Origin of the sequence: Bacillus sp. FSL W7-1360 (assembly GCF_038592975.1) — a bacterium.
GTDB lineage: Bacteria > Bacillota > Bacilli > Bacillales > Bacillaceae_D > Shouchella > Shouchella lonarensis.
Genome location: NZ_CP151950.1, coordinates 2,187,903 through 2,245,573, shown reverse-complemented (window position 1 = coordinate 2,245,573; position 57,671 = coordinate 2,187,903). Strand labels below are relative to the sequence as shown.

At 44.0% G+C, this 57,671-nt stretch carries 53 protein-coding genes, 5 tRNA genes and 2 other annotated features (1 of these 60 only partly in view); of the genes, 5 read left to right on the top strand and 53 right to left on the bottom strand.

The genetic code is table 11. From position 1 onward, the window contains the following. The 19 genes from rpsL to ispD form a co-directional block, all read right to left on the bottom strand. Positions 1-273: the 5' portion of a 30S ribosomal protein S12 gene (rpsL, locus tag NSQ26_RS11575; RefSeq protein WP_090776229.1), read on the bottom strand. It extends 147 nt beyond the left edge of the window; 273 of the gene's 420 nt are visible here — the first part of the coding sequence; its start codon is at positions 271-273; its stop codon lies off the left edge, out of view. A 390-nt stretch (positions 274-663) separates the two neighbouring features. Then, a complete protein-coding gene (gene rpoC, locus NSQ26_RS11570; protein ID WP_499718234.1) occupies positions 664-4,284 on the bottom strand; it encodes a DNA-directed RNA polymerase subunit beta' in 3,621 nt (1,206 codons plus the stop codon). Positions 4,285-4,385: 101 nt separating this feature from the next. Further along, on the bottom strand, positions 4,386-7,919 hold the full coding sequence (gene rpoB, locus NSQ26_RS11565) for a DNA-directed RNA polymerase subunit beta (RefSeq protein WP_499718233.1): 3,534 nt from the start codon (positions 7,917-7,919) through the stop codon (positions 4,386-4,388). Between the two features lie 263 nt (positions 7,920-8,182). Further along, positions 8,183-8,803 carry a class I SAM-dependent methyltransferase gene (locus NSQ26_RS11560; RefSeq protein WP_499718232.1) on the bottom strand — a complete coding sequence of 207 codons (621 nt, stop codon included), beginning with the start codon at positions 8,801-8,803 and terminating at the stop codon, positions 8,183-8,185. A gap of 80 nt (positions 8,804-8,883) precedes the next feature. Next, complete coding sequence (rplL, locus tag NSQ26_RS11555; protein WP_090776225.1) at positions 8,884-9,246, bottom strand: 50S ribosomal protein L7/L12; 363 nt, start codon at positions 9,244-9,246, stop codon at positions 8,884-8,886. Between the two features lie 57 nt (positions 9,247-9,303). Next, the gene (gene rplJ / locus NSQ26_RS11550; RefSeq protein ID WP_090776224.1) at positions 9,304-9,804 is read right to left on the bottom strand and encodes a 50S ribosomal protein L10; all 501 of its coding nucleotides are present in this window, start codon (positions 9,802-9,804) and stop codon (positions 9,304-9,306) included. Positions 9,805-9,865: 61 nt separating this feature from the next. Next, positions 9,866-9,999 (bottom strand) — a sequence feature (ribosomal protein L10 leader region). Positions 10,000-10,039: 40 nt separating this feature from the next. Then, positions 10,040-10,735, bottom strand: a complete 696-nt coding sequence (rplA, locus tag NSQ26_RS11545; RefSeq protein WP_499718231.1) for a 50S ribosomal protein L1 — start codon at positions 10,733-10,735, stop codon at positions 10,040-10,042. A gap of 102 nt (positions 10,736-10,837) precedes the next feature. Continuing rightward, positions 10,838-11,263, bottom strand: a complete 426-nt coding sequence (gene rplK / locus NSQ26_RS11540; protein WP_090776222.1) for a 50S ribosomal protein L11 — start codon at positions 11,261-11,263, stop codon at positions 10,838-10,840. Positions 11,264-11,411: 148 nt separating this feature from the next. Beyond that, positions 11,412-11,948 carry a transcription termination/antitermination protein NusG gene (gene nusG, locus NSQ26_RS11535; protein ID WP_090776221.1) on the bottom strand — a complete coding sequence of 179 codons (537 nt, stop codon included), beginning with the start codon at positions 11,946-11,948 and terminating at the stop codon, positions 11,412-11,414. Between the two features lie 65 nt (positions 11,949-12,013). Then, a complete protein-coding gene (secE, locus tag NSQ26_RS11530; protein WP_090776220.1) occupies positions 12,014-12,214 on the bottom strand; it encodes a preprotein translocase subunit SecE in 201 nt (66 codons plus the stop codon). Between the two features lie 254 nt (positions 12,215-12,468). Continuing rightward, positions 12,469-13,101 (bottom strand): RNA polymerase sporulation sigma factor SigH, encoded by a 633-nt coding sequence (sigH, locus tag NSQ26_RS11525; RefSeq protein WP_499720053.1) that lies wholly within the window; start codon positions 13,099-13,101, stop codon positions 12,469-12,471. Positions 13,102-13,221: 120 nt separating this feature from the next. Further along, positions 13,222-13,737, bottom strand: a complete 516-nt coding sequence (locus tag NSQ26_RS11520) for an NYN domain-containing protein (RefSeq protein ID WP_090776219.1) — start codon at positions 13,735-13,737, stop codon at positions 13,222-13,224. Beyond that, positions 13,734-14,486, bottom strand: coding sequence for a 23S rRNA (guanosine(2251)-2'-O)-methyltransferase RlmB (rlmB, locus tag NSQ26_RS11515; RefSeq protein WP_499720051.1), 753 nt, complete (start codon positions 14,484-14,486; stop codon positions 13,734-13,736). Before rlmB ends, NSQ26_RS11520 begins: the two co-directional genes overlap by 4 nt. Positions 14,487-14,623: 137 nt before the next feature. Beyond that, on the bottom strand, positions 14,624-15,028 hold the full coding sequence (locus NSQ26_RS11510) for a Mini-ribonuclease 3 (RefSeq protein ID WP_090776218.1): 405 nt from the start codon (positions 15,026-15,028) through the stop codon (positions 14,624-14,626). Then, entirely contained in the window at positions 15,025-16,428 is a 1,404-nt protein-coding gene (gene cysS, locus NSQ26_RS11505) for a cysteine--tRNA ligase (protein WP_499718230.1), read from the bottom strand. Before cysS ends, NSQ26_RS11510 begins: the two co-directional genes overlap by 4 nt. Continuing rightward, positions 16,425-17,129, bottom strand: a complete 705-nt coding sequence (gene cysE / locus NSQ26_RS11500) for a serine O-acetyltransferase (protein WP_499718229.1) — start codon at positions 17,127-17,129, stop codon at positions 16,425-16,427. The genes cysS and cysE overlap by 4 nt, the downstream gene beginning before the upstream one ends. Positions 17,130-17,180: 51 nt before the next feature. Then, positions 17,181-17,409: a binding site (T-box leader), on the bottom strand. A 14-nt stretch (positions 17,410-17,423) separates the two neighbouring features. Then, the gene (gltX, locus tag NSQ26_RS11495) at positions 17,424-18,881 is read right to left on the bottom strand and encodes a glutamate--tRNA ligase (RefSeq protein ID WP_499718228.1); all 1,458 of its coding nucleotides are present in this window, start codon (positions 18,879-18,881) and stop codon (positions 17,424-17,426) included. A gap of 79 nt (positions 18,882-18,960) precedes the next feature. After that, the gene (gene ispF / locus NSQ26_RS11490) at positions 18,961-19,446 is read right to left on the bottom strand and encodes a 2-C-methyl-D-erythritol 2,4-cyclodiphosphate synthase (RefSeq protein WP_499718227.1); all 486 of its coding nucleotides are present in this window, start codon (positions 19,444-19,446) and stop codon (positions 18,961-18,963) included. Further along, the gene (ispD, locus tag NSQ26_RS11485; protein ID WP_499718226.1) at positions 19,439-20,131 is read right to left on the bottom strand and encodes a 2-C-methyl-D-erythritol 4-phosphate cytidylyltransferase; all 693 of its coding nucleotides are present in this window, start codon (positions 20,129-20,131) and stop codon (positions 19,439-19,441) included. The genes ispF and ispD overlap by 8 nt, the downstream gene beginning before the upstream one ends. 221 nt (positions 20,132-20,352) lie before the next feature. Here ispD and NSQ26_RS11480 point away from each other — a divergent pair, with 221 nt between their 5' ends. Then, positions 20,353-20,658: a hypothetical protein gene (locus NSQ26_RS11480; protein ID WP_090776212.1), complete on the top strand. Its 306-nt coding sequence runs from the start codon at positions 20,353-20,355 to the stop codon at positions 20,656-20,658. 103 nt (positions 20,659-20,761) lie between these two features. Here NSQ26_RS11480 and NSQ26_RS11475 read toward each other — a convergent pair whose 3' ends face one another. Both NSQ26_RS11475 and NSQ26_RS11470 read right to left on the bottom strand, forming a co-directional pair. Continuing rightward, positions 20,762-21,157: a type II toxin-antitoxin system death-on-curing family toxin gene (locus NSQ26_RS11475; RefSeq protein ID WP_090776211.1), complete on the bottom strand. Its 396-nt coding sequence runs from the start codon at positions 21,155-21,157 to the stop codon at positions 20,762-20,764. Beyond that, positions 21,157-21,417: an AbrB/MazE/SpoVT family DNA-binding domain-containing protein gene (locus NSQ26_RS11470; protein ID WP_499718225.1), complete on the bottom strand. Its 261-nt coding sequence runs from the start codon at positions 21,415-21,417 to the stop codon at positions 21,157-21,159. The genes NSQ26_RS11475 and NSQ26_RS11470 overlap by 1 nt, the downstream gene beginning before the upstream one ends. Before the next feature lie 227 nt (positions 21,418-21,644). Between NSQ26_RS11470 and NSQ26_RS11465 the strand changes: the two genes are divergently transcribed. Next, positions 21,645-21,788, top strand: a complete 144-nt coding sequence (locus NSQ26_RS11465; protein ID WP_176763889.1) for a hypothetical protein — start codon at positions 21,645-21,647, stop codon at positions 21,786-21,788. Between the two features lie 77 nt (positions 21,789-21,865). Here NSQ26_RS11465 and NSQ26_RS11460 read toward each other — a convergent pair whose 3' ends face one another. The 7 genes from NSQ26_RS11460 to NSQ26_RS11430 form a co-directional block, all read right to left on the bottom strand. Next, a complete protein-coding gene (locus tag NSQ26_RS11460) occupies positions 21,866-22,963 on the bottom strand; it encodes a PIN/TRAM domain-containing protein (RefSeq protein WP_499718224.1) in 1,098 nt (365 codons plus the stop codon). 150 nt (positions 22,964-23,113) lie between these two features. Continuing rightward, positions 23,114-24,184 carry a DNA integrity scanning diadenylate cyclase DisA gene (disA, locus tag NSQ26_RS11455; protein WP_090776209.1) on the bottom strand — a complete coding sequence of 357 codons (1,071 nt, stop codon included), beginning with the start codon at positions 24,182-24,184 and terminating at the stop codon, positions 23,114-23,116. Between the two features lie 5 nt (positions 24,185-24,189). Then, positions 24,190-25,560, bottom strand: coding sequence for a DNA repair protein RadA (gene radA / locus NSQ26_RS11450; protein ID WP_499718223.1), 1,371 nt, complete (start codon positions 25,558-25,560; stop codon positions 24,190-24,192). Between the two features lie 222 nt (positions 25,561-25,782). Continuing rightward, positions 25,783-28,236 (bottom strand): ATP-dependent Clp protease ATP-binding subunit, encoded by a 2,454-nt coding sequence (locus NSQ26_RS11445; protein WP_499718222.1) that lies wholly within the window; start codon positions 28,234-28,236, stop codon positions 25,783-25,785. Between the two features lie 21 nt (positions 28,237-28,257). Beyond that, positions 28,258-29,319 (bottom strand): protein-arginine kinase McsB, encoded by a 1,062-nt coding sequence (gene mcsB, locus NSQ26_RS11440; protein ID WP_090776206.1) that lies wholly within the window; start codon positions 29,317-29,319, stop codon positions 28,258-28,260. Continuing rightward, positions 29,316-29,852 (bottom strand): protein-arginine kinase activator protein McsA, encoded by a 537-nt coding sequence (gene mcsA, locus NSQ26_RS11435; RefSeq protein WP_090776205.1) that lies wholly within the window; start codon positions 29,850-29,852, stop codon positions 29,316-29,318. The genes mcsB and mcsA overlap by 4 nt, the downstream gene beginning before the upstream one ends. Before the next feature lie 27 nt (positions 29,853-29,879). Further along, positions 29,880-30,341 (bottom strand): CtsR family transcriptional regulator, encoded by a 462-nt coding sequence (locus tag NSQ26_RS11430; RefSeq protein ID WP_090776302.1) that lies wholly within the window; start codon positions 30,339-30,341, stop codon positions 29,880-29,882. Between the two features lie 176 nt (positions 30,342-30,517). Between NSQ26_RS11430 and NSQ26_RS11425 the strand changes: the two genes are divergently transcribed. Then, the gene (locus tag NSQ26_RS11425) at positions 30,518-30,892 is read left to right on the top strand and encodes a VOC family protein (RefSeq protein ID WP_499718221.1); all 375 of its coding nucleotides are present in this window, start codon (positions 30,518-30,520) and stop codon (positions 30,890-30,892) included. Positions 30,893-30,982: 90 nt separating this feature from the next. On the opposite strand, the gene rlmH is transcribed toward NSQ26_RS11425, so the two are convergent. From rlmH to NSQ26_RS11380, 9 genes are all read right to left on the bottom strand, one after another. Then, positions 30,983-31,477: a 23S rRNA (pseudouridine(1915)-N(3))-methyltransferase RlmH gene (rlmH, locus tag NSQ26_RS11420; RefSeq protein ID WP_437182639.1), complete on the bottom strand. Its 495-nt coding sequence runs from the start codon at positions 31,475-31,477 to the stop codon at positions 30,983-30,985. A gap of 127 nt (positions 31,478-31,604) precedes the next feature. Then, positions 31,605-31,766, bottom strand: a complete 162-nt coding sequence (locus NSQ26_RS11415) for a CxxH/CxxC protein (protein WP_090776203.1) — start codon at positions 31,764-31,766, stop codon at positions 31,605-31,607. Positions 31,767-31,881: 115 nt separating this feature from the next. Then, complete coding sequence (locus tag NSQ26_RS11410; RefSeq protein ID WP_499718220.1) at positions 31,882-33,093, bottom strand: S1C family serine protease; 1,212 nt, start codon at positions 33,091-33,093, stop codon at positions 31,882-31,884. A gap of 194 nt (positions 33,094-33,287) precedes the next feature. Further along, positions 33,288-34,082, bottom strand: coding sequence for an MBL fold metallo-hydrolase (locus tag NSQ26_RS11405; RefSeq protein WP_090776201.1), 795 nt, complete (start codon positions 34,080-34,082; stop codon positions 33,288-33,290). After that, complete coding sequence (locus tag NSQ26_RS11400; protein WP_090776200.1) at positions 34,079-34,975, bottom strand: two-component system regulatory protein YycI; 897 nt, start codon at positions 34,973-34,975, stop codon at positions 34,079-34,081. Before NSQ26_RS11400 ends, NSQ26_RS11405 begins: the two co-directional genes overlap by 4 nt. Before the next feature lie 11 nt (positions 34,976-34,986). Then, a complete protein-coding gene (locus tag NSQ26_RS11395; protein WP_499718219.1) occupies positions 34,987-36,273 on the bottom strand; it encodes a YycH family regulatory protein in 1,287 nt (428 codons plus the stop codon). Beyond that, a complete protein-coding gene (gene walK, locus NSQ26_RS11390; protein WP_090776198.1) occupies positions 36,270-38,087 on the bottom strand; it encodes a cell wall metabolism sensor histidine kinase WalK in 1,818 nt (605 codons plus the stop codon). Before walK ends, NSQ26_RS11395 begins: the two co-directional genes overlap by 4 nt. Then, entirely contained in the window at positions 38,088-38,801 is a 714-nt protein-coding gene (yycF, locus tag NSQ26_RS11385) for a response regulator YycF (RefSeq protein ID WP_090776197.1), read from the bottom strand. Positions 38,802-38,981: 180 nt separating this feature from the next. Continuing rightward, a complete protein-coding gene (locus NSQ26_RS11380) occupies positions 38,982-40,424 on the bottom strand; it encodes a polysaccharide deacetylase family protein (RefSeq protein WP_499720049.1) in 1,443 nt (480 codons plus the stop codon). A 227-nt stretch (positions 40,425-40,651) separates the two neighbouring features. On the opposite strand from NSQ26_RS11380, the gene NSQ26_RS11375 reads away from it, so the two are divergent. Then, a complete protein-coding gene (locus tag NSQ26_RS11375) occupies positions 40,652-41,707 on the top strand; it encodes a DUF2332 domain-containing protein (protein ID WP_499718218.1) in 1,056 nt (351 codons plus the stop codon). Positions 41,708-41,751: 44 nt separating this feature from the next. Here the strand turns inward: NSQ26_RS11375 and NSQ26_RS11370 are convergent, their stop codons facing one another. From NSQ26_RS11370 to guaB, 16 genes are all read right to left on the bottom strand, one after another. After that, positions 41,752-41,880 (bottom strand): hypothetical protein, encoded by a 129-nt coding sequence (locus NSQ26_RS11370; RefSeq protein WP_281241414.1) that lies wholly within the window; start codon positions 41,878-41,880, stop codon positions 41,752-41,754. A gap of 132 nt (positions 41,881-42,012) precedes the next feature. Continuing rightward, positions 42,013-42,085: transfer RNA gene (locus NSQ26_RS11365), tRNA-Thr, on the bottom strand. 7 nt (positions 42,086-42,092) lie between these two features. Then, positions 42,093-42,168 (bottom strand) — tRNA-Phe (locus NSQ26_RS11360). A 20-nt stretch (positions 42,169-42,188) separates the two neighbouring features. Further along, positions 42,189-42,265: transfer RNA gene (locus NSQ26_RS11355), tRNA-Asp, on the bottom strand. A gap of 36 nt (positions 42,266-42,301) precedes the next feature. Then, a tRNA-Glu gene (locus NSQ26_RS11350) sits at positions 42,302-42,373 on the bottom strand. Between the two features lie 12 nt (positions 42,374-42,385). Continuing rightward, a tRNA-Lys gene (locus NSQ26_RS11345) sits at positions 42,386-42,461 on the bottom strand. A gap of 181 nt (positions 42,462-42,642) precedes the next feature. Then, positions 42,643-43,929, bottom strand: a complete 1,287-nt coding sequence (locus tag NSQ26_RS11340) for an adenylosuccinate synthase (protein ID WP_499718217.1) — start codon at positions 43,927-43,929, stop codon at positions 42,643-42,645. 276 nt (positions 43,930-44,205) lie between these two features. Then, positions 44,206-47,247, bottom strand: coding sequence for an efflux RND transporter permease subunit (locus NSQ26_RS11335; RefSeq protein ID WP_499718216.1), 3,042 nt, complete (start codon positions 47,245-47,247; stop codon positions 44,206-44,208). A 224-nt stretch (positions 47,248-47,471) separates the two neighbouring features. Next, the gene (locus NSQ26_RS11330; RefSeq protein WP_090776192.1) at positions 47,472-48,287 is read right to left on the bottom strand and encodes an ABC transporter permease; all 816 of its coding nucleotides are present in this window, start codon (positions 48,285-48,287) and stop codon (positions 47,472-47,474) included. Then, positions 48,284-49,276, bottom strand: a complete 993-nt coding sequence (locus NSQ26_RS11325) for an ATP-binding cassette domain-containing protein (RefSeq protein WP_090776300.1) — start codon at positions 49,274-49,276, stop codon at positions 48,284-48,286. The genes NSQ26_RS11330 and NSQ26_RS11325 overlap by 4 nt, the downstream gene beginning before the upstream one ends. Positions 49,277-49,361: 85 nt before the next feature. After that, positions 49,362-49,943 carry a TetR/AcrR family transcriptional regulator gene (locus NSQ26_RS11320; RefSeq protein ID WP_176763887.1) on the bottom strand — a complete coding sequence of 194 codons (582 nt, stop codon included), beginning with the start codon at positions 49,941-49,943 and terminating at the stop codon, positions 49,362-49,364. 180 nt (positions 49,944-50,123) lie between these two features. Continuing rightward, positions 50,124-51,779, bottom strand: a complete 1,656-nt coding sequence (locus tag NSQ26_RS11315; RefSeq protein WP_499717796.1) for an IS1634 family transposase — start codon at positions 51,777-51,779, stop codon at positions 50,124-50,126. Between the two features lie 169 nt (positions 51,780-51,948). Then, complete coding sequence (gene pdxT, locus NSQ26_RS11310) at positions 51,949-52,536, bottom strand: pyridoxal 5'-phosphate synthase glutaminase subunit PdxT (RefSeq protein ID WP_499718215.1); 588 nt, start codon at positions 52,534-52,536, stop codon at positions 51,949-51,951. Between the two features lie 37 nt (positions 52,537-52,573). After that, positions 52,574-53,458: a pyridoxal 5'-phosphate synthase lyase subunit PdxS gene (gene pdxS, locus NSQ26_RS11305; protein ID WP_499718214.1), complete on the bottom strand. Its 885-nt coding sequence runs from the start codon at positions 53,456-53,458 to the stop codon at positions 52,574-52,576. Between the two features lie 103 nt (positions 53,459-53,561). Continuing rightward, the gene (locus NSQ26_RS11300) at positions 53,562-54,887 is read right to left on the bottom strand and encodes a D-alanyl-D-alanine carboxypeptidase family protein (RefSeq protein WP_499718213.1); all 1,326 of its coding nucleotides are present in this window, start codon (positions 54,885-54,887) and stop codon (positions 53,562-53,564) included. A 138-nt stretch (positions 54,888-55,025) separates the two neighbouring features. After that, positions 55,026-56,483 (bottom strand): IMP dehydrogenase, encoded by a 1,458-nt coding sequence (gene guaB, locus NSQ26_RS11295; protein WP_499720048.1) that lies wholly within the window; start codon positions 56,481-56,483, stop codon positions 55,026-55,028. A gap of 133 nt (positions 56,484-56,616) precedes the next feature. On the opposite strand from guaB, the gene NSQ26_RS11290 reads away from it, so the two are divergent. Further along, the gene (locus tag NSQ26_RS11290) at positions 56,617-57,555 is read left to right on the top strand and encodes a YaaC family protein (protein WP_090776187.1); all 939 of its coding nucleotides are present in this window, start codon (positions 56,617-56,619) and stop codon (positions 57,553-57,555) included. Positions 57,556-57,671: the final 116 nt, after the last annotated feature.

Sequence of the window (57,671 nt, the reverse complement as noted above, 5' to 3'; positions counted from 1 at the left end):
ACTGTGCTCTTGCAAATTATGCCCGATACCAGGAATATACGCCGTAACCTCAATGGCATTTGTCAAACGCACCCGCGCATACTTTCGAAGCGCTGAGTTCGGTTTCTTCGGTGTCATTGTACCTACACGCGTACATACCCCACGCTTTTGCGGAGAAGAAACGTTCGTTTGTGCTTTTTTGAAGCTATTATAGCCTTTATTTAAAGCTGGTGAGTCAGACTTTTTCACTTTATCAACGCGACCCTTACGGATAAGTTGATTAATTGTTGGCATTCTTTTCATCCTCCCTTCTTATGTGCTCCAAGACCACTTACCCAGGTGGTTCATTTATAGACAAACAGAGTGATGCCCCTACGTAGTTTGCAGCAGCAATTCATTTTTATCTATCAAACCGCCATGATCTACATAAACAACTTGACTAAGCCTCTTGCGTTCATGCATACAACGACCATCATCTCTATTCATTTGCTTATCTCTTCCGCACTTGTTTAAGCGTACTTTCTAAGCAACGATGAAAAAGAGTTTGGTAAAAGCATGTACACACAACCTTTTATGCCCAAATGTTCTCCACTATGTTAGGCAGAACATATTAAAAAGCACACTCAAGTATCATATCATCACACTCAGGGCTATGTCAATAGCCCTGATGCGATGTTATAAAAATTATTCTTGTGCAACCATCTCTTCTGGTTGTGTCTGCTCTTCATGATCTGCTCGTTCATCATAAGAAGAATGGATACCAAGGCGACGGTATCGGTCTAATCCTGTTCCTGCTGGAACAAGCTTTCCGATAATGACGTTTTCTTTTAACCCAAGCAACTCATCACGTTTTCCTTTGATTGCCGCATCGGTTAGGACACGTGTTGTCTCTTGGAATGAAGCTGCTGATAAGAAAGAATCTGTCTCTAGCGATGCCTTCGTAATCCCGAGCAATACTGGACGACCAGTAGCAGGTCGTTTATTTGTCAATAACACATCTTTATTGACATCGTTGAACTTCTGGATCTCAATTAATGAGCCTGGAAGTACACCTGTATCACCGGCATCCACAATACGAATCTTACGGAGCATTTGGCGCACCATCACTTCAACGTGTTTATCACCAATTTCTACCCCTTGCATCCGGTATACCTTCTGTACTTCGCGTAGCAAGTACGCCTGTACGCCATCCATACCGGTCACTTTTAACAATTCTTTTGGATCAATTGACCCTTCTGTTAATGGCTGACCAGGAACAACCTGATCGCCTACAGCAACTTTCACTCTTGCTCCATAAGGAATAGCATATTGTTTTGTCTCAAGCTCATTTTGAACGGTTACTTCACGCTTGTCACTGTCGTTGACATCAACCACTTCCCCTGTCACTTCAGTGATCACAGCCTGCCCCTTTGGATTTCTCGCTTCAAACAACTCTTGAATCCTCGGCAAACCTTGAGTAATATCATCGCCAGCTACCCCGCCTGTATGGAACGTTCGCATCGTTAGCTGCGTCCCCGGCTCACCAATCGATTGCGCAGCAATGATCCCAACTGCTTCACCGACCTCAACATCACTGCCGGTTGCTAAATTACGACCGTAACACGCTTTACACACGCCATGACGTGTATTACATGTAAATACAGAGCGAATCGTTACCGCATCCACACCTGCATCGACAATTTCTTTTGCACTATCTTCATTCATTTGTTCATTACGACGCACGATGACGTCATTTGTCTCTGGATGATACACCGTCTTAAAGGCCACACGACCGACAAGGCGATCATATAATCCTTCAATTGTTTCTGTTCCTTCTGTGATTGCTGCGACTTCTAATCCTCGGTCTGTGCCACAATCATTTTCGCGAACAATGACATCTTGGGCAACGTCGACAAGACGACGCGTTAAGTAACCAGAATCAGCCGTCTTCAATGCTGTATCCGCTAATCCTTTCCGCGCACCGTGAGTAGAAATAAAGTATTCTAGCACGGTTAAACCTTCTCGGAAACTCGATTTAATCGGTAACTCAATGATTCGTCCAGATGGATTTGCCATGAGACCACGCATCCCCGCAAGTTGCGTAAAGTTAGACGCATTTCCCCGCGCTCCAGAATCACTCATCATAAAGATGGGGTTACGCACGTTCAGTGTACTCATGAGTTTGCTCTGAATAACGTCTTTTGCCTCACTCCAAATGGAAATGACACGGTCATAACGCTCCTCTTCGGTAATTAATCCTCGACGGAACTGCTTTGTGATCCGGTCTACCTTCTGTTCAGCGTCAGCTAAAATTTCCTTTTTCTCAGGTAAAACAACAATGTCTGAGATGCCTACCGTAATACCCGCTCTCGTCGAGTAAGCAAAACCTAAGTCTTTCATTTGATCAAGCATTTTCGATGTAGCCGTAATCTTGAACTTCTTGAATACTTCCGCGATCACATTCCCTAGGAACCCTTTTCTAAACGGTGGAATCATCTCACGCTCTTTAAAAAGTGCCTTTACATCTGTATCACTTGGCACCATATATTTGGCTGGCGTCTCCACTTCCAAATTCTTTTGTGTCGGCTCGTTAATATACGGAAACGTATCTGGGAGGATCTCATTAAATAACAACTTCCCAACCGTTGTAAGCAACAACATCGTTTGTTGCTCATCCGTAAATGTTGACTTGTTTAATGAACGAACCGGTAGCGCGATACGCGTGTGCAAATGAACATAACCATTTTGGTATGCGGTAATTGCCTCATTCGCATCTTTGAAAATCGCTCCCTCGCCATCTGCATCTTTGTTCTCCATTGTCAAGTAATAGTTCCCTAGAACCATATCTTGTGATGGCGTCACGACTGGCTTACCATCTTTTGGATTTAAAATATTTTGTGCTGCAAGCATCAAAATACGCGCTTCTGCTTGCGCTTCTGCCGACAATGGCACGTGAACCGCCATTTGGTCACCATCAAAGTCAGCGTTGTATGCTGTACAAACGAGTGGGTGGAGCTTGATGGCACGCCCTTCGACTAAAATCGGCTCGAATGCCTGAATCCCTAGTCGGTGCAACGTCGGTGCCCGGTTTAACAATACTGGATGTTCGCGAATGACCTCTTCAAGCACATCCCATACTTCGGGCTGTACCCGTTCAACTTTGCGTTTGGCACTCTTAATGTTGTGCGCAAAACCTTTTGAAACCAGTTCTTTCATAACAAACGGCTTAAATAGCTCTAACGCCATCTCTTTTGGCAGTCCACATTGATACATTTTCAAATTCGGACCGACAACAATAACAGAACGTCCCGAGTAATCCACACGTTTCCCGAGCAAGTTTTGCCGAAAACGCCCTTGCTTTCCTTTCAACATGTGAGAAAGAGATTTAAGAGGACGATTTCCTGGCCCTGTTACCGGACGACCACGGCGACCGTTATCAATCAATGCATCGACCGCTTCTTGTAACATCCGCTTTTCGTTTTGGACAATAATATTTGGCGCACCTAAATCAAGCAAACGTTTTAAGCGGTTGTTCCGGTTTATGACACGACGATACAAATCGTTTAAGTCAGAGGTTGCAAAGCGGCCACCATCAAGTTGCACCATCGGACGCAACTCAGGTGGGATAACCGGTAATACTTCAAGAATCATCCAAGACGGCTCATTTCCAGAGTTTCGAAATGCTTCAAGCACTTCTAATCTCTTAATGGCCCGTGTCCGGCGTTGGCCTTGGGCTGTTTCGAGTTCATCTTTTAATTGACCGACTTCTTTCTCCAAATCAAGGCTAGCAAGTAATTTATAGATTGCCTCAGCACCCATGGAGGCCGTGAAAGAGCCACCATATTTTTCATAATAAGCACGGTACTCTTTTTCAGACAACAATTGTTTCTTCTCTAACGGTGTGTCGCCTGGTTCTGTTACAACATAAGAGGCAAAGTAGATGACTTCCTCCAACGAACGTGGTGACATGTCAAGAACGAGCCCCATCCGGCTCGGGATACCTTTGAAATACCAAATGTGTGATACAGGCGCGGCAAGTTCAATATGTCCCATCCGCTCACGTCGCACTTTCGCTCGAGTCACTTCTACACCACAACGGTCACAAACAACACCTTTATAGCGTACACGCTTGTATTTCCCACAATGACATTCCCAATCCTTTTGCGGACCGAAAATTCGCTCACAGAACAAACCGTCTTTTTCTGGCTTCAATGTGCGGTAGTTAATCGTTTCAGGTTTTTTTACTTCTCCACGTGACCAAGAACGAATCTTACTCGGCGACGCCAACCCGATTTTCATATACTCGAAATTATTTACATCGATCAAAGGGCCAACCTCCCTTATTGTGTAATCAACGTTCAGCGCCAGAACTAAAAAGCAAGTTGCGCTTCACATTCTGGCTGCTAATCCGTTGTATTTGGGCTCGTTCATTCACTCTTTTCAAGCGTTAAATTTAGTTTTTCAGTCGTCTGCTCATCTTCGTCGTCAAGCTCTCGCATCTCAATTTCCTCTTCATTGCTTGATAACATTTTGACATCCATACCAAGAGACTGAAGCTCTTTGATCAATACTTTAAATGACTCTGGAACACCCGGTTCAGGAACATTCTCACCTTTGACAATCGCCTCATACGTTTTTACACGCCCAACAACATCATCAGATTTGACTGTGAGAATTTCTTGCAAGGTATATGCTGCCCCGTACGCTTCTAGCGCCCACACTTCCATCTCTCCAAAACGCTGCCCGCCAAATTGTGCTTTTCCGCCTAATGGCTGCTGCGTAACAAGTGAGTATGGACCCGTAGACCGCGCATGCAACTTGTCATCAACCATATGAGCCAGCTTAATCATATACATCACACCAACAGAAACACGGTTATCAAATGGTTCTCCGGTGCGTCCATCATATAAAATAGTCTTACCGTCACGGGCCATACCGGCTTCTTCAAGCGTTTGCCATAAGTCATCACCGCTCGCACCATCAAAGACCGGCGAAGCAACGTGAATGCCGAGCTTACGTGCTGCCATCCCAAGATGCAGTTCCAACACTTGCCCAATGTTCATACGTGAAGGTACCCCTAATGGGTTCAACATGATGTCAATTGGTGTGCCATCCGGTAAAAACGGCATGTCTTCTTCTGGCAGTATCCGAGAAATAACCCCTTTATTTCCGTGACGCCCTGCCATTTTGTCCCCTTGGTTAATTTTACGCTTCTGGACAATATACACACGAACGAGCTGATTCACACCTGGTGGCAATTCATCTCCGTCTTCACGGTTAAAGATTTTCACGTCAAGGACGATCCCGTCACCACCATGCGGTGCTCTTAAAGATGTGTCGCGCACTTCACGCGCTTTCTCACCAAAAATGGCATGCAATAAACGCTCTTCTGCTGTCAATTCAGTCACACCTTTTGGCGTCACTTTCCCGACAAGGATATCACCATCCTTCACTTCCGCACCGACATAAATAATGCCACGCTCGTCAAGGTTTCTTAACGCATCCTCACCGACGTTTGGAATATCACGTGTAATTTCTTCAGGTCCAAGCTTTGTGTCCCGCGCATCCAACTCATATTCTTCAATGTGAATCGATGTATAGACATCATCTTTGACAAGACGCTCACTTAAAATAATCGCATCTTCATAGTTGTAACCTTCCCAAGTCATAAAGCCGACAAGCACGTTACGACCGAGCGCCATTTCACCTAACTCCATTGATGGACCGTCCGCAAGAATTTCGCGCTTTGTCACACGATCTCCCTCACGCACAATAGGACGTTGATTATAACTCGTCCCTTGATTTGAACGGACAAACTTTTGCAAGTTGTATTTATCCAAGTCGCCTTTTACTTCTTTCCCTTCAACTTCCTCTAAACGACGCACCCAAATTTCTCGGGCAGTTACACGCTCAACAATTCCTGGGTGCTTCGAAACAACCGCAGCCCCCGAGTCTTTTGCTGAAACATGTTCCATTCCTGTACCAACAAGTGGCGCTTCCGGTACAAGGAGGGGCACTGCTTGCCGCTGCATGTTCGCACCCATCAACGCACGGTTGGCATCGTCATTTTCGAGAAACGGGATACATGACGTCGCAGCCGACACAACTTGCTTCGGTGATACATCCATGTAGTCAACACGTTCTCGTGGAACAATGAGGTTTTCACTACGGAAACGGGAAACAATTTGTTCCTCTACAAAAGAACCATCTTCACTTAACTTGGCGTTTGCTTGCGCAACAACATATTGGTCTTCTTCATCTGCTGTCAAATAATCAATTCGTGCGGTGACTTTCCCTGTCTCAGGATCGACACGACGATATGGCGTTTCCATAAAACCAAACTCATTCACTTTCGCATAAGACGATAGTGAGTTGATTAAACCAATATTTGGTCCTTCTGGTGTTTCAATTGGACACATCCGACCATAGTGTGAATAATGAACATCACGCACTTCCATTCCAGCGCGTTCTCTCGTCAAACCACCCGGTCCAAGGGCAGATAGTCGCCGTTTATGTGTCAATTCTGCTAATGGATTCGTTTGATCCATAAACTGTGATAACTGCGAGCTACCGAAAAACTCTTTAATCGATGCAATGACAGGCCGAATATTGATCAACCCTTGTGGCGTAATGACATTTGGGTCTTGAATCGACATCCGCTCTCTCACGACACGTTCCATCCGCGACAAACCAATTCGAAATTGATTTTGCAATAATTCACCGACAGAACGGAGACGGCGATTCCCTAAATGATCAATATCATCTGTATCGCCAATACCGTGCAACAAGTTAAAGAAATAACTAATTGCAGCCACAATATCAGCCGGTGCAATATGCTTGACTTCACTTGAAACCATTCCATTACCGATAACAGAAATGTAGCGTTCTCCGTCTGAATCATCTGGAACGTACACATTAATAGACTGAATATCGACATCAGACTCTTCTAAAACACCACCTGACGTTCGGGCTGTACGGAAACCTAGACCTTTTTCTAAGTAAGGTAAAAGCTTATCCAACGTTCGGCGGTCCAAAAGTGTACCTTCTTCTGCGAGCACTTCTCCAGTTTCTGAGTCAACGAGCGTCTCTGCTAGGCGCTGGTTGAACAATCGATTCTTGATGTGAAGTTTTTTGTTTATTTTATAGCGGCCTACATTCGCTAGGTCATACCGCTTTGGATCAAAGAAACGAGATTCAAGCAAATTTTTTGCGTTTTCAACAGTCGGTGGTTCACCCGGACGGAGACGCTCATAGATTTCCAGTAATGCTTTATCCGTTGAGTCGGTGTTGTCTTTTTCGAGCGTATTTCGTAAATATTCATTTTCACCAAGCAAACTAATAATTTCTTGATTAGACCCGAAACCAAGCGCACGTAAAAGAACGGATACTGGGATTTTACGTGTCCGGTCAATACGTACGTACACAATATCTTTTGCATCCGTTTCAAGCTCTAGCCAAGCCCCACGATTCGGAATAACCGTTGCTGAAAAACCTTTTTTTCCGTTTTTGTCAATTTTTTCATTGTAATACACACTTGGTGAACGAACAAGCTGAGAAACGATGACACGTTCAGCACCGTTAATGATGAACGTCCCAGTTTCAGTCATTAATGGAAAATCTCCCATAAATACTTCTTGCTCTTTCACTTCGCCTGTTTCTTTATTAATTAAGCGCACTTTCACACGCAAAGGCGCAGCAAACGTGACGTCGCGTTCTTTTGATTCTTCAACTGGGTACTTTGGTTCTCCAAGACTATAATCAATAAATTCTAGCACTAAATTACCCGTAAAATCTTGGATCGGAGAAATATCACGAAACATCTCCCGCAAACCCTCATCAAGAAACCATTGGTAGGAAGCTGTTTGAATCTCAATCAAATTCGGCAGCTCTAACACTTCGTTAATACGCGCATAGCTTCTTCGCTGGCGGTGACGTCCATACTGAATGAGTTGACCTGTCAACTGATTCACCCCTTAAATCTCGCGTTATAGTATCTCACTTACAAACTGTACAAAGACAATTGCCACTATCACTTCTTAAAACAACAGGCAAGCGAACTTATAGACTGTACAAAGAAGAAAAAAAGCTTTATAGTATGAATAAGTACAGTCATTCACTTAGCATAACCAAAAATGAACCGTTTCAATCACCAGAGTTTCACGCTCATGAGTATCGAAACGGCAAATTGGGCAATCGTACGCATTAAAGAATAATATCATAACTTCTATGCGTTCGTCAAATCTTTTTTTGCACAAAAAAGAACGTATCCCTTATCTTTTGCTATCGTCTCTACTGATTCTTTCCCAAACAACGCCTGTAACTTTTCCTTCGTCGACGCGGCGCCTTGCTTTTTCTGGATAACAACCCAAAGCATCCCCCCCGTTAACAAACGGTCATGCGCCTCCTCATATATAGAAAACACCACTTTTTTTCCCGCTCGAATTGGAGGATTGGTGACGATCGCCGCGAAATCTCTCTTTATGACATCTTGTGCACCATCCACATGCCGAACAACAACATTGTCAATTTGATTTTGTTTCGCATTACGTGCTGCGAGCGCACACGCCCGTTCATTTACATCAATCATCTCTACCATTCTGCCTTGCTCCACTCGCGCGATTGCCAGCCCAATCGGTCCATACCCACAACCGACATCAAGGACATCGCCCGCAACATCAGGAGAAGAATATGATTCAATTAAAAACCGACTGCCATAATCGACTTCCCTTTTCGAAAACACCCCTCGGTCTGTTGTAAACAAAAACGAATGTCCTCGCAACACGTATGACCACGTTTTTTCATCATGGTCTACACCTGGCGTACGTGTATAGTAATGATCACTCATGACCTACCATCCTCCATTATCAAAATCGGAAAAAAAGGCCCGTAACTTTCACGGACCTTTTTCGTGCAAATGGAAAGAAATTACTTCACTGCAACACTCGCGCCAGCTTCTTCAAGTTTCGCTTTCATCTCTTCAGCTTCTTCTTTAGATGCGCCTTCTTTTACTGGTGCTGGTGCGCCATCAACAAGTGCTTTTGCTTCTTTTAAGCCAAGACCTGTGATTTCGCGAACAATTTTAATGACACCAATTTTAGATGAGCCAGCAGACTCAAGTACAACATCAAATTCTGTTTGCTCTGCTGCACCTGCGTCTCCACCACCAGCTGCCACCGCTACAGGCGCTGCCGCTGTCACACCAAATTCCTCTTCAATTGCTTTTACAAGATCGTTCAATTCTAGAACGGTCATTTCTTTAATCGCTTCAATGATTTGCTCTCTGCTCATTGTTATAATCCTCCTCGTTTAATATCATCGATAAAACCTGTCATACACTAAGCAAGATTATGCACCTTGCTCTTCTTTTTGATCAGCAACCGCTTTTGCTGCCAAGGCAACATTTCGCATTGGCGCTTGTAACACACTAAGAAGCATAGAAAGAAGTCCTTCGCGTGACGGAAGTTCAGCAAGAGCCTTCACTTCATCGACACCGACTACTTTCCCTTCGAACACACCTGCTTTAATTTCAAGCGCTTCGTTTTCTTTTGCAAAGTTGTTAATCACTTTCGCTGGGGCAACCGCATCTTCATTACTGAAAGCAATCGCTGTCGGACCAGTTAAATGGTCATCTAGCGCCGTCAGTTCCGTTTCCGCTGTCGCACGGCGCACAAGTGTGTTTTTATACACTTTGTACTCAACGCCTGCTTCGCGCAACTGTTTTCGTAGTTCAGTGACTGCTGCAACCGTTAATCCACGGTAATCAACAACAACAGTCGCTTTACTATCCCGTAACTTTGTCGCGATATCAGCAACCATTTGTTGCTTTTGCTCTAATACGCTGCTCATGAATACACCTCCTGTAAAATGATTTCACACCGCCTGTAAGCTTTGTACAGCTATGAGGGAATTAGCTAAATGAAAAGCCCTCGTTTTCGACAACGAGGGCAGTATGACTCCTACTACGGAAATCTATTTGCTCACCTCGGCAGGATATTTAAACCTAAAGGCACCTGCTGTCTACGGTATGACTTTTAAATTCACAAGTAATAACTTAACATATTCACAGCATGCTTGTCAATCATTACTTTGAAAAAGAAGTTGTGGCAACACGGACACCAGGGCCCATTGTTGAAGCAACTGCAATGTTACGTACGTACGTCCCTTTTGCAGCAGCCGGCTTCACTTTATGAAGTGTTTCAATGATCGTCTGGAAGTTTTCAAGCAACTGTGCTGGTTCAAATGACACTTTTCCAATTGGTACGTGAATATTCCCAGACTTGTCCACACGGTATTCGACTTTACCTGCTTTAATTTCCGCCACAGCTTTTGCAACATCAAATGTCACAGTGCCTGTTTTCGGATTCGGCATAAGCCCTTTTGGTCCAAGCACCCGACCGAGGCGTCCTACTTGTGCCATCATATCTGGCGTCGCAACAATCACATCAAAATCAAACCAACCTTGGTTAATTTTATTAATTAGGTCATCCTCGCCTACATAATCTGCACCAGCAGCTTCTGCTTCTTTCGCTTTCTCACCTTTTGCAAACACAAGCACGCGTTGTGTTTTCCCCGTACCGTGCGGTAGTACAACCGCACCGCGAATTTGTTGATCCGCTTTTTTCGGATCCACACCAAGACGTACAGCAACCTCCACTGTCTCATCAAACTTCGCTACTGCTGTTTTCTTTACAAGTTCAAGCGCTTCTTCTGCTTGATATACGCGATCACGGTCAATTAGCTTCACTGCATCAGCGTATTTTTTCCCTTTTTTAGCCATTTTATTTCCTCCTCGTATGTGGTAATAACGGCGAGACCTCCCACTGTTTGAAAGGCTGTACTCCCAAAAAAAGAGCACAACCTCTCAGCAAACAAACCAACATTAGTCCTCGATCACAATACCCATGCTACGTGCAGTTCCTTCAACCATACGCATTGCCGCTTCTACTGAAGCAGCGTTCAAATCTGGCATTTTTGTTTCTGCGATTTCGCGTACTTTATCGCGTTTGACCGTCGCAACTTTTGTACGATTCGGTTCGCCAGAGCCTGATTCAATTCCCGCTGCTTTTTTGAGTAAAACTGCAGCTGGTGGCGTTTTTGTGATGAATGTAAACGAGCGATCCTCAAACACAGTAATTTCTACTGGAATGATTAAGCCTGCTTGGTCAGATGTACGAGCATTAAACTCTTTACAGAATCCCATAATATTCACACCTGCTTGACCAAGTGCTGGCCCAACTGGTGGTGCCGGATTGGCTTTACCTGCAGGAATTTGTAGTTTAACCATTTTGATTACCTTTTTAGCCACGTGACACACCTCCTTAAGTCCGTGATGTGGTTACCGGGAATGAGCTCATCCCCTCCCACTCAAAAAGACGGATGCAATCGCACCCGACTGGATAGCAACATACTAAACATAGAAATTCTATCATCAAATTCTTAAAGAAGCAAGCTTTTTATGAAATCTTTTCGACTTGAGTGAACTCAAGTTCGACCGGTGTTTCGCGTCCAAACATGTTTACGTGCACTTTTAGCTTCTGGCGATCTGGCTGTATTTCTTCAATTGTGCCAACGAAATTAGCAAACGGCCCAGTTTTTACCTTCACAGACTCTTTCAATTCGAAATCAACTTCCATAGTTGCTTCCATGACGCCCATTTGTTTTAAAATGCGCTCCACTTCATCCGGCATCAATGGCGTTGGCTTCGAACCCGCACCGGCTGACCCAACAAAACCCGTCACCCCTGGTGTGTTTCGCACGACATACCAAGAGTCGTCAGTCATGATCATTTCCACAAGCACGTAACCAGGGAACACTTTCTTCATCACTTGCTTCGTTTTCCCATTTTTCATCTCTGACTCTTCTTCTACCGGGACAAGCACACGAAAAATGTGATCAGCCATTTCCATCGTTTCAACGCGTTTTTCCAAGTTCATTTTCACTTTATTTTCATAGCCAGAATACGTGTGTACCACAAACCAACTTTTTTCCATTATTCAGGACGGATGTCCTTCCCTCCTTTTTCATTCGCACAAGCTGCCGCAGTGTTGGCTTTTTATTAAGGTGACTTCACCACTACAGCACGTAACGATGCAATCCCTAAATCAACAACATAAAAGAACGCGACCATAAAAGCAAGTGTAATCAGTACCACCCACGTATAACGCGTTAATTCCTTTTTTGTCGGCCATGTTACACGCTTTAGTTCACGTCCCACATTTCCTAAAAATGCAATCGGATTTTTTTTCTGATTTGTCATCTTGTTCCCTACACCCCCAGCGTGGCACATCATTGAAAAGTTAAACCTTATATTTATTGTCAATCCATCATCACAAATCAAAGTCTAGTAAAAGACGGTTGTACAAAAAATAAACCCACTTCTAACACTTGCATATCGTGGGTTCATTTTACAGCTCAAAAAACGGTTTGACTCTATTATAAATGTAAGTAGGAAGGAAAGTCAAACATTTTCCACAGAAGTGCTCGAGACCTTTATTGACCAACCTACCTACATTAAAACACAACTTTTTTTAACTCAACATAACGTCCTAGCTTTTGTTTTATCCGCTGCAATGCATTGTCAATCGACTTGACACGGCGATTCAAATTAGCAGAAATTTCTTGGTATGTCCAGCCTTCCAAATACAAGGTTAGCACTTGACGTTCTAACTCACTTAAAATCTCGCCCATTTTCTTCTCAATGTAGTCAAGCTCTTCTTGATTGATAATCAACGCTTCTGGGTTGATCATCTCTTGATCACAGACAATGTCTAGCAGTGTTCGTTCAGATTCTTCTTCGTATAGCGGCTTGTCCAATGAAACATACGTATTCAAAGGCACGTGTTTTTGTCGGGTTGCACTTTTAATAGCAGTAATAATTTGCCTCTTGATACACAATTCGGCAAAAGCTTTGAAAGAGGACAGCTTGTCCCCATTAAAATCACGCACAGCTTTATATAAACCAATCATTCCTTCTTGAACAATATCCTCATAGTCACCGCCAGCTAAAAAATAAGCACGTGCCTTCGCTTGGACAAAATGACGATATTTACTCAATAAGTGTTCCAGTGCCAACGTATTCCCTGATCGAACTGCAAAGATGACGCGATCATCTTCCCACTTGTCAAATTCTCTCTCAGTCACCATGCTTTTCTGTTCTGCTAACCCTATACTCAACCTGATCACCCCTCGCGTTCGCACCGCTCTAATGTTGTGAAAAGTTGTACACATTGATTATATCGTACTCACACTGCATTGGTCAACCGTTCATTTCCCTTCTCGACGCCATCTCTCAAAAACTTCGGCAACTTCTGTTGATAACTGAATCTTCGACGATTGCTGTGTTCGCTGCTTTTTTTCAATGGTTTTGTCGATTCCTTTCATCACCAACTTCATTTCCCGTTGTAACTCGTGAGCAGACTTACGCAAGGCACCACTACCGAAAATGACAGACTGCTCAGCAAAGTCTGATGTCGCAACATAAATGCGTCGATCAATACGTTTCATTGTCGTCACGAGCTTCTCGATGCGCTCATCCGCCGTTTCCTTTTTCCTTGTATAAATAACATGGACACGGTGATGTAATGCATGCTTGCCTACACCACCTACTTGATGTGCATCAAACACAATATGCACTTCATGTCCCATATAAGCTGCATATTCAGCCATCATGTCGACAAGCCGGTCCCTTGCGAGTGAAAAATCCTGTTTACTAAGTGACTGCAGCTCTGCCCATGCACCAATGATGTTGTATCCGTCGACAAGCAAAATATCATGTGTCATGAATCACTTACACGCTCACGCTGGCGATATATTTCATACATGAGCAGCGCTGCCGCAACAGATGCATTCAAAGAAGTCACACGACCATTCATCGGAATGCGCAAAAGAAAGTCACACTTTTCCTTCACGAGTCGCCCCATCCCTTTCCCTTCACTCCCAATGACGAGACCAATGGATCCTTGGTCATATGTCACCTCATTATAGTGGTCTGAGCCGCTTGCATCTGTACCAAAAAACCACAAACCCCGTTCCTTTAGCTCGTCCATTGTCCGTGCCAAGTTCGTCACTTGTACGACCGGAATGTACTCAATTGCCCCTGTTGACGCTTTGGCAACCGTTTCCGTCAACCCGACTGCACGCCGTTTTGGGATAATGATCCCGTGCACACCTGCGGCATCTGCTGTACGCATGATTGAACCGAGATTGTGCGGGTCTTCAATGCCGTCTAAAAGAAGGAAAAATGGTGCTTCATTCGCTGCTTGTGCTCGATCAAACAGCATATCAATTGTGGCATAGTCGTATGGTTTCACCGCCGCAACGACCCCTTGATGATTGCTATGCCCGATCCATTCATCCAATTGTTGCTTTTTTATCGGCTGTATAGGTACTTCATTTTCTTGTGCCAGTGACTGCACTGTTTGCATTTGCCCTTTTTGTGAATGTTCACCGATCCACACTTGATACACTTTCCTCCCTGACTGCATTGCTTCAATGACAGGGTTTTTTCCCGCGATAAGAGTGTGCGCCACTTGTAATGGCGTCACTTGCGGTTTTCTAGCTTGTGGTGTCACAGTCTTTTTTCGCGTGCCTTGCCGCTTTTCTCGCTTCGGTGATTGCGGTGCAGTAGATGTACGCCGAACATGCTGCTTGTTTGATTGCTTCATCGTCATCTACCCTCCTTTTTCGCTCCGAGCACCATCGCCCGTTGTAACAGTTGCTGCAGACGGTCGTGTGCATCGGTAACATATAAATAACCTAATAACGCTTCAAACCCGGTCGCATAGCCGTATGTCTGCACATCTGTATACTTTGGTACAGTATGTGATTTTGCATTGCGCCCTCGCCGCACAATTTGCTTTTCTTCATCCGTCAACACGTCTTCCGCTTCTAATGCCCGTAAAATCGCCGCTTGTGCCTTCGCTGACACATACGTCGTCGCCTCCTGGTGCAATCGGTTCGGGCGCACCTTTCCTTGCGTAAGCAACGTATAACGTACGTGCTTCTCAAACACTGCATCACCCATATAAGCGAGCGCGAGCCCGTTTAACTGACGGAGTTCTCGCTGACTCATGTTGTGTCTCCTCGCTTCCACCGCACACCTTGAGGGGTATCTTCCAAAATAATATGCTTTTCCTTCAATTGATCACGAATCTCGTCTGCACGCTGGAAGTCACGCTGCTTACGTGCCTCGTTTCGCTCTGCAATCAATGCTTCTACTTCATCATCTAACAAAGTGGCTGTGCTTTGCAACGATAATCCTAACACTGTACCTATTTCGTCAAAAAGTGACAAGAATGCTTGCAACACGATTGTTGATGTTTGTTGCTCACGAGCATACACATTTGCTTCTTTTGCCAAGTCAAATAAGACACTGATCCCATTCGCACTATTAAAGTCATCATCCATCTCAGCAATAAATTGTTTCTTATACCCTTCAATCTTCTCCAACCATGGGCCTGTCATACCTGCATCGGCCGTCTGTGCGAGACGATGCACTAGACTCGCCACCGCTGTTCGGATTCGTTCTAACCCTGCCTTCGCGCTCACAAGCAGCTCGTCACTAAAATTAATTGGCGTACGATAATGGGCACTCAACATAAAGAAGCGAATTACTTCTGGATCGTGCCGCGCCATTAAATCACGTGCCAATACAAAGTTCCCAAGCGACTTTGACATCTTCTCATTGTCGATATTGACAAAGCCGTTGTGCAACCAGTAGTTCGCGATTGTTTTACCTGTCAATGCTTCCGATTGGGCAATTTCATTTTCATGGTGCGGGAATGTTAAATCTTTCCCACCGGCATGAATGTCAATTGTTTCTCCTAATGTCTTTTTAATCATCGCCGAACATTCAATGTGCCAACCCGGTCGCCCTTCTCCCCATGGACTAGACCAAGAGATCTCCCCTTGTTTAGCAGCTTTCCATAAAACAAAATCAAGCGGGTCCTCTTTATTCTCATCCACCTCAATCCGTGTGCCACTACGCAAATCATCTAGTGATTGTCCTGACAACTTGCCGTATTCACGAAAACGACGTGTCCGGTAGTACACATCTCCACCCGCTTCATAAGCAAAACCTTTGTCAACAAGCGCCGCGATAAACGCGATAATGTCATCCATCGTCTCTGTCACCCGCGGATGCGCATTTGCTGGCTGTACCCCTAAAGCTTTGACATCTTCTTCGTAAGCAGCGATAAAACGTTCCGCCACTTCACCGACGTCTTCTCCTGCCTCTTGGGCAGCACGAATAATTTTATCATCGACATCCGTAAAATTCGTAACAAATATCACTTCATACCCACGATAAGCAAGGTAACGCCTCACCATGTCATATACGATCGGTGGCCTAGCATTACCGATATGAATGTAGTTATATACAGTCGGTCCGCAGCAATACATCCGTACTTTTCCTTCTTCGATCGGCTTAAACATTTCCTTTTTTCTTGTTAAACTGTTGAATACTTTTATCATATGTCCCCACGCCCTTTCTCTGCTTTACCCGCATCATTTGCTCTCACTGCTAACGCCGCCCGCAACTCGGTACACTCTTCTCTTAACCGCTCCAACTCGCGCTCCACTTCACGCATCGTATCCGCAACCGGGTCAGGCAACGCATGATGATCAAGTGCATGTGCAGACGCCACTTTCTTCCCATGCTGAGCGACAATTCTTCCGGGAATGCCCACCACTGTAGAGTGAGGTGGCACTTCTTTTAATACAACGGAACCTGCGCCAATTCTAGCGTGCTCTCCAATGGTAAAAGACCCTAATACTTTCGCACCACTGGCAATGAGGGCGCCATCTTTCACGGTCGGGTGACGCTTGCCTTTCTCCTTCCCTGTCCCCCCGAGTGTCACTCCTTGAAAGATCGTCACATTATTACCAATTTCACATGTTTCACCAATGACAACCCCCATACCGTGGTCAATGAACACACGCTGACCAATGGTCGCCCCAGGATGAATTTCAATACCAGTAAAGAAACGAACGAGCTGCGACAACAATCGAGCGAGGAAGCGCAACTTCCATTTCCATAAACGGTGGGCAATCCGATGGCCCCAAATGGCGTGCACACCTGAATACGTAAAAATAACTTCTATTCGATTGCGGGCAGCTGGGTCTTGCTCAAAGACAACATCAATGTCATTTAATAACGTTCGCATAAATCCCATGCTTTCCCTCCATTCTAACGAAAAACGCCTCTGCACCAATATACGTATCGGTACAGAGGCGTAGTCACACACGGTTCCACTCTGCTTCCTGTACCCATTTCTTCCAGTTTCCTGAGTACAGCTTTTGTCAAGTAACGGTGACGACCGCTTTTTTCTACTTCATTCGAAAAAAGACTCCAGGGGGCATTTCAACAAGCATTCCTTTAGTTGCTTCCAGCCATAGGCAACCTTCTCTAGTAAAGAAATCGACTCGTCTACTTGTCCCTTTCAACGCTTTTTGCTTTATGATATGTTCTATTCACTCGCAATGTGCAACCGTGTTAGCACGGTTTCTTTGCCAAGCAATTCAATTGTGTCACCAAGTTCAGGTCCATGGGTGACACCACTAACGGCAACCCTAATTGGCATAAACAATTTCTTCCCCTTTTGTCCCGTTGCTTTTTGTGTTGCTTTGATCGCTTTTTTTATCTCTGGTGCCGTAAACGACTCAACTTCTTCCAAGGCAGCCGCAAACCCCTTTAACACTTCACTTACTTGTTCTTCTGCAAGCACAGCACGCGCTTCTTCATCGTAAGTGATTTCTGTTTGGAAAAAGATCGTTGTTAAATCGACAATTTCTGCGCCATACTGCATTTGCTCTTGATACAAACCAATTAAGCGACGCACCCACGCAAGCTGCGCGTCATTTCCATCACGATTGACGCGACCGCTTTCCACTAAGTGTGGCAATGCGAGATCAACAACTGTATCTAAATCAGCTGCTTTCATGTACTGATTGTTCATCCACGCAAGTTTATCTGTATCAAATACCGCTGGCGCTTTAGACACACGATCAAATGAAAATTGTTCTCCCAGTGATGCGAGCGAGAAAATTTCTTCTTCTCCAACCGGAGACCAACCGAGCAACGCTAAGAAGTTCACGAGCGCCTCAGGCATATACCCTTGTGATTGATACTGTTCAACAAACTGCATCAATGACTCATCCCGCTTACTCATTTTTTGCCTATCCGCATTTAAAATGAGCGACGCGTGCGCAAACGTCGGTACATCCCAGCCAAATGCTTCATACAGTAAAATTTGCCGCGGTGTATTCGATAAATGCTCCTCACCGCGGATGACGTGCGAGATTTTCATTAAATAGTCATCCACCACAACAGCAAAATTATACATAGGCACACCATCACGACGGGCAATGACAAAGTCGCCAATGCCATCGGTCTCAAACGACACTTCCCCACGAACACTGTCGGTAAACGTGATCGTTTGTCCCGCCGGCACGCGAAAGCGTACAACCGGCTTTAACCCTTTCGCTTCATATGCCGCACGCTCATCTGCTGTTAAATCGCGGTCTCTACCACTATATTTCGGCATTTCTCCACGCGCTTTTTGAGCCTCGCGTTCTGCTTCCAACTCTTCTTCCGTCATATAACAGTAATAAGCTTTGTTTTCTGCAAGCAGTATGTCTATATGTTTTTTATACGTGTCTAAACGTGCCATTGAACGATACGGACCATAGCCACCATCCTTGTCGGGACCTTCATCCCAATCAAGACCAAGCCACCTTAAACTCTCCATTAACTTTTCAGTCGCAGCATCAATGTTCCGCGCCTGATCTGTATCTTCTATTCTAAGAATGAATGTACCACCTGTACGTTTTGCAAGTAAATAATTAAATAACGCCGACCGCGCACCACCTATATGTAAATGCCCTGTCGGACTCGGCGCAAATCTTACGCGTACTTCTTTAGTCATCGTTTCCGCTCCCCGTCTTCCATCATTGTCCCCTTATCATACCACGTTCTCGCGTAGACGACAAAGGGGTATGCTTGACTTACAGCGTGTCACTTCGTACAAGCAAAATAACCGCTTGACACGCCATACCTTCTTTACGCCCAACAAATCCAAGCTTCTCTGTCGTCGTTGCCTTCACACCAACGTTCGTGATGTCTGTTTCAAGCAATGTAGCAATTTCTGCCCGCATCGCGTCGATATATGGCGCAAGTTTTGGCGCTTGTGCCATCACTGTACAATCAACATTGCCGAGCTCATACCCTGACGCGCGCACCATCTGCCACACATGGCGCAACAACATTTTTGAATCGGCATCTTTATAAGCTGGGTCATCATCTGGGAAATGCTTCCCTAAGTCCCCTGCCCCCAGTGCGCCGAGTGCCGCGTCCGTAATTGTATGTAATAATACATCGGCATCAGAATGTCCAAGTAAACCGAACTCATACGGAATCGTGATTCCGCCTAAAATGAGCGGGCGTCCCTCCACAAGCTGATGGACATCAAAGCCTTGACCAATTCTAATCATCATTGTGACCTCTTTCTGTTAATATCGCTTCAGCAACCTTCACGTCTGCCGGTGTTGTGACTTTCATGTTTAGATCATCACTCGGAACAATCGCCACCTCACGTCCGAGACGCTCCACTAAACTTGCATCATCTGTGCCTATAAAATGAGTTGCACGTGCTTCCTTGTGAGCTTGCCAAATGAGTGGAAGCTGGAAAGCTTGCGGGGTTTGTGCAGCCCACAACGGCGCGCGCTCAATTGTCTCTTCAATCACACCACTTTTCACACGCTTAATCGTATCTTTCACCGGTACAGCAGCGATGGCTGCGCCTGTCTCCACGGCAGCATTGACCAAACCTCGCAATACGGCTTGCCTTGTAAATGGGCGTGCGCCATCATGAATGAGCACGAGCGCTGTCTTTGCCACTTGCAGCCCGGCATACACACTATCTTGGCGCTCTGCACCACCCGTAATGATGCACTGCACACGCGGGACATCGTACTGCTTTACAAGTGCAGCAAGCTGTTCTCTTTCCTCCTCACGAGCAACGATAATCATGTTTGCACATGCTTCGTCACGCGCAAATAAACGTAATGTATGGATGATCATCGGCACCCCTGCCAACGTCAATAATTGCTTATTAAAGCCAAGCCCTAGCCGCTTTCCCTGTCCAGCAGCGAGGACAATGGCTGTGTATGTATGCATGATGGATTCTCCTTGTTTTTCATTGCTAGCTTCTATCTTAACATGAGAAGAGACCGAGAGAAAGCACATGAAACTGACAAACACTAAACAAAACATTAAAAGATTCAACCGGTCTGCTCCAAATCCATTCTTTTGTTCGATAGCGGGATGTTAATCATAGAATGGATGACCATAACCTATAATGAAAATGAGAGATATATTTCATCGTAGGAGGCGATATTTTGTTACCCACTGACCTTAGCCCACTTTGGCTGTTTGTGTTCGTCTTTCTCATCTCGGCGATTTATACGACTGTCGAACGCTCCCTCCACAAGGGGGAGAAGATCACCTTTAAAGCCGAATGGCTTGTACCATTACTCGTGATCCCGTTCACAATTGCGGCTTGTTATATTGTAATGATATTTTTTACTGTTCCTTGGTTTGTGCTTACCGCATGGCCGATTTTACTGATCATGCTTGCGATTGGTTTGGGGAGGCTGATTCCGAAGTTGGTGTTTTATCTTTGCTCGTTGACCACTCAACAGTAAGCAGACCCACCACATAGAGCCCTTAAACTGAGCAGTAGGTCTTGTCTTGCTCAGACTTCGTCATACATCAGTTGCAATACCACACTTCTCAATTCTTTTACACTCACCCCTCTGTATTCTTACTATGAGCTTCAATCACACCAACCATTTCCGAAAAATGGTATTGATGATTGACAACATCGACGACAAAGTCCTCCGCTTTCTTGGCGTCCATGCGAAATCGAAAGCCATTGTACGCAAGAAATTGAACGAGCGATACAAACGCTGTCCGCTTATTACCGTTATAAAATGGATGATTGCCCACCAAAGATTCAAAGAGTGCGCCAGCTTTCTCAAAAATTCCCTCATAAGCATCTTCACCAAACGCAGACTGCTTCGGGCGATGGATCGCTGATTGCAGCAATTCAGGAGACTTCACACCCGATTGTTCATTTGGACTATACTTCTCCATGATAAATAAATGAATCGCAATGACCTCTTGTTCCGTTAAATAACGCATTAGCGATCAACCAAACCCTTGATGGTTTCGTCATACTCTGCAACGGTTTTTTGTAGCACGTCAAAGAAATCAGCACTTAATCCTGTTGGTCGCTGGATTTTTTCGCTCTTGCGCAAAACCACAGTACCATCTGACTGTTTTTCAATTGAAATGTGATCCCCTGGCGCAATGTTAAGGTGTTCTAACACATCTGGCGGAAACGTCATTCCGATACTGCTGCCAATTTTCGTTACTTTTCTTTCCATCTCTTTCACCACCATTTGTTTTCCTCCTTCCAGTATATGCAAAGAACCTAAACATTATAATTGTAATAATAATTATACGTGTGCCTCTCAATAAAAACAAGATCACTTCTCACGGGCAGTCAAGTGTGATGACACACGCTTACTTGCATTCGATCCAAAAGTTGTCGAACACTTTCTACTGACTCTCAATCTTCACATCTGTTACACTGCTCTTATATCCGTTCATTTGGAGGGAAACATATGTGCAAACAGCGATTCATTCCCAGGACGTCACGACGATGAATGCAAAAAGGCTCGTCCTACTCATTATCACCAGTGCACTGGCCACCGGCTTCATCGGCTATGTCATTTTTATGTACTTACTCAAAGTCATACCACTGAATTGACCGCCTTGAAAATTTCGTCCCAAACGACTAGAAACCCTCTCGCCCACGCGAAAGGGTTTTTCAAGTCAATCATTTTTTCACAACGCTTCTTCCAACGACGCCGGCTTGGCAAAGATCATCCGTCCTGCGCTCGTTTGCAACACACTCGTCACAACAACTGCGATCTTTTTGTGCATAAACTCACGTCCACCTTCAACAACGATCATCGTGCCGTCATCTAAATAAGCAACGCCTTGATGATGTTCTTTCCCATCTTTAATGACGAGCACTTGCAATTGTTCACCTGGTAACACCACTGGCTTCACTGCATTAGCAAGGTCATTGATGTTAAGCACTTGCACACCTTGCAAATCACATACTTTATTCAAATTAAAGTCGTTTGTCACAACCATCCCTGAAGTCAGTTTCGCTAGCTTCACCAGTTTACTATCCACTTCTTGAATCTCTTCAAAGTCACCCTCGTAGATTTCCACATCAATAGGCAGTTCTTTTTGGATTTTGTTTAAAATGTCTAGCCCACGTCGTCCGCGATTTCGTCTGAGTGAGTCGGATGAATCTGCGATGTGTTGCAATTCTTCCAACACAAAGCCGGGTATGACAAGTGTCCCTTCGAGAAAACCAGTTTGACAAATATCAGCAATACGTCCATCAATGATGACACTTGTATCTAAAATCTTCAGTTGCTTACCACTATGTTTGTATCCGAGATCTTCTTTCTTTTTTTCTTTCCCTTTTAAAGAACGCACTGTTAGGACCAACTGCATTAACTCGTCTCTCTTTTTAAAACCGATTTGAAAACCAAGATAGCCCATGAGAATCGTTAAAAAGATTGGCACAACATTGCTAACGAACTCCCAACCCAATTGTGTGAGCGGGGATCCTAGTAAATGACCTGTAATTAAACCGACTGTCAATCCTAATGAACCAGACAATACATCGACAATCGGAGCCTTCACAACCGTTTCCTCTATCAGACGAAAGAAATTAACAATAAGATCAGACACAAAAATGGATACAGCATATAACACAAACGCACCTAGTGTCGCACCGACATACGGCTCAAACAACCAGCCCGGTCCATTCACCGACATCATTTGAAACAGCTCGGGGATAAACAAAAACCCTAATGTCGCACCGGCAACAACAAAAAAGATCCGGACAATCCACTTAAGCATCACGTACACCTCCTCTTCCTCACTATTATAGACAACGTTTCTGAAATCCAACCTAGTAACCTTCATTTTATAGCAGAAAAATATGCGATGGACATCGCCTGTTACGACAGGACTTCCAGAATGAGTGCAATGACAGGGAATGCGCCTCTTTTAAATATGTCGATCCACAAATAATTGCTCTTGAATACGGTTTAGTCCGTCGCGAATCATTTTTGCTCGTGCCGCACCAATACCTTCAACATCATCTAATTGCTCCGTCGTAGCCACCATAATATGTGCCAGGTGTTCATACTCATCAATGACATTTTCTATGATCTGTGCGGGCAAACGTGGAATCCTATTTAATACACGGTAACCACGCGGTGAAATGTCTTGTTCTTGCAGATTCGTTTGTCGACCATAACCGAGTGCTTTCATAATTGCAGGCTCGTCCAGCAAATCTTCATTTAGCAGTGTCGTTAAATCTTCTAATGTCTTGTGGACATCTTGTGTACGCTCTTTTACATAATCCTTTAACAAATAAAGCGCCTCTTGTTCTGTGTTTGAAACAAGTTCCTTTAATTGCATGGTAATGAGCCGACCTTCATCACCCAGCTCCAAAATATAGTTTTGAATTTCACGCTTGATTCGGAGTACCATTTGAATACGATGAATAATTTGTACAACATCGCTAAACGTCACCAATTGCTCAAACTCCAGTGCACCTAAATTCGTAATTCCTTGGTCAAGCACCGCTTTATATTTTTCTAACGTTTGGATGGCTTGGTTTGCTTTCGTTAAAATGACCCCAATGTCTTTTAGTGCATAACGATAATCGCCTTGGTAAAGGGTAATCACATTTCGGCGTTGAGAAATTGAAATTGTTAAATTGCCTGTTTGCTTTGCCACACGTTCAGCTGAACGATGTCGGATTCCCGTCTCATTGGATTCTATATTATTGTTTGGCACAAGCTGTGTGTTGGCATACAAAATCCGTTTGCCATCCTCACTTAAAATAATTGCCCCATCCATTTTCGCCAGTTCATATAAATAAGCTGGAGAAAAGTCACTGTTAATAAAGAAACCACCGTCCACAATATTCATCATCTCATTATTGTATCCGAGAACAATTAACCCACCTGTGTTTGCCCTAAGTACATTATCAATCCCAGCGCGAAGTGGTGTGCCAGGCGCGACAAGCTTCAATAAGTTTTGGATAAATATTGTTTTCCGCTCTTCCATATAACCTACCTCCCTAATGCGACAGCTAGTGCTGTCTCTAGCGTAGCCACACCAATGACTTCAATGCCTTTGGGTACTGTATAGCCGCCGATATTTTTTTCTGGAATTAAAATTCGATTGAAACCGAGTTTGGCTGCTTCTTGAATCCGTTGTTCAATCCGAGACACACGTCGAATCTCTCCAGTCAATCCGACCTCACCAACAGCAACATCTAACGGGCTCACCACACGATCGCGAAAACTCGATGCAATGCTTAAACAAACAGCCAAATCAATGGCCGGCTCGTCTAACTTCACACCCCCCGCGACTTTTAAATAAGCATCTTGGTTTTGCAGTAACATACCAAGACGTTTCTCCAATACAGCCATTAAAAGCGACACCCGGTGATGGTCAAGTCCCGTCGCCATACGACGTGGGTTTCCGAATCCCATCGGTGCAATCAGCGCTTGTAATTCTACTAAAACGGGTCGCGTCCCTTCCATTGAAGCCACAACAACGGAGCCAGCTGCACCTTCCGAACGCTCAGCTAAAAAAATTTCCGAAGGGTTTTTTACTTCTTCTAACCCTAACTCTTTCATTTCAAAAATGCCCATCTCATTGGTCGAACCAAACCGGTTCTTTACTGCCCGCAAAATGCGATACGTATGATGGCGTTCCCCTTCAAAATATAAAACAGAGTCAACCATGTGCTCTAACAACCTTGGACCAGCAATGGCACCTTGCTTTGTCACGTGACCTACAATAAAAATGGCGATCCCACGTGTTTTAGCCATCCGCATAAACGCAGCTGTACATTCGCGTACTTGCGCCACACTCCCTGGTGCGGATGTGATCTCATCTCGATAAACCGTTTGAATTGAATCAATGACCACAAGTGTGGGACTCACTTCATCTAATGCCTGCTCAATGCGTGTCACATCTGTCTCCGCTAACACATACAGTTCATTTGACGAGAGACCTAAACGATCGGCCCGTAATTTTGTTTGTTTGACCGATTCTTCACCAGAAATGTATAGCACACGTGCTTTTCGCTCGGCTAATTTTGCCGACAGCTGTAATAAGAGCGTCGACTTTCCAATCCCAGGATCACCGCCAACGAGCACAAGCGAGCCTGGCACAATGCCGCCACCAAGCACACGGTCTAGTTCGACCATCATTGTTGAAATACGAGCCTCTTTTTCCCTTTCAACAGCAGTAATAGGTTGGGCTTTTTGTACTGTATGTTGTGAGGTGACATAACTACGATGGTTTTTTGATGGGGCCTGTATTTCTTCCACCATTGTATTCCAACTCATACAGCCAGGGCATTTCCCTAACCATTTTGGGGTTTCATAGCCGCAGTCTTGACATGAAAAGGTTGTTTTTACTTTTGCCATCTTCCAGTCCCTCGCTTCCCTTTGCATTTCAATGTATATCGGGCATGCGTAGCTACACTGGAAGTCCATTCACCAATTTTTGTCTATCACGCAGCAACACATCGCTCTATATAAATGTACAGTTTTCTCCATTTCCTCTAGTGTACCAGAAAATTGGTTTTAAAAAAAAGAAGCTGCCTACAAAGTAAGGCAACTTCTTAGCAGGCGTACCGCACATGTCGTCTATACGCTCGTTTTTTCCATCATTTTCACTGCTAACTTGTCGTCTTCTACATAAATGAGCGCTTTTTGTCCTTTTATAATCGTGCCCTTTAACAATTCTTCTGACAAGCGGTCCTCAACTTCACGCTGCAATGCACGACGGAGTGGACGGGCACCATAATCTGCATCAAAACCAAGCTCGACAATTTTGTCCTTCGCCTCATCTGTCAGGTCAAAGTCAATGCCCTGCTCTCGCAAGCGGGTCCGCAATGTCTCGGTCATCATCTCCATAATTTCCCTCACATGTTTCTTCTCGAGCGAATGGAATACAATGATCTCATCAATCCGGTTTAAAAACTCTGGACGGAAACTGTTTTTCAACTCTGTCATGACGCGGTCTTTCATATCTTTATATTCGCGTCCTTCTGTTTCTGTTGTAAAACCGAGGTATTTATTGCGCTTCAGTTGTGATGCTCCTACGTTTGAAGTCATAATGACAACCGTGTTGCGGAAATCAACGGTGCGTCCCTTGGAATCCGTCAGACGCCCATCTTCCAATACTTGTAACAACATATTAAAGACATCTGGATGGGCTTTTTCAATCTCATCTAACAAAATGACCGAATATGGCTTCCGACGAATTTTTTCCGTCAATTGTCCACCTTCTTCGTGCCCAACATAACCGGGTGGCGAACCAACAAGACGACTCGTTGCATGCTTCTCCATATACTCAGACATGTCGACGCGCACAACCGCATCTTCATCACCAAACAGCGTTTCTGCCACTGCACGCGCAAGCTCTGTCTTTCCAACGCCTGTCGGGCCAAGGAAAATAAAGGAACCGATTGGTCGTTTCGGATCTTTTAAACCTGCACGGGCACGGCGTACTGCTTTAGAAATCGATTTAACTGCTTCTTCTTGCCCGACAACACGGTCATGTAAGATGGACTCCATCCGCAGTAAGCGCGCTGTTTCTTCTTCCGCAAGCTTAGAGACAGGGATTCCCGTCCAGCTCGCCACAACTTGAGCAATATCATCTGGCACAACCTCGGTGTTCTCTTGACCTTTCTTTTTCTTCCATTCATTCTTCATTTCGTCTAACTCTTCTCGCAACCGTTGTTCCGAGTCTCGCAACGACGCCGCTTTCTCAAATTCTTGGCTTTGCACAGACGCATCTTTTTCTTTTCGTGTTTCTTCTAGCTTCAATTCGAGTTCCTTTAAATTTGGCGGCGCCGTATAAGAGCGTAGTCTCACTTTCGATGCAGCTTCATCAACAAGGTCAATCGCTTTATCTGGTAAAAAGCGGTCTGAAATGTAGCGGTCTGATAGTTTCACCGCCTCTTCAATGGCTTCGTCTGTAATTGTGACACGGTGGTGCGCCTCGTAGCGGTCACGCAACCCATGCAAAATCTGGATGGACTCATCTACAGTCGGCTCAGCTACTTGGATCGGTTGGAAACGTCGCTCAAGTGCTGCGTCTTTTTCAATATAACGACGATACTCATCAATTGTTGTTGCCCCAATACATTGCAACTCCCCACGCGCAAGAGACGGTTTTAAAATGTTGGAGGCATCAATTGCGCCTTCCGCACCACCTGCACCAATCAACGTGTGTAACTCATCAATGAATAAAATGACGTTTCCTGCTTGCCGAATCTCTTCCATCACTTTTTTCAAGCGATCCTCAAACTCACCGCGATACTTTGTACCAGCGACAACTGTCCCCATGTCGAGTGTCATCACCCGCTTGTTCCGTAATGTTTCTGGTACTTCATTTGCCACAATCGCTTGTGCCAGCCCTTCCGCAATGGCTGTTTTTCCGACACCAGGCTCACCGATTAGCACAGGGTTATTTTTGGTTCTGCGACTGAGCACTTGAATGACACGCTCAATTTCTTTGCTACGCCCAATGACTGGATCGAGCGTTTCTTCACGCGCTGTCGCCGTTAAGTCACGTGCCAATCCGTCCAGTGTCGGTGTGTTCGCATTCGTTGCCACGCCGTTTGATTGTGAAGAAGAACCGCCTTCATTACTACCAAGTAGTTGCAGCACTTGCTGACGCGCTTTATTCAAGCTTACACCCAAATTATTTAATACGCGTGCAGCCACCCCTTCTCCTTCGCGAATGAGTCCTAATAAAATATGCTCTGTTCCAACGTAAGAATGACCAAGTTTACGTGCTTCATCCATTGAAAGCTCTGTGACTTTTTTTGCTCTCGGCGTATAATGAGCTGTTCCACCCGCAGTTTGCTTTGATTCCTGCCCCTTGCCGACGAGCGCCTCTACTTCACGCTGCAGTTTCTCAGAGCCAAGACCTAATTGTTGTAACGCTTTTGCAGCAATGCCATCTCCTTCACGGATAAGACCTAATAAAATATGCTCTGTTCCAACGTTAGAATGATTTAAACGTACCGCTTCTTCTTGTGATAACGCTAATACCTTTTGTGCACGTTCTGTAAATCGTCCAAACATCATTTCTACCACCCCCACAGTTTTTTAAGAAAGTTTTAACCGTTCACGAATAAGCGTAGCGCGTTTTTCATCTCTTTGCTCTGGTGTAAGCACCATCTGTGCATATTGCTGTAAAAATCCAGGTTGCGTTAAAATGACAAGTTCATTCAACATGTCAAGTGATATACGATCAATTAAACCTAAAGACACACCTAGACGCACATCCGACAAGCGACGAGTCGCCTCTTTTGAATCAATCATGTAACTATGCGTCAAAATGCCTAGAGAACGCATCACCCTGTCTGACAACTTCAACTGTGAATGTTGCCAAAGTGCCTCACGTGCTTCACGTTCTTGTTTAATCAGTTGCTTTACAACACCTTGCAAGTCTGTGATCATATCACTTTCTGTTTTTCCTAGCGTCAGTTGATTCGATATTTGAAAGAGGTTACCTAAAGCTTCGCTACCCTCACCGTAAATTCCTCTAACAACAAGACCAAATCGGTTAATTGCCGGCAAAATTTGTTGTAAATGCTGTGTCATCGCGAGCGCCGGTAAATGAACCATCACCGACGCACGCAATCCCGTACCAACGTTTGTAGGGCAACTTGTTAAATAGCCATATTGCTCATCAAACGCATACGTCATATGCGATTCTAGCCAGTCGTCCATTGCATTTGCTGCCTGAAAACTTTGTTCCAGAGAAAAACCAGGTGACATGCATTGAATACGCAAGTGGTCTTCTTCATTGACCATCACACTCAACGATTCATCTGCACTTAAAAGGACGAGACCATGATGGGACCGTTCCGCCAAATGTGGACTAATGAGATGTTTTTCAACAAGCATACGCTTCTCATTTGCTTCAAGCTCATCCATTGCAATGATCTGTGCCCCTGTCAATGTCCCTTCTTCGCTCGTTTGAAACACTTCTTGTACGTGCTTCACTACAGCAGCAGCCTCTTCCTCCGAGGCAAGTAAAGGGAACGAATAGTCTTGAATATTGCGTGCTAATCGAATACGGCTACTTAGCACAATGTCATCATCGGTGCCTGCCACTTTCATCCACGGGCTAAGTGCATGTGCTAAAAATCGCTCTACACTCATGATGACTCCTCCTCTCGCGCCTGTTCCATTTGAAGCGTTAATTGTTTAATTTCATCACGCACACGCGCCGCTTCTTCAAATTCTTCACGTGCCACAAGGCTTGCAAGGTGCGTGCGCAATCCAGTAATTTCACGTTCAATTTGCAATGACTTCCCAATGCGGCGCGGAATCTTGCCTTGATGCCGTTCATTTCCAGTCTGCACGCGTTTAAACACAGCTGGCAATTTATCAGCAAACGCTTCATAGCAACGAGCACAACCAAATCGACCGACATTACGAAATTGATCATAACTCATGCCGCACTGTCTGCACGCTGTTTTTGTCTGGAATTGTCTACGCTCCGCTTGGTTGCTTCCTTCCGAATGAAATAAATCGGAAAATAAATGATGAACGGAGAAATGATCCCCTCCGAGCAATCCATCTCCTTTCCCTTGGGCGCATTGCTCACATAAATGTATTTCCGTCTTTTCCCCTTGAATCACCTTTTTAAAATGTAATGTCGCTTGTCGCTCTTGACATTCTTGACACATCATATCGCTCGCCCCCTCATGTGAACGGTGTTATTCATACATTAGCACTTGCAGCATTGCCTTTAATAGGTTGGCACGAATGTGATCACGGTGCGCAACAGAAAGTTTAAAATGTGTGCGATCAAGCGCACTTAACATCATATTCGCTTCCCGCCTCGTAATTGCTTTTTCTTCAAGTAAACGCACAACAATATTTTCAGCCGTCTGCTGGTCAATCTTTTCTCCAACGAGCTGACTTAAATGGTCGAATAAAGCCACATCGTCATGTGCCTCTACTTTTTGAATGCGAATGTATCCGCCACCGCCACGTTTACTCTCAACCATATAACCCTTTTCCACGGTAAAACGAGTACGAATAACATAATTAATTTGGGAAGGAACACATTGGAATTGCTTTGCCAGCTCGCTGCGCTTAATTTCCAACAGTGAATCTCCACTGCGCGTAAGCATGGTTTTTAAATAATGCTCAATGAGATCCGTAATATTACGCAACATTCCACCTCCCCTTCTTTGACTTTGACTATCTTTGACTATTATTATAGACGGTCTCCAAAAAAAATTCAACCTCTACCCTCTTACTTTATTATCGCCCGCAAAAAAAGTTCTAGACACATAATTGATTGTAATCTTTAGTCAATGTTATGCTGTATGGAAAGGAGCTGATCTTCATGAACATTGGACAAATTGGCGTCCCGGTCTCGAACTTAGCACGTGCACGGGATTTTTACACCAACACACTTTCATTACCACTATTATTCGAAACAGACACCATGGCATTTCTTCGCTGTGGCGACCTCCGCCTCATGCTCACGTTATCGGAAAAAGAAGCATTTGCACATGCCAGTTCTGTGCTTTACTTTCACATCGAAAGTATTCACGATGCATATACTCGCCTGACCAAGCAAGGGGTTTCTTTTGTTGATGAACCGCACATTGTTGCAAAAATAGGCGACACTGCCACCTGGATGACATTTTTTCAAGACACCGAAGGCAATACACTTGCACTAATGAGTGAAGAAGGTTGGAATGAAAGCGACGAATAAAAAAACTTAATTTGAAGAGCACAACGAATATCTCGCTGTGCTCTATCGTTTACTATTTTCCTCATGAGCGCTGCCCAATACCCGCGCCTTCTATTTGTGATAAGGCTCACCCCTCATGATCCGAAAACTACGATACACTTGTTCCAGCAACATGAGTCGCATCAACTGGTGAGGAAATGTCAATTTTGAAAACGACAATTGCTCATCTGCACGCTGGAGACAAGCATCGGACAATCCAAGGGACCCACCAATTAAAAACACCATTTTACTTTTCCCATGCAATGCTAACTTTGACATGTTCTCTGCTAATTGCTCACTCGTTTTCATTTTCCCTTCAATCGCAAGCGCAATGACATAAGCATCAGGCGCAATGTTTGCAAGTAACCGTACCCCTTCTTTTTCTTTCACTTGCACCATCTCAGCTTGAGACAAATGTTCAGGCGCTTTTTCGTCAGATACTTCCATCTCACGAATCTTAGCATATGCACCAAGCCGCTTCTTATATTCTTCAATACCCACTCGTAAGTATTTATCCTTCAACTTACCGACAGCCAAAACTGTGATATCCACCTGTTGACAACTCATCCTTCCTTCTCTCTTTTTGTAAGAACTCTGTGGATAACGTAAAAGATATGCACATTTAACTCATAGATTAACCCTTATTATACATGGATTTATCATTTGTCCACATAGGTTATCAACATATCCACAGTTATTTTTTCAATACCTTATAGGTCGCAACATCAGCACAATACATACACGTTAACGGCATCTCTTCACTTTGTTCAAGTTTTTCCATTATTGGTGCGCATTCATATGTATCGACTGCAACATCAAGCGCTAGTTCCACATGTTCTTGACATGCATACAACACAGTCACTTGCCCCCTTATCAAAGCTCTTAGCATCTGTCAAACATTTTAACATAGAAATGACCCGTTGCGATACTCACATTGCGTGCATCAACGGGGCATTTCTTATTTATCTCTATTACACATCTTGCTGCTCAATGAGCGTAGCTTCAACTGTTTCTTTCTTTCCTTCACGATAGAAAGTCAACGTCACTTTGTCACCAATAGACTTTTCTGCGTACAAAATTTTTCGGAGCTCTTGACCACTCTGTACCGCTTCTCCTTCAACTTCTACAATAACGTCTCGCTCTTTCAAACCCGCTTTGTCAGCAGAAGAATTTGGCGCAACCCCAATGACAACAATACCGCCTGTTACGTCTTCTGGAAGTTTAAATGTTTCCTGCCAATACGAACTCGGAATTTCATTCAATGCGCGCAACGTAATGCCTAGCGCCGGCCGCCTTACCTCTCCATGCTCTTCCAAATCAGCTAAGATTGGTTGTACAATGGCAGACGGAATGGCAAAACCTAATCCTTCCGCATCCCCGTCAATCTTCATTGAGTTGATACCAATGACTTCTCCATTCATATTAATGAGTGGCCCCCCGCTGTTCCCGGGATTAATCGCGGCATCGGTTTGTAGTACCTCTGCATTCCAATCAATTTGTCCATTACCATTTAGGTCTACAGGAATACTCCGTTCCTTTGCACTAATAATCCCTTGCGTCACACTACCAGCAAACTCAAGCCCAAGTGGATTGCCAATGGCAATCGCTGGCTCACCTACTTGAAGGTCATCAGAGTTGCCAAACTTGGCGACTGTATCTACATGCTTTCCCTCAATTTCTAAAACTGCCAAATCCATTAACTGGTCTTCACCCACAACCCGTGCCGGTACACGCTTACCGTCGGTTAAAGCAACCTCTACTTCAGAAGCTCCTGCAATTACGTGTTGATTCGTCACTACAAACGCGTTGTCGCCAGCCTTCTTATAAATCACACCGGAACCTGTTCCTTGTTCACTACTGGCCTCTGAACCAAACACACCTGCCTCTTGTAAGTTGATCACACCGACTACCGCATCAGAAACCTTGCTCACAATTTCCGTCACAGCAGAACGAATGTCTACATTAATCACATCACCAGAACCAGATTCAATCGTTGTCTCTGGTAACTGAGATGACTGTTTCTCATCGTTCATGCCTAATCCTAAACTAGACATCACCGGGGAAGCAATGAGCACAAGCGCCCCACCAATGATCGCCCCACCAAAGGCCGATAAACCAGACAACCGTTTTACTGGTCTCTGCCGAGAAGTTTGTCTTTCATCATGTTCATCATAATAACCCATGTATGACAACCCCTTTCTTACATGCTGTTTGTCTAAAGTAACTGTCGGCTACTTAAACCAACCTTATCACATTTTCATTTTTCCATTCTTCATGCACCTATTATACCTCGATATAAGCCGTTGTGCACAATCGTGGGTACATTTAGACGATTTTTTATGAAAACCCATATTCTGTTCGCCAATAAAATCTCTGCTTACACAATAGACAAAGGTGTCGATTTAAAAGGGTCTGTTTCAAATAAATGAATGGTTTCGCCAACACGGTGCCCTTCTTGTGACAGTGTTTGTTCAACCGTCATTCGTGCCAACTCTTTCATGTTATTATCCAAGCTTAAATGTGCCAAGTAAACACTGGACGTCTCCGTATCAATGACTTCATTTAAAGCTACTGCCGCATCTTCATTAGACACGTGCCCAACGTCACTTAAAATACGGCGTTTCACATTCCATGGGTAACGTCCGACACGTAACATGTTTAAATCATGATTTGCTTCAAACACATATGTATGGGCACCTGCAATCGTTTTTTTTATCCGCTCGCTTACATAGCCCATATCTGTCGCAAGCACCAGCTTCCTTCCACCATGACGAAAAATATAAAACATCGGATCGGCCGCATCGTGAGAAACAGGAAACGATTCAACTTCTAAATCGCAAAAGTCACGTACCTCCCCCTGCGCAAAAAGGTACTGCTGCTCTCCCGATAACTGTCCAAGCGCTTTCGACATTGCCTGCCACGTTTTCTCATTCGCATAGATTGGTAGTTGGTATTTTCGCGCAAACACCCCAACACCTTTAATATGATCTTGATGTTCGTGAGTGACTAAAATAGCATCTAACGTCGCTGGATCACGGTCAATCTCAGCAAATAGTGCATTCATCTTTTTTCCTGTCAATCCCGCATCAATTAATAAACGCGTCTGTGATGTTTCCACGTACATCGCATTGCCCGTACTACCACTCGCTAGCACGCTAAAGCGCAGACTCATCGGTTCCCCCCCTCTCTATATTCATCTACTCGATCAAACGGATTTATTTTACCTTCTTCCACTTGTTCCAATTCTCCGCCTATCGTGCTTTCCAATGGCCATTGATAAACAACACCAGATATTGCATCTACTAAGTACGTTTCATTGCGCTTCTTTCCACCGCTTTCTCTTTCGATTTCTACTGTCCAAGCAGGGATAAAATACTCTGTCTCTGAAAATCGCTCTGTCCTCATCTGATAATAACTCAATTCAATATGCGTAACATGATCGTTTCTCCGTAAATGTTGCTTGTCCAATAGCACTTCAAGCGCCTGCAAATACTTGAGTGCATCACGACCACCTACAGTAATGTCAAAGTCATAATAGCGCTGCACGTACCCGGTCACTTGATTATTATCATTCAAATACAATTCAAGCGGTGCTCCTTCAGGTACAACGGTACGTTGTTGTTTAAATTTCTGATCAAAGTATATAGAATCTTCATCTTTACTGGAAAATGTATAACTAAGCCCTTTGTAAATATACGTGCTTAAAAAAGCTGTATAGCCATTCTCTTCATCTGACGTAATGTCAATAGGTGAGTCAAAGGTCGATTCAATCCACCAATTGTCTGCTATCCTGTTAGCTTTTTGAGCGACCAATGACTTTACATCATCTTCTGTAAATGGTTCCCATGTTCCTTTTAAAACAGAACCAGACTCGCGCATATTCCCAATCTCTTCTGGCACATCCGCTACTTTAATATTGTTTTCTTTTAAGCGCGTCTCAATATTATCTGGATCAAACACACCAATTTGACTACGACCCACTTTGTCCATTAATTGCCATGCTAAAAAAACATTTAAGCAAAAGAATGTCACAATAAAAATCGATTTCGTCCGTGTCCAGTTCATGTATTTGCCTCCTAATCCCACAAGAAACGATGCCAAACGCCATCATCGTCTTTATAAAACCACCTCGGCTCAAAAATGAGACGATCAGCCTCCACACTCAGTTTCACGTCATACCCTAATTTTAAATCAGTTACAGTCACTTTTTGGCGATCTAACTCCGTAAGCACATCCACACCTGGTGACATTAATGGCTTACTTATTTGTATCGACTGACCGAGTCTAATTAGCGGGCGCTCATACCTTCTAACACTTGTCCCTTCACGCTTTATCCACATCTTCATTGGCTCGTTCATCCCAGGATATGGAAAAATAGGATACCCATTATCGTACAAATAAAACTCAACTTCACCACCATACGTGTTCATCGTCCAATGACCAACCATATATTGATCTGTCCAACCACCAAAAAGATTAATAAAAGACACACTTGATTCTAAAATATGAGTGTCAGGCTCTCCATCTGACTCTACGGATAATTGATAATCATACTCTAAAAAATTTTGGACTGCATCAACAGTCACTGTACGTCGACCGTCAGTTGAGATTCTATTCCCGTTTACATTCCCTTTTGTAATCACGCCGTCTTCCAAGAACAGTTTCGTCATCCCGTCCGCGGACAACCGATCTATATACCTTTCATACCGATCCATCTCGATCGCTTCAGCGGTCACATACCAGCGAGGTGAGAATGTGTCTTCTTGAACGTCTCCTCCTCCAATTTCTGCATGTACTTCGCTCTTTTCATCCACCGCTAAATACGCTTCAAAATGTGCCCGACTCATCTCTATACTAACTGTATGGACCTCATCCTCGTTGTCGCTAGTAAACTGCATCAAGACAGCATCTTTCTTTTCATCCTCATATAAGAATAAACGATCCAATACTTTCTCTTTCACAAAGCCAATTTCTTCTTCTACGTTTGACTGTTCAAACAACATTGTCACTGGAACTGACACAGGAAAAATGACTTCAATTCCCTCTGAGGGCATCTCATCCACATTCTCCGCCATTTCTACCCATTTACTTTTTTTGATATCGCTCAATAACTTTTCAGATTTTTCTTTGCTGTTTATCAAATAATACTGAGACGGTCCGCTGTGAATGACCATTTGCGACGGACGCAACAAATCAACGATCTTTCTTTGGTCTCCTAAACGCACATGGTCTGCACCTTTATCGTCTTTCCCCATGTCTAAGTCGTCAATTTTTGGTTGGAATATCCACAGCTGGTAAGTTAACCAACCACTAAGCACCACCAATGAGATGAGGACTAGTGTTTTGAGTCGTTCGTACCTCATCCTCTCCCTCCTTTAAACGTATAGGGCAATGTAATATACACGGTTGTCCCTTTTTGATACTCACTCGATATCCATATTTCCCCATCGTGTGCCTGAATATATTCTTGTGCAATCGCCAAACCCAGTCCTGTCCCACCGACATTCCGTGCACGTGCCTTATCAACACGATAGAAACGATCAAATACTTTTTCTTGTGCTTCTTTTGGAATACCTAACCCTTGGTCAGAAATGCTTATTTGTGCCTGCTTTCCTCGCTGCAACAACGTGACAACAACATTTCCTCCTTTAGGAGAGTATTTCATCGCGTTTGAAATAACATTGTCAAGCACTTGCGTGACTTTATCGGCGTCCATCCGCACATATAACGGTTGCCGAGCTATACGTCGGACAAACGTAATGTTCTCATCCTTAACAATCATGTCAAATCGATCAATCACGCCATGCAAAAAAGCACCTAATTCTACGGAGCTGAGCGTGAGACGATAATCTTTTGCATCAATTTTCGATAGTTGTAATAAATCATTGACTAAACGAATCATGCGCTCCGTCTCATTTTGTGTTACCTCTAAGAAACGTGGTGCAATTTCCTCATCACTTAGCGCACCATCTGCTAACGCTTCTAAATAACTTTTAAGCGTTGTTAATGGTGTACGTAACTCGTGAGAAACATTTGCAACAAACTCACGTCGTTCACGCTCAATTTTCTCTTTCTCTGTGACATCATGTAAAACAGCAATAAAGCCATTGATTGGACCTTCTTCTTCTTGAATGGTAGAAAAATTGGCTTCAATCATAAATGATTCCTCGTCAGTACTAAAGTCCAATAAAATAGGCTTATCTCGGTGATATAAATCAACGAGACGGTGTGTATTCTCCAAACGAAGTACACTCATAATTGGTTTCCTCAATACGTGTTTGAGCGATACACCAAGCAACTCCTCCGCCCGGCGATTCAATAAAATAATCGAGCCACTCTGATCAGTTGCAATCACACCATCTGTCATATGACTTAATACAGAACGCAAACGTTTTTGCTCACGGTCCCGCATAAGCGTCGTGACATGTAATTTACTTGTCAATTCATTAAAAGAAGCAGCGAGCTCACCAATTTCATCTGTACTGTACACACGAACTTGTCTGGAAAAATCCCCTCTCCCCATCCGTAAAGCTTGCTTACGAATATCCATAATCGGCAACGTGATCGTTCGTGCCAACAAAACAATGAGCGCGGATGTAATGATCAGTGCGATGACGGTTCCCGACACGAAAATGCGGTTGATATCTTGCACTTGTTCATACACATGCTCCACTGGTGCTTCAATATAAACTGCACCTATCACTTCACCTTTACCCGCACGTACATCCATTGCTTGAACTAAATAACGCCTCTTATCTTTTGGCTTGAGACGAAGTGAGAACTCTGGAAAAGGTCTGGCATCTAACGCCCGCTTAATAATCGGTTTGTTTGTTTTTTGACCTATGAACTTTGCATCATCGTCAAATGAACTGGCCAATATCGTATTATCTTTACTAATCACTTGTGCACGTACAGGAGCATCACTTTCAGCAGGAAAAATATTTTTCAACATGATCTCTAGTTCTGCGTTATCCGAATCCAATAAGTATTCGGCCGCAGTCATCTGTGCCATTTTTGCACGGTCTTTTAACACCGTCGTATAATTGCCGACTAATCTATTTTCTAATTCACGTAAAAAATACACACTCACAATCATCATCGCAATGACAATCAGCAACACATAAATTACAATAAGTTTGAAACGAATCGACTTAAAAAAACCAACCTTTTGTTCCATTTATTCCTGCTCCTGGCTTTCTGGCGTCGCCAAATAATAGCCCACCCCACGCCGTGTCATAATACATGTCGGATAACTCGGGTTATCCTCAACTTTTTCTCGCAAACGTCGCACTGTAACATCAACAGTACGCACATCGCCGAAATAGTCATACCCCCACACAGCCTGCAGTAAATGCTCGCGCGTGAGCACCTGTCCTAAATGTTGCGCCAAATAATGAATCAACGCAAACTCACGATGCGTCAAGTCAAGCGCCTCTCCCCGCTTCTTCACCTGATATGCCTCTGGAGAAATGGTTAAATCACCAATCATGATGGCTGTTTGATTTGTGTCTGACTCTTCTTCTGTTACTTGTTGTCTGCGTAGATTAGCCTTTACACGTGCCAATAATTCCCTCGTACTAAATGGTTTTGTTACATAATCATCTGCACCTAATTCTAAGCCGAGCACTTTATCGATCTCTGAATCTTTTGCTGTTAACATGATGATCGGTACATCATGCTGCTTGCGCACTTCACGACATACTTCAATCCCATCTTTGAACGGCAACATAATATCGAGCAAAATAAGGTCGGGCAGGCGCTCCTCCACCTGCGCGAGTGCTTCATTTCCATCATACGCGCACGTAACATGAAAACCCTCTTTTTCCAAGTTAAATTTTAATATATCTGCAATTGGTTTTTCGTCATCTACAACAAGAATATGTTTGTCCATTAAGGAGCCTCCTCTTCAACGTGAGAAAACAATTAAAACAGCGTGAAACGCGTTTAAAAACTTGAAAACTCCGCTTCGTCTCTTCCAGTGTAACATACATAGAAAACAGAAACAGACATGGTTACCTCCATTCTAAGCGAAAAAGCACGTTGGGACAACTTTTACCCAACGTGCATGTTTTCATTTTTTGTTTGTATACGGGCCTACATTGGCATTGTCTTGCAGCGATAACAGTTCGGATACAGTGACAAATTCGTATCCTTCTTCCTCAAGCACCGACATCACATCCGGTAATGCTTCCGCTGTAGATGGATGAATGTCATGCATTAAGATGATCGCCCCATTATGAACGTGATTTAACACTTCTTGCTTCACCGCTGCCGCATTGCGACTCTTCCAGTCAAGTGAATCAACAGACCAATTAATAACCGGTAGTTGCTGCGTCTCTGCGACTGAAAGTAACGCCTCATTATATGCCCCATAAGGAGGACGCATCGTTTTCGGCTGGAGACCTGTGGCTTTTTCAATTTCAGCGCTCGTTTTTTCTAGTTCATCTGCTATTTTCGCAGACGATAATTTTGTCATATCCAGGTGATTAACCGAATGATTTCCTAATTCATGCCCTTGGAGTGCCACTTCATTTGCCAAGTCTGGATATACTGACACTTGCGTCGCAATCATATAAAATGTCGCCCGTGCATCAAACTGCTGTAATGTCTCAAGCACAGACGGCGTCACATTTGGATGTGGACCATCGTCAAAGGTAAGCGCGACATACTTGCCCTCGGGATCGAGTACCGCCTGCTCTTGCTCAACAGCCTTTTTTCGCTCTTGTTTTTCCTCGGCTAAATACAATTGGTCAGCAATATCATCTTTTAAGTAGAGCACAATCTCTTCTGTTGGAATCTCAACATGAATCGCCCCAGCTGCCCCTGCGGCGACGGCATAGGAATCAAAGTAAAGCGAAAATGTATCATGATCGAGTGCCCACTTCCACGTTGACGGCTCGGCTAACACCGTTTCTAGGTCATCATAAAATACTTGAAAATAGTCCTCTTCCTTTTTTTGCAATTGCGCTTTCACAAGTTCATGGATATGCTTACGCACCTCATCATCAATGTCCATGACATCTTCAATATGAAGGATACGATCACCTTTAATATCAATAATAAACGTCTGCATAAATTCTTGCCCATTCGCGCCACCAACGTATTGGTAAGAATGAAACACAAGACTATAAATATCATCTGTTACCTTGTTAATATTTACATTAATATTTAAATGGGCGGGTTCTTCTCTTAAAGCTTCCGCGTTCATTTTAACAGTGTCGAGAAATTCTTTCTCTTGCGTTTCGATCCAAGTGTGAACTTCCTTATTGATCTTCTCGCTTTCCGTCTTTGGCTTACTGATGGAAGATGTGTATCGTTCCCCTTGCGTTGTCACCGTCGTAATATCTAAGCCCGGATAAGCACTTTTTTCAACCTTTTCTTTCTCTACTGCCTTTGTCACCGGCACAGCCGCCTGCTTCGTCGCATTGTCAAATGGTCCTACTGAAAAAACTGCAACACTTTTCACTACTAGAATTACGAGCAACACCGCTAACACATACACTTTCCGCCTCATCTGATCCAAGTCCCTTCCACTCCAATTCCAAGCGATTTTAATGGCGTCACACATCAACGTTTTACCCCAAAAAAATTACTTTAGAATTCTCATTGTACCACGCTCACAAGTAAGCGCAATGGGGTAAGAAATAATCCAAAATCTCCGAATTAGTCCATCAAATGACCTTACACCTCTCTACATATGTTACAATGAAAGCGATTGCAAATATGGAAGGAGCGATAGAAGTGGATATCAACCTATTATCTAAACGATTCATTGTCTTTGCCAACACAGAATGTGTTTCATCCAGCCCATTATATGCGTCCTTAAGCCGTGAGATTGCGAAAGATCATGAACTACTCACGCTGTGTATGCACGTACAGACGGGGCAACCTGTCGCCAATTTACTCTTCGCTGCTGTTCAGTATACATTAAACAAATATCCAGATGATACGCTTTATCAATACTACCCAAGCTTTGCCCAAAACCCAAAAGCGCCAGAGAGTTCCTTCCCTGCTTTTAAAACATTTTGCTTAAAATACGAGGAAGCAATTCGCCCCCTACTTGAGACAAAACTTGTCCAAACAAATGAAGTCAGGCGCTGCGTTTACTTATACCCAACATTTTCTTATATTTACCAAAAAACCCAGAAACCACTTGCACTCATTGAAATTGGCACAAGCGCTGGCTTGCAACTATTTTGGGATCGCTACCATTATGCTTATCCTTCCATCGGTCACGTTGGCAATACGACATCCTCTGTTCATCTTTCTGCCGATGTACACAAAGGAGATCTGACCTCATTGATCAGTCAAGACACCCCACCTGTCACGACACGTATCGGCTTAGACTTGCATATCAATGACCCGGCAAATGACGAAGATACTGCGTGGCTATGGGCACTCATTTGGCCCGAGCACCATGAACGTCGCCAGTTGTTCGAACAAGCTGTCGCTTACGTCAATAACCACCGCCATGAGCTCCAACTCATTGAAGGAAACGGTGTCACGTTGCTAGCTGATATTGCAGCAACGATACCACAAGATACAACACTTTGTGTGTTCCATACGCATGTAGCCAATCAAATGACAAAAGAGACGAGACAACAGCTCCTTGATACCATTACACACATCGGGCAAGCACGTGACATTTTCCACGTTTATAACAATATCTTTGATGATGCCTTGCGTCTCGATGCCATCATCGCAGGACAGACTTACAGTGAAAAAATTGCCGACACAGACGCACATGGGCGTTTCTTTTCGTGGTATGGTGGGGAAACAGTGAATGCTTACGTATAATAAAAAGCACGTCTTGTGATCGTTTCACAAGGCGTGCTGCTCCATCAAGCTTTCGGTGTTTCATTTCTCTCTTCAATCGTGCCTTGTTCATAAGATGCACGTAATTGTGCCTGCGTCAGCTCTTCGCCCATTTCTTCGTTGAAATGCAACTGCTTTTCTTCTTTCTCTTTCATTTTTCGAGCCCTCCTTATTTGGGGATAAGGATAAGATGCCCATTCAAAGAGGTCAGCATGCGATCTGCGCTCAATATAAGCAAAGAAGCGAGCCACCACCTATGTGGTCCACTCGCTTTCTTTTTCTGTCAATGCCGGCCAGAGGACTTGAACCCCCAACCTACTGATTACAAGTCAGTTGCTCTACCAATTGAGCTAGGCCGGCTTATACATGGTGGCTCGGGACGGAATCGAACCGCCGACACACGGATTTTCAGTCCGTTGCTCTACCGACTGAGCTACCGAGCCTTATGTATTTGTTATAAAAATGGCGGTCCGGACGGGACTCGAACCCGCGACCTCCTGCGTGACAGGCAGGCATTCTAACCAACTGAACTACCGGACCATATGAGGCTAAATATAACCTCTTTACTCAAAAAAGTGACCCGTACGGGATTCGAACCCGTGTTACCGCCGTGAAAGGGCGGTGTCTTAACCGCTTGACCAACGGGCCACAAAAGTAAAATGGTGAGTCATGAAGGATTCGAACCTTCGACCCTCTGATTAAAAGTCAGATGCTCTACCAACTGAGCTAATGACTCAAACATTATCATCGACGCACAAAACGCTCAGGCGACAAAATTTATATTACCACAGCTTAAAAGCTGTTGCAACCCTTTTATGAAAAATATCTCCGATAAATGACTTTTCTCGACGAGATCAACGATTGGAAAGCGAAGATGCAAACAATTCCCCCTCCGCTTCCAATGCATCATTCTTCTCTTAAGAAAAAATATCCTTTACCAAATTCGTTTGATCACGGTCCGGTCCAACCGAAAACACGCTGAGTGGCACACCCACGAGCTCACAAACACGCTTGACATAGCGGCGGGCATTTTCCGGTAACTCATTTAATGTTTTCACACCAGTAATATCTTCATGCCAACCAGGTAACGCTTCATACACCGGTTTACACAAAGCAAGCACATTCAAACTCGCTGGAAATGCGTCTAAAATTTCTCCTTTATAACGATAACTTGTACAAATATAAAGCGTTTCAATGCCTGTTAAGACATCAATTGAGTTTAATGACAGGTCGGTGATCCCACTCACACGCCGTGCATGACGAACAACGACGGCATCAAACCATCCAACACGTCGTGGACGCCCTGTTGTTGTACCGTATTCTCGACCTATTTCACGAATACGATCACCAATCTCATTCGTTAGTTCTGTCGGGAACGGCCCATCCCCTACACGGGTCGTATATGCTTTTGACACACCCACAACGCGATCAATTTTAGCTGGTCCTACACCTGATCCAATTGTCACACCACCAGCCACAGGGTTTGACGACGTCACAAATGGATATGTTCCTTGATCCAAATCAAGCATCACCCCTTGTGCTCCTTCAAACAGTACACGCGCACCCGCATCAAGTGCATCGTTTAATACAACCGAAGTGTCCGTCACATAATGCGCAATCTGCTCCCCATAGGCAACATATTCTTCAACAATCTCATTCGCATCAAATCCTTCTGTTTCATAATACTTCTCAAACAGGCGATTTTTCTCCGCGAGTACCGCTTCTACTTTCGTTCGGAACGTATCTTTTTCTAACAAGTCCGCAATACGAATACCAATTCGTGCTGCTTTATCCATATAAGCAGGGCCAATCCCTTTTTTTGTCGTCCCAATTTTATTTGCACCTTTTCTTTCTTCCTCAACAACATCTAATTTAATGTGATAGGGAAGAATCACATGCGCCCTGTTACTAACCCGCAAGTGATCGGTTGAAACCCCTCTTTCATGTAAATAAGCAAGTTCTTCCACAAGTGCCTTCGGATCAATAACCATCCCATTCCCGATGACACACGTTTTTTCTGGATAAAAAATCCCTGAAGGAATGAGATGCAACTGATATTTTTCTCCACCAAACACAATTGTATGTCCCGCATTATTTCCACCTTGATACCGGGCAACAACATTTGATTTCTCCGATAAATAGTCCGTAATCTTTCCTTTTCCTTCATCGCCCCACTGTGTACCTACTACCACTACTGAAGACATCTATATACCTCCACTCTATGTCGCAATCCATCGTCAGTATAACAGCTCACCTACAAGACGTCAATAAAAATACGAACAAAGTATCATTTATATATTTAAATGTTCGATTTTTTTCTGTGTTGCCGATCTTTCACCATACTAACCTCAGGGTTTCCTAAGTCACCATTCAAAATACACGATCCTAGTGAACGATGTGTTTTTGGGAAGCATAAAAAACTGCCCAAAAAGTCATTACAAATGACTTTTTGAACAGCTTACACATCATTCTATTTAAGACTAAACAAGATTATTTCCCTGTTTCTTTCCTGTGAATAACTGCTTTACCCACGAAACAATCGTGTCGACAACTAAATACACAGCTGGGATGAGCAAGAGCGTAATGAGTGTCCCAAACAACAACCCAGAAATGATCGCAATTGCGAGGGGCGCTTGATAACTACTTGATCCACCTATCGCCAGCGCAAGTGGTAACATCCCTCCCGCGGTCGTGAGCGTCGTCATAAAGATTGGACGCAAGCGGTCTACACCAGCTTGTACGAGTGCTTCGTGACGCGACATACCCTCTTCACGTAACTGGTTAATGCGTGTCACAAGTAATATGGCATTGTTCAAGATGATCCCAACTAAGATCACCATCCCGATTCCAGACAAAATGTTTAATTCTTGCTGGAATATAAACAGCCCTAAAAGCACACCTGTAATTGACACTGGGATCACCGACATCACCATCAGCGGTTGAATCATACTATTAAATTGCACTGCCATCACTACGAAAGCCAAGAAAACCGCTACACCTAGAATCATGAGTATATCTTGTTCCGCTTGCTCTAATTCTTCTAGGTCACCACCTTGTATGACTTCATAACCATCTGGTACATCGATCGCAGAAACCGCTTCATTTGTGAGCGCACGCACCGCCCCTAAATCCATTGCCATTACTGGGTACTCACCACTTACCGTTAACGTTCTTTCACCATCTTCATGAGCAATTTGTTGCGGTGCAGTCTTTTCTTCAAGACTGACAAAGTCAGATAATGGACGCAGCCCTTCTGGTGTCATCCACTCCGTCTCTTCCAACTGTTTTTTTGTTTCAATTTTCTCTGCTGGCGCTAAATAAACCGACACTTCTTCACCTTGCTCACTCTGTATCATGCCAATTGGCTGCTTATCAAACAGTAAACGGATCGCCTCACGCGCTTCTGATGGGACCATCCCCGCGCCTTCAAGCGCTTTTTCGTCTACATTGACATGGAAAGTTTGGACTTGTTTTTCCATCGAATGACCGACATTGCGCAGGTCATCATTTTTTTCTAGCTCAGCAACTAACTCATCTCCAACTTTTGTCAATGTCTCTAGCGATTCTCCTTGTATCGTAACAGACAATGCGCCGCTACCAGTCATATCGCCACCACCCATTAGATCGCCAACAGAAACAATCGGGTGCTTTTCTTCTAAAGACTCAAATCGTTTGACGGTTTCTTCGTAAACCTCGTCATATGTCGCTTCAGGTGGCAATGTGATCATCACTTGTAGCATCTCATTCGATACTGCTATGATCAAATTTTCATCAATACCCTCAACGTTTTTCATTAGTTCGTTCATCGCTTCAGCCGTTTTTTCTCGCTCTGATGCCGAGACGCCATCTTCAAGTGTCACCATCACTTGTACTTCACGTCCGCCCTCCGTCGGAAAGAGACCTTTTGGAATCACAAAGATAAGTACTAAAGAAACGATAAACATGATAAAGAACGAGATGATCACGACAATGCTGCGCCACATGCGCCCCGTAACCCAGCCAGATAACGCCGCATATACAACTTGCGCTTTCGTCCGATGTTGTTTATGCTTAACTGATTTTTTTAACCATAAATTCGATAGCACAGGAATCACCGTAAAAGAGATGACAACTGAACTAATGAGTGCAATGGCAATGACCAATCCCAGTACAAGAATAATTCCCCACATCGGTCCACCAACAATGGCAATTGGAATGAAGACAACCACTGTCGTCAATGTCGATGCCACAACCGCTGAGGCAACTTCTCTTGTCCCATCGATCACCGCTTTTCTACGTGAAACACCATTTTGCATTTGCTTGAAAATCGACTCTAAAATGACAATCGCTGCATCGACCATCATACCAATTCCGAGACCTAGCCCCATTAAGGACAGCATATTGATCGTGTATCCCATTGGCCACATTAACCCAACCGTTAGCAAAATGGATGTTGGAATTGCGATTGCCATAATGAGTGTTGCCCGTACATGCCGTAAGAACAAAAGCAAAATGACAAGTGCAAGTGCACCACCGATTAAAACATTCATCCAGACATTATCAATTGAATCGGTAATAAAATCCCCCGCTGCAATCATTTCCGTTAATTGCGCTTCACCGAGCACATCCTCATCTTGAATCTTTTTTAACTCTTTTCGTGCTGCCTCAGCAAGTGAAACATCTGTCGCACTCTCAGACGGAGCAAGCTGAATCGATAAATAATTGGTGTCACCGTTATACCACACCATTGCCGCCCCGTCATCCAAACCCTCTGCCGAGAACGTTACTAAATCGCCTAAAGGTTCGATGCCATTATTCGTCCGAATTTTAATCTCTTTTAATGTCTCTTCATTGGTGATTTCTTCTTCCCACCGTATTTGTACCTGCTCATCACCAGCGTTGATTGAACCTAGTACGCCGCCTATGTTTTCTTCTTCTAGTCGTTGCGCAATTGAAAGTGGCTCAACCCCTTTTTCTCGTAACTTTGTGTCATCCCACTTTAATGTGATTTCACGGTTCACCGCGCCTGATACCGTCACTGAGCCTACTTCATCTAACGCTTCAAATCGTGGTTTAATCATTTGACGTGCTTTTTGTGAGAGCTCGTCAAGATTTTCCCCGTAAAAGTTTAAAAAATAGCTGTCTCCTGTGCCCATAGCAGAATACGTAATAGATTCGGTCACTTTTGCATGATCACTTTCAACACTTTTCACAACCTGTTCCAATGCTGGATATGCGTCATCAACCGTGCCTTCTTTAAATACTACTGACAATTCTATGAGCCCATCTGATGTTGTTGAATAATACGTATCAACGTCATCCAAACTGTCTATTTGCTGTTCTAATTCTTTCGTAACCTCTTCTAACTCCAGTGCACTCATACTTCCTGCATACAACGTGACGCCCGCTTGATCAATACTCATCTCCGGCATTAATTCCATATCAAGCTTCGATGCCCCCCAAGCGCCAAATACAATCGTTGCAATAACTGCTAAAGCAACGACAAGGTTTCTCTTCAATAGTCCATTTAATAACCATTTCATTCGTTTTTCACACTCCTGCTTTTTAAATAATAACGTATGTTTAAACTTCTTCTAAACACTTGAACCTCCTTATACCTAGTGTAATAGCTCAATAGTACACGATATTCCCTCTCTTGACAAGCACTATTACGATAAAGTTTCAAAAAAATGAGCGAAAAGGAGATCACTCCCGCTATCGCTCATCTTTTTCAACATCTACTTTGACAAAACTTGTAGGATATTCATTATTTTTTCTTCCGATACAAAGCCATCGTAATCGGCGCAAAAATTGCTGTGAACGCCACAGAAATGATGCATGTTAACCAAATATCATTTGCGACGTCTACACCATGCATCAATCCACGGATTGCACTCACTAAAATAGAAATCGGGTTCCACTCCACAAAGCCTTGCAACCAAGATGGGAGTGTATTAGGATCAATGAATGCATTACTCATAAAAGTAAGCGGAAACATCACCATCATACTGACACCCATCAATGACCGTTCTGACCTCATAATGAGCCCCAACATCGTCCATATCCATGACAAACTGACGGAAAAAATGATTAACAAGCCGACAGCTGTGAGCACACCGATGAAGCCCCCCTCTGGTCGGAAGCCTAACACAAGACCGAGTGACACCATAATCGTTGAGGCAACTGTATAGCGAACCGCATCAACAAGCATTGCACCCACAAGAACTGACGGGAGCCATACAGGTAGCGTGCGGAAACGATCAAACACTCCTTTTGTGACATCCTTATTTAAATCGATACCCGTGTACATTGTAATCATAACGACCGTCATCGCTAAAATACCAGGCAAAAGGTACTGCAAATATTCCCCTGGTGATCCAGCGATAGCCCCGCCAAACAGATACGTATACATCAATAAAAAGATGACGGGGAAAGCGGTAATATCAAACAATTGCTCCGGCACATGCTTAATTTTTAATAACGCCCGCCCAGCAAATGTCCATGAAGCTGTTAGTGCATTGGGTGGCGTTGGTCGCGCCGATGACGTGAATACGTTCATCATGTCTTTTTTCTTCTGATTCATGAAGTTGCCCCCTCTTCATCCGCATCTTTTACACCGGTTTCATGACCGACGAGTGCTAAAAACACTTCATCCAAGCTCGGCTGTCCAAAGGAGAAGTCCGCCACTTTTACACCACTTTGTGTCAATTGTAGTAACGCTTGCGCTACTTTTTCTGGATCAGAAATGCGTGCTGACAACATCGCTTGGTCAGAAGGAAGATGAACGTCGCAGTTGAGCGCCCGTTTTAGTGCTTCTTGTGCACGCACGCGATCATCACGATGTTGCAGCCGAATGTGCAACATCCCTGTTCCAACCGAAGCCTTCAGTTCTCCACTTGTTCCTTCAGCAATAATTTTTCCATGGTCAATCACAGCAATGCGGTCTGCCAATTGGTCTGCTTCATCCAAATATTGCGTAGTTAATAGCACCGTTGTCCCATTGTCCACTAATGCTTGAACAATCTCCCACACTTGCTTCCGGCTTTGTGGGTCCAGTCCAGTTGTCGGCTCATCCAAAAATAGTAACTGTGGTGCAACCACAAGACTTGCAGCAATATCAATGCGCCGACGCATCCCGCCAGAATACGTTTTTACTTGCTTTTTCGCTGCTTCTGTCAAATCAAATGCCTCTAACAACTCATGAGCCCGTGCCTTTGCTTCTCTCCCCTTATAACCCATTAATTTTGAGATCATCTTCAAGTTTTCTAATCCAGTAATCTCTTCATCTACTGAAGCGAACTGCCCTGTTAAGCTAACGCGCTTACGAACGGCCGCAGTTTCTCTCATCAAGTCATGACCAAAAATACGTACATCTCCCGCATCTGGCTTTAAAAGGGTCGCCAGCATGCGTACCGTCGTTGTTTTGCCGGCACCATTTGGTCCTAAAAACCCGTAAACAGAGCCCTTTTTCACCCGTAAATCAATGCCATCGACTGCTCGCTTTTCACCAAACGTTTTCACAAGACCGCTAGCTTCAATCGCCCACTCTGCACTGCGTTTTTCACCATTCATTTCTTCAACACCTTCCACTCGTATATTTCTATGACAACCTCATATTTATGTGGAAATACTTTTTTCTCAAACATTCCGGTGCTATTTATCCACGAGCAAGCACCCCCTCTAAAAAGTACTTCACACCTTTACGATAGAAAGGTTTTAATTCACGCCCTTCATAATACAACGTTCCGAGCCCATCCAATAAACCGCCAAAAATGACCGCCAACTCCTCAGGTGACTCACCTTTGATTTGCCCTTCTGCTATCGCTTCAGCAAAAATGCTTGCATAGATTTCCCGATGCTGCTTCCCGGCTTTCTTCATCATCTCACTCACCATCGACATATCAGAATGGCGCAAAAAGAATTCTTCTGATACTTGAACTAACGGGTGTTGAAAGTCTTCTGCATAATGTATGGCAACACCGTACAATTTCTCTATAAATGATTGATAATCCTTTTCTTTTTCATACCATTGTGTTGTCCACTCATCCCAATGCTGGAAAAGTACTTCCGTAAACAGATCGATCTTATTCTTGAAATGATAATAAATACTCCCTTTACTCACACCACTAAAATGAACAAGCTCTTCCATCGATGTTGCGGCATAACCTTTTTGAATAAATAGCTGACGCGCTTGTGCTAAAATATATTGCTTCTTTTTTTGTCCTTTATCTGTCCTCATCATGGCACCCCTAAAAACCGACTGTTCGGTTTAATTTTAAACCTTACAGCTCACATTTCGCACCTCTCCGAGGTGGAATAACCAAGAATTAAATTCCTTTTTTTACCTATAGATTTAACGCTACCCGAAAAGCCATGGATAAGATGCATTTTTTTCCATGGCTCATTCATATGGAATTGATTACAGGTAAATCGATTCATCCATGCCCAGTGCGGTTAATACCCTTTGTTGTTCATACGTAAGCGGTCGCGAAAAACTCCTTTGTTTTGTGTTGTCTGGTAGCGTAAAGGCAACCACTTGAACGTATTTAAATAGCTGAAAAATCGCCTCTCCTGTAGGCTTTGTTAGCGTTCGACCACCGGCTCCTTTCATTGGATGCGCTGTGGTAATATGTTGCCGGATACGTCGTTGGAAGACTCGATAAATGACAAGGGCGAGAAGAAATAAGTAACCAAGTACTTGAACACGCTCTGGTTTATGGACGTAGACATCATCGATATAAAAAGGGTTTTTGAGAAAACGAAAGTTCATTTCTACGTTGATCTGCCCTTTGTAAAGCTCAAGCAAACGCTTTGGACAAGCAGGTTCTCCTTGCCATTCGTTCGGCACTGTTGTAACGAGCACAAAACGTGAAGCTTTTCTTCTTGCGTGTGCAAAAGCTGCTTCATCAAACGTCGTTTCTACTTCAAGAATGTAGTGCGTTTGGACTTCGGGTTCTACACCTTTTTTAGGGCGTCCGCGCTTCCGCTTTGTTACCTCGATGGCGCGGATGGTGGGTTGAACCGTATGAAAACAGAGACCTGCTTCCTTTTCCCACTCGCTAAAGGCTTTCATTGCATCCTCTTCGCAATGAAACGGTGATTTTGTCCAGCTTTGTTGTTGCTTCTCGATCATCGCGTGTTCTTGTTCTCGTTTTTTGGTTAGTGTCTTTTCTTTTTTCTTGTCTAATGCGCTGGATTCGGCAACGATGAGTCGCACGTCGTGTCCCTCATATGTATCAGCGCATTCAAATAAGCGGTACGTCGCACCTTTTTTGCTTGAAACAAAGGAGATTTCCTCGGACCATGGTGTGTCTGTCTCATCTGCTTTCTCAAGTGCAGCTTTCACGATTTTTAAATGATTCGGCCCTCGGGTAAGGATCGCTGCGCCCGCAGCTTTCGCTTGTTTTAACGTTTTTGCGCTCATTGCAGCTGAGTCCGCTACATAAATGAACCCATCCAGATCGACTTGTGAGAATTGATCATGGAGTTGGTCTAACACTTGAGGATTCCAGCTTTTATCAGATTCATTTCCGTCATGAACATCCGCATAAATAGGGATGCCATCTTCATTAGCGACAACACCAAATTGAATTTGCTTATAACCGGGTTTATCTCGACTGTATCCTTCTGTGATGTTCAGTGTTCGGCTTGGGCGATCGTATGCGCCGTACAAGGACAGGCTTGTTGTATCGCCGTGAAATACGCTCAAGGGGATCTCCTCGTGTTTGTATACATCCAGCAAAATCGATGATAAAAGTTGGTGAATGCCTGCATCATGTAAGCGATCTAAATGTCTTCCTAATGCGTCATCATTAAAAAAGCTAGGAGCGACTTTTTCATGTAACAGTTTATGGAGATCGATCTCTTTTGCCCATTCTTCTACATGTACCAAGGCTTGACGGCCACTAAGAATATCGAGCAATAATAGATGAACAGCATCTCCTGGCGACACCTGACATTGGTCGTTGGCATTGACAAAGTTCGTGATTTTACTTGGGAGTTTCAATTGTTTTATGAGCTCGCTAATCATATTCAAATACGTGGCTTGGTAAACTGCATCAATCTGTATGTTCATGTCCATCCCTCATCTGGCTATGTATTTCGGGTAGCTTTATACCTGCTTATACATCATTCGACATTGGATGAAAAAATCCTTCCTAGGGTGATAGGAAGGATGCGAAATGTGAGTTACAGCATAAAAAGTCAACCACCTCTTTTAATATGCAAAAACACAGCAGGTTGCCCTACTGCGCTCTAACGTCATGCTTTTTACACATGTCTATAAAAAATTGGTGCAAGCGGTGGTCATTTGTTAACTCTGGATGGAAAGAGCATGCAAGAAACGACCCTTGACGAACCGCGACCATTTCTTCGTTAAACATAGCTAGCACTTCCACATCGTCACCAACTCTTTTCACAAGTGGTGCACGAATGAACACGGCCCGTACATCATTGGCAATGCCCTTCACAGAAACATCTGCTTCAAAACTTTCTCGTTGACGACCAAACGCATTGCGCTCTACAGTCATATCCATATAACCAAGGTGACCATCTTTTTGCTCCGTCAGCTCGCGCGCCATTAAAATCATCCCTGCACACGTACCAAAAACGGGCTTTCCTGCTGCACCGAACTGCACAAGTTGTTCAAAAAACGAATATTTGTCAATAAGCTTACGCATGGTCGTTGATTCTCCACCAGGTAAGATCAAACCATCTACGTCTGCTAGCTGCTCTGGACGCTTCACTTCGACTGCACACGCCCCACTCACTTCGATCATACGAATATGTTCTTTCACTGCTCCTTGCAGCGCAAGCACACCAATTGTGACCATTTTATGTCTTCCCCTTTATTTTAAATGCATCTGCAGCTTACCAGCCACGATCTTGCATGCGCTCTCCTGCTGTCAACGTTGAGATTTCAATTCCTTTCATTGCTGTACCGAGATTTTTTGATAGTGACGCAATTAACTCGTAATCGCTATAGTGTGTTGTCGCTTCAACAATTGCTCGCGCAAATTTTTCCGGGTTATCAGATTTAAAAATACCCGAGCCAACAAAGACACCGTCTGCACCAAGCTGCATCATCAGTGCAGCATCCGCTGGCGTTGCTACACCGCCCGCTGCAAAGTTGACAACGGGTAACTTACCCATCTCTTTAATTTCTAACAACAACTCATATGGCGCGCCTAGTTCTTTTGCCATCGTCATTAGTTCATCTGTCGCCATATTTGCTACTTGCTTAATTTGCGCTTGCATTTGCCGCATATGCCGAACTGCTTCAACAATATTCCCTGTCCCAGGCTCTCCTTTTGTACGAATCATTGAAGCGCCTTCTCCAATTCGTCGTGTCGCTTCTCCTAAATCTCTCGCACCACAGACAAAAGGTACAGTAAAATCACGTTTATTTAAGTGGTATACTTCATCGGCAGGTGTGAGCACTTCACTCTCATCAATGTAGTCTACACCCATAGCTTCTAATACACGCGCCTCAACAATATGACCGATACGTGCTTTCGCCATGACTGGAATCGTGACCGCTTCCATTACTTCTTCAACAATGGTTGGGTCAGCCATGCGAGCGACACCACCAGCTGCACGAATATCTGAAGGCACTCGTTCAAGCGCCATGACTGCAACTGCACCCGCTTCCTCAGCAATTTTTGCCTGTTCCGCATTGACAACATCCATGATGACGCCGCCTTTTTGCATTTCTGCCATGCCTCGTTTCACTCTATCTGTTCCAGTCTGATTCATGGTTTTCCCCCCTCATTTTCTATCCTCATTTAGTATACCTTAAAATAAGCAAAGATTGTATGATAATCATCAAAAAGAGGGGTTGGCCCCCTCCTTTCATTCCTTAACTAAACAGTCCCCCGACCCAATCCGTTAGGCCCGTCCACAATCCAGAGAAAAATCCACCTATTCCACGCATCGTTAACGTAAACCATCCTGCTTTTTCGACTTCATTTGCAGTTACCAGGTCCACTTGCAATTCATCCCCATCAATATACGATGTTGGCTCCGATAATGAGATCTTTAACGTTCCGACCTTTTCACCCTTTTTTAGCGGTGCAACAAGACGCCCCTCATCATCTAATTTATCTTCATCTAACTTAATCTCCGTTGTGTAAGACGCATCTTGTTGACGGCTGAAAAGCAAAGACACATCATCTTTCGTGACAACTTGAACTTCCTTTTCTTTCCCCACAGCAACCTCAATCAAACCTTTATCAGGTTGTGCACCTTTTTCTAACAGTATTTCCTGATCAAAATGGTTAAAACCATAATCTAAAAGTTTGGCTGTTTCATTAAAACGATCTGCGCGCGTGTCCGTGCCCATCACTACTGTAATTAAGCGCGTGTCACCTCGCTTTGCTGTGGCAGTAAAGTTATTGCCTGCAGCAGATGTATACCCGGTCTTCAAGCCATCAATCCCACTGTACTCATGATCTGCACCAGGTAACATTTCATTCCAATTTGGCATATCAACCTTTTCATCTGGACCTGCATTAAACTCGGCAAACGGAATACTTGCTGTCTCTAGCACTTCTGGATAATCACGTAATAAGTAATACGCTAATTTTGCAACAGACCTTGCTGAGAGAGAGGTCTCACCATTTGGTTCCGTTCCTTCTGGCCGTAAATCTCCTAAATCTGCATTATTTAATCCACTTGCATTAACAAACTCGTACTTTTCTAAGCCAAGCTCTGCAGCTTTTTCGTTCATTAAGCCAACAAAACTTTTTTCAGAACCTGCCACGTGTGTTGCAAGCGCCATGGTTGACGCATTGGCCGAATAAATGGCCATCGACTCATATAAATCCTTTACCGTATAAGCATAATCTTGCCTTAAAGGAACGTTAGACAGCGCTCGCTTATGGGACAACGTCGCCAATTCAACGGAAATGGCCACTTCATCATCCCATGCAATTTTCCCTTCCTTGATGGCTTCTAAAATTAAGTACTCACTCATTAACTTTGTCATACTTGCAATTGGTAGCTGCTCATCACTTCCTTGTTCAAACAAAACTTGACCACTGTTTGCATCGATGATAATCGCAGCAGCCCCGTCCACTTTTATCGGTTCTGCTGCCGCCACCTTCGAACCGAAAACCGTTATCAACACAAGCAAACTGAGAAAAATACGACTCAGCGTCCGTGTCGACTGTTTCACTTGTCCCACACTGTCACCTCCACAAATTTTACCACCTGTGCTATTTTACCATGCCCCTACAACATCTGGAAGTTAAAATTAAAACATCTAGCCTCGTCTTCACACCTAACCCCCAGTATATCGAGAAAGCCTCGTCTCCTGTGAACTTTACAACGAATAGTTTGGTGCTTCCTTAGTAATCTGCACATTGTGAGGATGACTCTCGCGCAAGCCCGCTCCAGTGATTCGAACAAATTTTGCTCGTTCACGTAAGTGTTCAAGGGTCTCTGTGCCGCAGTAACCCATACCAGCTCGCAAACCTCCAACTAGCTGATGAATCGTATCTTTAAGCGTCCCTTTGTATGCTGTCCGTCCTTCAATACCTTCAGGAACCAATTTTTGATTATTTTCCTGGAAATAACGGTCTTTACTCCCCTTCTCCATTGCCCCTAGAGAGCCCATGCCTCTATACACTTTGTATTGTCGTCCTTGGTAAATTTCCGTTTCTCCCGGACTTTCCTCTACACCAGCTAGCAAGCTGCCAAGCATGACCGCATGGCCGCCTGCAGCCAATGCTTTGACGATGTCACCAGAGTATTTAATTCCCCCATCAGCAATAATTGGCACACCGTGTTTTCGCGCCTCTGATGCACAATCATATACGGCCGTCACTTGTGGTACACCAATGCCTGCCACAATGCGCGTTGTGCAGATCGACCCTGGACCAATCCCAACTTTTACGACACTCGCTCCTGCTTCAATAAGCGCACGTGTTGCCTCTGCTGTCGCTACATTCCCAGCAATAATGGTCAAGTCAGGATAACGATTGCGTACTGCACGTACTTTGTCTAGCACGCCTTTAGAGTGTCCATGTGCTGTATCAATAACAATGGCATCTGCACCAGCTTTTACCACCGCCTCAATCCGCGCATCCGCATCAGCAGATACACCAATTGCAGCTCCAACAACTAACCGCCCTTGACTATCTTTTGCCGAATTTGGAAACTCAATGACCTTTTCAATATCCTTGATCGTAATTAACCCTTTTAACATGCCTTGATCGTCTGTTAAAGGTAATTTTTCAATCCTATGTTGTTGCAAAATTTCAGCCGCCTGTGCAAGCGTCGTACCGACTGGTGCTGTCACCAAGCCTTCTTTTGTCATGACATCATCAATTCGCATACCGTAGTCTTCAATAAAGCGTAAATCCCGATTTGTAATAATCCCTACAAGTTTTTGGGACTCGTCCACAATTGGCACCCCAGAAATGCGATATTTTGCCATCAAATGTTCGGCATCATACACCTGACGGTCAGGCGTTAAAAAGAAAGGATCGGTAATGACCCCACTTTCCGAACGCTTCACTTTATCAATCTGGTCTGCTTGTTCATCAATGGACATATTTTTGTGAATAATACCCATGCCACCTTCACGAGCAATGGCAATCGCCATTTCGGATTCAGTGACCGTATCCATTCCCGCACTCATAACAGGGATGTTCAATGTGACATGATCACTCAACCGCGTCTTGACCGAAACATCCCGTGGCAATACATTCGACTCGGCAGGCACTAACAATACATCGTCAAACGTCAAACCTTCTTTTTCAAATTTACGCTCCCACATTCTTCTCATCATCGCCCTTCAAAAGACCAAAAATAATTACTTAGTAGCTTATCAATTGGGCAAACTACTGTCAAGGCACGGATCTAAATCGTTTTTTTCAGAATTCACTTCCTAAACAAGCGAGGGATGCTTCATGGAACATATGACCTTATTCGAATCGGCTCCTTACACACGAGCATACTTGGCGAAAAGATATGAATCATTATCCGTCATAGACGTAAATAAAATGAGCTACAAAAACTGCTATACCTTTATGTATCAGTTGAAACATGGAAAACTTTACTTATCTCAAGCACATACCGCACCGATTGATATACAACCTATGTTACTATTTTACGGTCTAACCCAGCTCATTAAAGCGTGTATACTCACAGTCGATCCATTTTATCCAACAACAACCGCCGTTCTTGCGCATGGGGTCACGACGAGAAAACGCAAAAAACAAGACTATGCTTTTCTCGACGACGAAGTTAAAATTCAACACCGTGGTCTATACAAACACATGTTAAATACAATGTTCCACATGAAACATTTTCCTATTGACAAGTACACCATGAAAATCTTACTAAAACAACTACCAGCCATGCAACCTTTATTTCAGTCTTTGCGATCTGAAGATATTTATTTTATAGGTAAGCACCTTAACGAATCAACCATTGTGTTTGATTCTAACGTGCTTGATCAATATCACATGACTGCCACACGAATGACGAATTACTTACATGATACGGGGCTTAAAAACGACTCACTGCATACGTATGAAAAGCGAGGAGACCTCTTTCTAACCATTTCCACAGGAAACTTCTCTGTAGAAAAATTAACCTCACTCCGCTTCACACAAACACACACGCCTGTCTTACACCGGAATAGAGCTGATTGCTTATTGCTACCTGAGTTAGCGGTATATTATTTGGTCCTTTATAATTTGAGCATGATTTGCCGCTACGAGACAGAATGGTGGGGTGAACGATTGCATACAATGGACAGTGATGATATTCCTTTCATCAAAAGCTTCTTGAGACAAGCCCAAGAGAGGATTCCGCAATTGATTAGTGCTGAACTTGACACATAGCCCTATTTCTCGAGGGAATGCACAAACACCAATTCCTTTTGTCTAAAAAAACAATTTGTGAAAATCGGGTATATTAAGCTGCTTCCAAAATTGACAACCGCACTCAGTCCGAAATT

Coding starts and splice junctions, on each gene's coding strand:
- NSQ26_RS11445 (WP_499718222.1), bottom strand. CDS start 28,236: ATGATGTTTGGACGATTTACAGAACGTGCACAAAAGGTATTAGCGTTA.
- pdxS (WP_499718214.1), bottom strand. CDS start 53,458: ATGAATCAGACTGGAACAGATAGAGTGAAACGAGGCATGGCAGAAATG.
- rplA (WP_499718231.1), bottom strand. CDS start 10,735: ATGGCTAAAAAAGGGAAAAAATACGCTGATGCAGTGAAGCTAATTGAC.
- rplJ (WP_090776224.1), bottom strand. CDS start 9,804: ATGAGCAGCGTATTAGAGCAAAAGCAACAAATGGTTGCTGATATCGCG.
- sigH (WP_499720053.1), bottom strand. CDS start 13,101: ATGGTGACTGAGAGAGAATTTGACAAGTGGGAAGATGATCGCGTCATC.
- cysE (WP_499718229.1), bottom strand. CDS start 17,129: ATGGGATTTATGCGAACGTTATTAAATGACATTGATGTTGTCTTTGAG.
- NSQ26_RS11470 (WP_499718225.1), bottom strand. CDS start 21,417: ATGGTGGTGAAAGAGATGGAAAGAAAAGTAACGAAAATTGGCAGCAGT.
- NSQ26_RS11560 (WP_499718232.1), bottom strand. CDS start 8,803: ATGAGTGATCATTACTATACACGTACGCCAGGTGTAGACCATGATGAA.
- walK (WP_090776198.1), bottom strand. CDS start 38,087: ATGGAACAAAAGGTTGGTTTTTTTAAGTCGATTCGTTTCAAACTTATT.
- NSQ26_RS11410 (WP_499718220.1), bottom strand. CDS start 33,093: ATGGGTTATTATGATGAACATGATGAAAGACAAACTTCTCGGCAGAGA.
- NSQ26_RS11315 (WP_499717796.1), bottom strand. CDS start 51,779: ATGAACATACAGATTGATGCAGTTTACCAAGCCACGTATTTGAATATG.
- rplL (WP_090776225.1), bottom strand. CDS start 9,246: ATGAGCAGAGAGCAAATCATTGAAGCGATTAAAGAAATGACCGTTCTA.
- NSQ26_RS11330 (WP_090776192.1), bottom strand. CDS start 48,287: ATGAATCAGAAGAAAAAAGACATGATGAACGTATTCACGTCATCGGCG.
- NSQ26_RS11520 (WP_090776219.1), bottom strand. CDS start 13,737: ATGACACATGATATTTTGCTTGTCGACGGATACAACATCATTGGTGCA.
- secE (WP_090776220.1), bottom strand. CDS start 12,214: ATGACAAATCAGAAAAAAAATCCGATTGCATTTTTAGGAAATGTGGGA.
- NSQ26_RS11425 (WP_499718221.1), top strand. CDS start 30,518: ATGAACATTGGACAAATTGGCGTCCCGGTCTCGAACTTAGCACGTGCA.
- gltX (WP_499718228.1), bottom strand. CDS start 18,881: ATGACTAAAGAAGTACGCGTAAGATTTGCGCCGAGTCCGACAGGGCAT.
- radA (WP_499718223.1), bottom strand. CDS start 25,560: ATGGCAAAAGTAAAAACAACCTTTTCATGTCAAGACTGCGGCTATGAA.
- NSQ26_RS11395 (WP_499718219.1), bottom strand. CDS start 36,273: ATGAGGTACGAACGACTCAAAACACTAGTCCTCATCTCATTGGTGGTG.
- NSQ26_RS11325 (WP_090776300.1), bottom strand. CDS start 49,276: ATGAATGGTGAAAAACGCAGTGCAGAGTGGGCGATTGAAGCTAGCGGT.
- mcsA (WP_090776205.1), bottom strand. CDS start 29,852: ATGATGTGTCAAGAATGTCAAGAGCGACAAGCGACATTACATTTTAAA.
- NSQ26_RS11510 (WP_090776218.1), bottom strand. CDS start 15,028: ATGAGTCAGCGAGAACTCCGTCAGTTAAACGGGCTCGCGCTCGCTTAT.
- NSQ26_RS11405 (WP_090776201.1), bottom strand. CDS start 34,082: ATGAGTCTGCGCTTTAGCGTGCTAGCGAGTGGTAGTACGGGCAATGCG.
- NSQ26_RS11290 (WP_090776187.1), top strand. CDS start 56,617: ATGGAACATATGACCTTATTCGAATCGGCTCCTTACACACGAGCATAC.
- NSQ26_RS11475 (WP_090776211.1), bottom strand. CDS start 21,157: ATGCGTTATTTAACGGAACAAGAGGTCATTGCGATTCATTTATTTATC.
- NSQ26_RS11380 (WP_499720049.1), bottom strand. CDS start 40,424: ATGAGGCGGAAAGTGTATGTGTTAGCGGTGTTGCTCGTAATTCTAGTA.
- cysS (WP_499718230.1), bottom strand. CDS start 16,428: ATGATAAAAGTATTCAACAGTTTAACAAGAAAAAAGGAAATGTTTAAG.
- ispF (WP_499718227.1), bottom strand. CDS start 19,446: ATGATTAGAATTGGTCAAGGCTTTGATGTCCATCAGCTTGTGGAGGGA.
- NSQ26_RS11340 (WP_499718217.1), bottom strand. CDS start 43,929: ATGTCTTCAGTAGTGGTAGTAGGTACACAGTGGGGCGATGAAGGAAAA.
- disA (WP_090776209.1), bottom strand. CDS start 24,184: ATGGAAGAGCGGAAAACAATATTTATCCAAAACTTATTGAAGCTTGTC.
- mcsB (WP_090776206.1), bottom strand. CDS start 29,319: ATGAGTGTAGAGCGATTTTTAGCACATGCACTTAGCCCGTGGATGAAA.
- NSQ26_RS11320 (WP_176763887.1), bottom strand. CDS start 49,943: ATGAGGACAGATAAAGGACAAAAAAAGAAGCAATATATTTTAGCACAA.
- guaB (WP_499720048.1), bottom strand. CDS start 56,483: ATGTGGGAGCGTAAATTTGAAAAAGAAGGTTTGACGTTTGACGATGTA.
- rlmH (WP_437182639.1), bottom strand. CDS start 31,477: ATGAGTTGTCAACAGGTGGATATCACAGTTTTGGCTGTCGGTAAGTTG.
- NSQ26_RS11400 (WP_090776200.1), bottom strand. CDS start 34,975: ATGAACTGGACACGGACGAAATCGATTTTTATTGTGACATTCTTTTGC.
- NSQ26_RS11370 (WP_281241414.1), bottom strand. CDS start 41,880: ATGAAAGAGAAAGAAGAAAAGCAGTTGCATTTCAACGAAGAAATGGGC.
- nusG (WP_090776221.1), bottom strand. CDS start 11,948: ATGGAAAAAAGTTGGTTTGTGGTACACACGTATTCTGGCTATGAAAAT.
- pdxT (WP_499718215.1), bottom strand. CDS start 52,536: ATGGTCACAATTGGTGTGCTTGCGCTGCAAGGAGCAGTGAAAGAACAT.
- NSQ26_RS11460 (WP_499718224.1), bottom strand. CDS start 22,963: ATGCTTAAGTGGATTGTCCGGATCTTTTTTGTTGTTGCCGGTGCGACA.
- ispD (WP_499718226.1), bottom strand. CDS start 20,131: ATGCATACATACACAGCCATTGTCCTCGCTGCTGGACAGGGAAAGCGG.
- yycF (WP_090776197.1), bottom strand. CDS start 38,801: ATGGACAAACATATTCTTGTTGTAGATGACGAAAAACCAATTGCAGAT.
- NSQ26_RS11335 (WP_499718216.1), bottom strand. CDS start 47,247: ATGAAATGGTTATTAAATGGACTATTGAAGAGAAACCTTGTCGTTGCT.